59 protein-coding genes (2 of these 59 running past the window's edge) are annotated in these 54,817 nt (G+C 69.2%); 16 read left to right on the top strand and 43 right to left on the bottom strand.

The window, feature by feature from the left end; all coding sequences use genetic code 11:
* Positions 1-1,389, bottom strand: the 5' portion of a protein-coding gene (gene der, locus N2M23_RS14290) for a ribosome biogenesis GTPase Der (protein ID WP_265446349.1). It extends 78 nt beyond the left edge of the window; the window shows 1,389 of its 1,467 coding nt (coding positions 1-1,389); the start codon lies at positions 1,387-1,389; its stop codon lies off the left edge, out of view.
* A 188-nt stretch (positions 1,390-1,577) separates the two neighbouring features.
* On the opposite strand from der, the gene N2M23_RS14285 reads away from it, so the two are divergent.
* Both N2M23_RS14285 and N2M23_RS14280 read left to right on the top strand, forming a co-directional pair.
* Positions 1,578-2,936, top strand: a complete 1,359-nt coding sequence (locus tag N2M23_RS14285; RefSeq protein WP_265446348.1) for an MFS transporter — start codon at positions 1,578-1,580, stop codon at positions 2,934-2,936.
* A 34-nt stretch (positions 2,937-2,970) separates the two neighbouring features.
* A complete protein-coding gene (locus N2M23_RS14280) occupies positions 2,971-3,408 on the top strand; it encodes an ester cyclase (protein WP_265446346.1) in 438 nt (145 codons plus the stop codon).
* Here N2M23_RS14280 and N2M23_RS14275 read toward each other — a convergent pair.
* The 8 genes from N2M23_RS14275 to xerD all read right to left on the bottom strand — a co-directional run bounded on the left by N2M23_RS14275 (position 3,390) and on the right by xerD (position 10,181).
* Positions 3,390-4,061 carry a lysophospholipid acyltransferase family protein gene (locus N2M23_RS14275; protein ID WP_265446345.1) on the bottom strand — a complete coding sequence of 224 codons (672 nt, stop codon included), beginning with the start codon at positions 4,059-4,061 and terminating at the stop codon, positions 3,390-3,392. The genes N2M23_RS14280 and N2M23_RS14275 overlap by 19 nt on opposite strands.
* A complete protein-coding gene (cmk, locus tag N2M23_RS14270) occupies positions 4,027-4,728 on the bottom strand; it encodes a (d)CMP kinase (protein WP_265446344.1) in 702 nt (233 codons plus the stop codon). Before cmk ends, N2M23_RS14275 begins: the two co-directional genes overlap by 35 nt.
* On the bottom strand, positions 4,721-5,818 hold the full coding sequence (locus N2M23_RS14265) for a prephenate dehydrogenase (protein ID WP_265446343.1): 1,098 nt from the start codon (positions 5,816-5,818) through the stop codon (positions 4,721-4,723). The genes cmk and N2M23_RS14265 overlap by 8 nt, the downstream gene beginning before the upstream one ends.
* Entirely contained in the window at positions 5,815-6,699 is an 885-nt protein-coding gene (locus tag N2M23_RS14260) for a pseudouridine synthase (protein WP_265446341.1), read from the bottom strand. The genes N2M23_RS14265 and N2M23_RS14260 overlap by 4 nt, the downstream gene beginning before the upstream one ends.
* Positions 6,696-7,355, bottom strand: coding sequence for an SMC-Scp complex subunit ScpB (scpB, locus tag N2M23_RS14255; RefSeq protein WP_265446340.1), 660 nt, complete (start codon positions 7,353-7,355; stop codon positions 6,696-6,698). Before scpB ends, N2M23_RS14260 begins: the two co-directional genes overlap by 4 nt.
* On the bottom strand, positions 7,348-8,298 hold the full coding sequence (locus N2M23_RS14250; protein ID WP_265446339.1) for a segregation and condensation protein A: 951 nt from the start codon (positions 8,296-8,298) through the stop codon (positions 7,348-7,350). The genes scpB and N2M23_RS14250 overlap by 8 nt, the downstream gene beginning before the upstream one ends.
* A 1-nt stretch (position 8,299) precedes the next feature.
* Positions 8,300-9,154, bottom strand: a complete 855-nt coding sequence (locus N2M23_RS14245) for a ParA family protein (RefSeq protein ID WP_279672270.1) — start codon at positions 9,152-9,154, stop codon at positions 8,300-8,302.
* Positions 9,155-9,254: 100 nt separating this feature from the next.
* Positions 9,255-10,181: a site-specific tyrosine recombinase XerD gene (gene xerD / locus N2M23_RS14240; protein ID WP_265446338.1), complete on the bottom strand. Its 927-nt coding sequence runs from the start codon at positions 10,179-10,181 to the stop codon at positions 9,255-9,257.
* A 54-nt stretch (positions 10,182-10,235) separates the two neighbouring features.
* Between xerD and N2M23_RS14235 the strand changes: the two genes are divergently transcribed.
* Positions 10,236-10,916: a hypothetical protein gene (locus N2M23_RS14235; protein WP_265446337.1), complete on the top strand. Its 681-nt coding sequence runs from the start codon at positions 10,236-10,238 to the stop codon at positions 10,914-10,916.
* Here N2M23_RS14235 and hisS read toward each other — a convergent pair.
* Positions 10,835-12,172 carry a histidine--tRNA ligase gene (gene hisS, locus N2M23_RS14230; RefSeq protein ID WP_265446336.1) on the bottom strand — a complete coding sequence of 446 codons (1,338 nt, stop codon included), beginning with the start codon at positions 12,170-12,172 and terminating at the stop codon, positions 10,835-10,837. The two genes, N2M23_RS14235 and hisS, sit on opposite strands and share 82 nt — an antisense overlap.
* Before the next feature lie 16 nt (positions 12,173-12,188).
* Entirely contained in the window at positions 12,189-12,884 is a 696-nt protein-coding gene (locus tag N2M23_RS14225) for an MBL fold metallo-hydrolase (protein WP_265446335.1), read from the bottom strand.
* A 93-nt stretch (positions 12,885-12,977) separates the two neighbouring features.
* Here N2M23_RS14225 and N2M23_RS14220 point away from each other — a divergent pair, with 93 nt between their 5' ends.
* Genes N2M23_RS14220 through N2M23_RS14210 form a run of 3 tightly spaced genes read left to right on the top strand, consistent with a single transcriptional unit; the run spans position 12,978 to position 16,497 of the window.
* A complete protein-coding gene (locus N2M23_RS14220) occupies positions 12,978-13,694 on the top strand; it encodes a peptidylprolyl isomerase (RefSeq protein ID WP_265446334.1) in 717 nt (238 codons plus the stop codon).
* Positions 13,691-15,196, top strand: coding sequence for a DUF349 domain-containing protein (locus tag N2M23_RS14215; RefSeq protein ID WP_265446333.1), 1,506 nt, complete (start codon positions 13,691-13,693; stop codon positions 15,194-15,196). The genes N2M23_RS14220 and N2M23_RS14215 overlap by 4 nt, the downstream gene beginning before the upstream one ends.
* On the top strand, positions 15,196-16,497 hold the full coding sequence (locus tag N2M23_RS14210; RefSeq protein WP_265446331.1) for a M18 family aminopeptidase: 1,302 nt from the start codon (positions 15,196-15,198) through the stop codon (positions 16,495-16,497). The genes N2M23_RS14215 and N2M23_RS14210 overlap by 1 nt, the downstream gene beginning before the upstream one ends.
* 10 nt (positions 16,498-16,507) lie before the next feature.
* Here the strand turns inward: N2M23_RS14210 and N2M23_RS14205 are convergent, their stop codons facing one another.
* The 12 genes from N2M23_RS14205 to pdxT form a co-directional block, all read right to left on the bottom strand.
* A complete protein-coding gene (locus N2M23_RS14205; RefSeq protein WP_265446330.1) occupies positions 16,508-16,936 on the bottom strand; it encodes a hypothetical protein in 429 nt (142 codons plus the stop codon).
* A 464-nt stretch (positions 16,937-17,400) separates the two neighbouring features.
* On the bottom strand, positions 17,401-19,722 hold the full coding sequence (locus N2M23_RS14200; RefSeq protein WP_265446329.1) for a RelA/SpoT family protein: 2,322 nt from the start codon (positions 19,720-19,722) through the stop codon (positions 17,401-17,403).
* A 43-nt stretch (positions 19,723-19,765) separates the two neighbouring features.
* The gene (locus N2M23_RS14195; protein ID WP_265446328.1) at positions 19,766-20,290 is read right to left on the bottom strand and encodes an adenine phosphoribosyltransferase; all 525 of its coding nucleotides are present in this window, start codon (positions 20,288-20,290) and stop codon (positions 19,766-19,768) included.
* A gap of 8 nt (positions 20,291-20,298) precedes the next feature.
* Positions 20,299-21,450: a protein translocase subunit SecF gene (gene secF, locus N2M23_RS14190; protein ID WP_265446327.1), complete on the bottom strand. Its 1,152-nt coding sequence runs from the start codon at positions 21,448-21,450 to the stop codon at positions 20,299-20,301.
* Entirely contained in the window at positions 21,450-23,420 is a 1,971-nt protein-coding gene (gene secD, locus N2M23_RS14185; RefSeq protein ID WP_265446326.1) for a protein translocase subunit SecD, read from the bottom strand. The genes secF and secD overlap by 1 nt, the downstream gene beginning before the upstream one ends.
* Positions 23,421-23,807, bottom strand: a complete 387-nt coding sequence (gene yajC / locus N2M23_RS14180; RefSeq protein ID WP_265446325.1) for a preprotein translocase subunit YajC — start codon at positions 23,805-23,807, stop codon at positions 23,421-23,423.
* A 118-nt stretch (positions 23,808-23,925) separates the two neighbouring features.
* Positions 23,926-25,014: a Holliday junction branch migration DNA helicase RuvB gene (gene ruvB / locus N2M23_RS14175; protein WP_265446324.1), complete on the bottom strand. Its 1,089-nt coding sequence runs from the start codon at positions 25,012-25,014 to the stop codon at positions 23,926-23,928.
* Positions 25,015-25,017: 3 nt separating this feature from the next.
* Positions 25,018-25,614 (bottom strand): Holliday junction branch migration protein RuvA, encoded by a 597-nt coding sequence (gene ruvA, locus N2M23_RS14170; protein ID WP_265446323.1) that lies wholly within the window; start codon positions 25,612-25,614, stop codon positions 25,018-25,020.
* Entirely contained in the window at positions 25,611-26,147 is a 537-nt protein-coding gene (gene ruvC / locus N2M23_RS14165) for a crossover junction endodeoxyribonuclease RuvC (RefSeq protein WP_265446322.1), read from the bottom strand. Before ruvC ends, ruvA begins: the two co-directional genes overlap by 4 nt.
* Positions 26,148-26,415: 268 nt before the next feature.
* Complete coding sequence (locus N2M23_RS14160) at positions 26,416-27,825, bottom strand: serine hydrolase domain-containing protein (RefSeq protein WP_265446321.1); 1,410 nt, start codon at positions 27,823-27,825, stop codon at positions 26,416-26,418.
* Positions 27,826-27,831: 6 nt separating this feature from the next.
* Positions 27,832-28,602: a YebC/PmpR family DNA-binding transcriptional regulator gene (locus tag N2M23_RS14155; RefSeq protein WP_265446320.1), complete on the bottom strand. Its 771-nt coding sequence runs from the start codon at positions 28,600-28,602 to the stop codon at positions 27,832-27,834.
* 74 nt (positions 28,603-28,676) lie between these two features.
* Positions 28,677-29,288 (bottom strand): pyridoxal 5'-phosphate synthase glutaminase subunit PdxT, encoded by a 612-nt coding sequence (gene pdxT, locus N2M23_RS14150; protein WP_265446319.1) that lies wholly within the window; start codon positions 29,286-29,288, stop codon positions 28,677-28,679.
* Between the two features lie 137 nt (positions 29,289-29,425).
* Between pdxT and N2M23_RS14145 the strand changes: the two genes are divergently transcribed.
* The gene (locus tag N2M23_RS14145) at positions 29,426-30,001 is read left to right on the top strand and encodes a phage tail tip lysozyme (RefSeq protein WP_265446317.1); all 576 of its coding nucleotides are present in this window, start codon (positions 29,426-29,428) and stop codon (positions 29,999-30,001) included.
* A gap of 16 nt (positions 30,002-30,017) precedes the next feature.
* Here the strand turns inward: N2M23_RS14145 and N2M23_RS14140 are convergent, their stop codons facing one another.
* The 9 genes from N2M23_RS14140 to N2M23_RS14100 all read right to left on the bottom strand — a co-directional run bounded on the left by N2M23_RS14140 (position 30,018) and on the right by N2M23_RS14100 (position 38,731).
* Complete coding sequence (locus N2M23_RS14140; protein WP_265446315.1) at positions 30,018-30,488, bottom strand: DoxX family protein; 471 nt, start codon at positions 30,486-30,488, stop codon at positions 30,018-30,020.
* A 115-nt stretch (positions 30,489-30,603) separates the two neighbouring features.
* Positions 30,604-30,909, bottom strand: coding sequence for an ArsR/SmtB family transcription factor (locus tag N2M23_RS14135; RefSeq protein ID WP_265446314.1), 306 nt, complete (start codon positions 30,907-30,909; stop codon positions 30,604-30,606).
* Positions 30,906-31,343, bottom strand: a complete 438-nt coding sequence (locus N2M23_RS14130; RefSeq protein WP_265446313.1) for an SRPBCC family protein — start codon at positions 31,341-31,343, stop codon at positions 30,906-30,908. Before N2M23_RS14130 ends, N2M23_RS14135 begins: the two co-directional genes overlap by 4 nt.
* 125 nt (positions 31,344-31,468) lie before the next feature.
* Entirely contained in the window at positions 31,469-31,960 is a 492-nt protein-coding gene (locus tag N2M23_RS14125) for an SRPBCC family protein (RefSeq protein WP_265446312.1), read from the bottom strand.
* Positions 31,961-31,963: 3 nt separating this feature from the next.
* Positions 31,964-33,964, bottom strand: coding sequence for a VWA domain-containing protein (locus N2M23_RS14120; protein WP_265446311.1), 2,001 nt, complete (start codon positions 33,962-33,964; stop codon positions 31,964-31,966).
* A gap of 11 nt (positions 33,965-33,975) precedes the next feature.
* Positions 33,976-35,391, bottom strand: coding sequence for a sigma 54-interacting transcriptional regulator (locus N2M23_RS14115; RefSeq protein ID WP_265446310.1), 1,416 nt, complete (start codon positions 35,389-35,391; stop codon positions 33,976-33,978).
* A gap of 61 nt (positions 35,392-35,452) precedes the next feature.
* Positions 35,453-35,842, bottom strand: coding sequence for a DUF779 domain-containing protein (locus N2M23_RS14110; RefSeq protein ID WP_265446309.1), 390 nt, complete (start codon positions 35,840-35,842; stop codon positions 35,453-35,455).
* Positions 35,842-37,365, bottom strand: coding sequence for an aldehyde dehydrogenase (adh, locus tag N2M23_RS14105; protein ID WP_265446971.1), 1,524 nt, complete (start codon positions 37,363-37,365; stop codon positions 35,842-35,844). Before adh ends, N2M23_RS14110 begins: the two co-directional genes overlap by 1 nt.
* Before the next feature lie 106 nt (positions 37,366-37,471).
* Positions 37,472-38,731 (bottom strand): sigma-54-dependent transcriptional regulator family protein, encoded by a 1,260-nt coding sequence (locus N2M23_RS14100; RefSeq protein ID WP_265446308.1) that lies wholly within the window; start codon positions 38,729-38,731, stop codon positions 37,472-37,474.
* A 46-nt stretch (positions 38,732-38,777) separates the two neighbouring features.
* Between N2M23_RS14100 and N2M23_RS14095 the strand changes: the two genes are divergently transcribed.
* A complete protein-coding gene (locus tag N2M23_RS14095; RefSeq protein WP_265446307.1) occupies positions 38,778-39,572 on the top strand; it encodes a deoxyribonuclease IV in 795 nt (264 codons plus the stop codon).
* A 10-nt stretch (positions 39,573-39,582) separates the two neighbouring features.
* Here N2M23_RS14095 and N2M23_RS14090 read toward each other — a convergent pair whose 3' ends face one another.
* From N2M23_RS14090 to N2M23_RS14080, 3 genes are read right to left on the bottom strand one after another with little or no spacing between them, the layout of a single operon-like run.
* Positions 39,583-40,338, bottom strand: a complete 756-nt coding sequence (locus N2M23_RS14090; protein ID WP_265446306.1) for a VOC family protein — start codon at positions 40,336-40,338, stop codon at positions 39,583-39,585.
* Positions 40,335-40,805, bottom strand: coding sequence for a globin domain-containing protein (locus tag N2M23_RS14085; protein ID WP_265446305.1), 471 nt, complete (start codon positions 40,803-40,805; stop codon positions 40,335-40,337). Before N2M23_RS14085 ends, N2M23_RS14090 begins: the two co-directional genes overlap by 4 nt.
* 34 nt (positions 40,806-40,839) lie before the next feature.
* Entirely contained in the window at positions 40,840-41,481 is a 642-nt protein-coding gene (locus tag N2M23_RS14080; RefSeq protein ID WP_265446304.1) for a TetR/AcrR family transcriptional regulator, read from the bottom strand.
* Positions 41,482-41,573: 92 nt separating this feature from the next.
* Between N2M23_RS14080 and N2M23_RS14075 the strand changes: the two genes are divergently transcribed.
* From N2M23_RS14075 to N2M23_RS14060, 4 genes are all read left to right on the top strand, one after another.
* Positions 41,574-42,557, top strand: coding sequence for an alpha/beta fold hydrolase (locus tag N2M23_RS14075; RefSeq protein ID WP_265446303.1), 984 nt, complete (start codon positions 41,574-41,576; stop codon positions 42,555-42,557).
* A gap of 87 nt (positions 42,558-42,644) precedes the next feature.
* Positions 42,645-43,331, top strand: coding sequence for a hypothetical protein (locus tag N2M23_RS14070; protein ID WP_265446302.1), 687 nt, complete (start codon positions 42,645-42,647; stop codon positions 43,329-43,331).
* A 55-nt stretch (positions 43,332-43,386) separates the two neighbouring features.
* Complete coding sequence (locus tag N2M23_RS14065; RefSeq protein ID WP_265446301.1) at positions 43,387-43,914, top strand: GNAT family N-acetyltransferase; 528 nt, start codon at positions 43,387-43,389, stop codon at positions 43,912-43,914.
* Positions 43,915-43,924: 10 nt separating this feature from the next.
* Positions 43,925-44,875 carry an LLM class F420-dependent oxidoreductase gene (locus tag N2M23_RS14060; RefSeq protein ID WP_265446300.1) on the top strand — a complete coding sequence of 317 codons (951 nt, stop codon included), beginning with the start codon at positions 43,925-43,927 and terminating at the stop codon, positions 44,873-44,875.
* Positions 44,876-45,201: 326 nt separating this feature from the next.
* Here N2M23_RS14060 and pdxS read toward each other — a convergent pair whose 3' ends face one another.
* The 6 genes from pdxS to N2M23_RS14030 all read right to left on the bottom strand — a co-directional run bounded on the left by pdxS (position 45,202) and on the right by N2M23_RS14030 (position 50,098).
* On the bottom strand, positions 45,202-46,107 hold the full coding sequence (gene pdxS, locus N2M23_RS14055) for a pyridoxal 5'-phosphate synthase lyase subunit PdxS (protein ID WP_265446299.1): 906 nt from the start codon (positions 46,105-46,107) through the stop codon (positions 45,202-45,204).
* A gap of 138 nt (positions 46,108-46,245) precedes the next feature.
* On the bottom strand, positions 46,246-46,821 hold the full coding sequence (locus N2M23_RS14050) for a hypothetical protein (RefSeq protein ID WP_265446298.1): 576 nt from the start codon (positions 46,819-46,821) through the stop codon (positions 46,246-46,248).
* Entirely contained in the window at positions 46,821-47,996 is a 1,176-nt protein-coding gene (locus N2M23_RS14045) for a glycosyltransferase family 4 protein (RefSeq protein ID WP_265446297.1), read from the bottom strand. The genes N2M23_RS14050 and N2M23_RS14045 overlap by 1 nt, the downstream gene beginning before the upstream one ends.
* Positions 47,993-48,904 (bottom strand): phosphatidylinositol mannoside acyltransferase, encoded by a 912-nt coding sequence (locus N2M23_RS14040; RefSeq protein WP_265446296.1) that lies wholly within the window; start codon positions 48,902-48,904, stop codon positions 47,993-47,995. Before N2M23_RS14040 ends, N2M23_RS14045 begins: the two co-directional genes overlap by 4 nt.
* Positions 48,901-49,524, bottom strand: coding sequence for a phosphatidylinositol phosphate synthase (gene pgsA, locus N2M23_RS14035; RefSeq protein ID WP_265446295.1), 624 nt, complete (start codon positions 49,522-49,524; stop codon positions 48,901-48,903). The genes N2M23_RS14040 and pgsA overlap by 4 nt, the downstream gene beginning before the upstream one ends.
* A gap of 28 nt (positions 49,525-49,552) precedes the next feature.
* On the bottom strand, positions 49,553-50,098 hold the full coding sequence (locus N2M23_RS14030) for an HIT family protein (RefSeq protein ID WP_265446293.1): 546 nt from the start codon (positions 50,096-50,098) through the stop codon (positions 49,553-49,555).
* A 62-nt stretch (positions 50,099-50,160) separates the two neighbouring features.
* Here N2M23_RS14030 and N2M23_RS14025 point away from each other — a divergent pair, with 62 nt between their 5' ends.
* A complete protein-coding gene (locus N2M23_RS14025) occupies positions 50,161-50,598 on the top strand; it encodes a nitroreductase family deazaflavin-dependent oxidoreductase (protein ID WP_265446291.1) in 438 nt (145 codons plus the stop codon).
* 4 nt (positions 50,599-50,602) lie between these two features.
* Here N2M23_RS14025 and N2M23_RS14020 read toward each other — a convergent pair whose 3' ends face one another.
* A complete protein-coding gene (locus tag N2M23_RS14020; protein ID WP_265446289.1) occupies positions 50,603-51,094 on the bottom strand; it encodes a GNAT family N-acetyltransferase in 492 nt (163 codons plus the stop codon).
* Between the two features lie 80 nt (positions 51,095-51,174).
* Here N2M23_RS14020 and N2M23_RS14015 point away from each other — a divergent pair, with 80 nt between their 5' ends.
* The 3 genes from N2M23_RS14015 (at position 51,175) to N2M23_RS14005 (ending at position 53,130) form a co-directional block, all read left to right on the top strand.
* Positions 51,175-51,591, top strand: a complete 417-nt coding sequence (locus tag N2M23_RS14015; RefSeq protein WP_265446287.1) for a VOC family protein — start codon at positions 51,175-51,177, stop codon at positions 51,589-51,591.
* 95 nt (positions 51,592-51,686) lie between these two features.
* Positions 51,687-52,178 (top strand): hypothetical protein, encoded by a 492-nt coding sequence (locus tag N2M23_RS14010; protein WP_265446285.1) that lies wholly within the window; start codon positions 51,687-51,689, stop codon positions 52,176-52,178.
* A gap of 142 nt (positions 52,179-52,320) precedes the next feature.
* Complete coding sequence (locus N2M23_RS14005) at positions 52,321-53,130, top strand: CPBP family intramembrane glutamic endopeptidase (protein WP_265446277.1); 810 nt, start codon at positions 52,321-52,323, stop codon at positions 53,128-53,130.
* Between the two features lie 108 nt (positions 53,131-53,238).
* On the opposite strand, the gene thrS is transcribed toward N2M23_RS14005, so the two are convergent.
* Positions 53,239-54,817, bottom strand: the 3' portion of a protein-coding gene (gene thrS, locus N2M23_RS14000; protein WP_265446275.1) for a threonine--tRNA ligase. It continues 401 nt past the right edge of the window; the window shows 1,579 of its 1,980 coding nt (coding positions 402-1,980); its start codon lies beyond the right edge, outside the window; it ends in the stop codon at positions 53,239-53,241.

Here is a 54,817-nt window from a genome sequence, read left to right as displayed (position 1 = left end):
GCGCTCCAGGAAGCGGCGGTAGCCCGCCTCGATGAAGCCGGAGGCGAAGATCACGAAGCGCGGCGGGCGGGTCGAGACCTGCGTGGCGAAGAGGATGCGTGGCTGCTTGCCGCTGCGGACCGGGTGCGGGTGCGCGGCCACCACCTCACCGAGGAAGGAGTTGAGCTTGCCGGTCGGGATGCGCTGGTCCCACGAGTCGAGCGCCACCTCCAGTGCCGGCACCAACCGCTCCAGGTGGCGGCCGGTGCGCGCGGACACGTTGACCCGCGGCGCCCAGCTGACCATCGCGAGGTCACGCTCGATCTCGCGCTCCAGGTAGTGCCGGCGCTCCTCGTCGAGCAGATCCCACTTATTGAATGCCAGCACCAGGGCGCGGCCGGCGTCGATGACCTGCTGCACAACGCGGATGTCCTGCTCGGCGATGTTGTCCTCGGCGTCGATGAGCACGACTGCCACCTCGGCCTTTTCGATTGCGGCTTGGGTGCGCAGCGAAGCGTAGAAGTCGGCCCCGCGGGTCATGTGGACGCGCCGCCGGATGCCTGCAGTGTCGACGAACCGCCAGGTCTGGCCACCGAGCTCGATGAGCTCGTCGACCGGGTCACGAGTGGTCCCGGCCACGTTGTCGACGACGACGCGGTCCTCGCCCGCGAGCTTGTTCAGCAGCGACGACTTGCCGACATTGGGGCGCCCCACCAGCGCGACGCGGCGCGGCCCACCACGCTGGTATGCCGCTACCGCCGACTTCTCCGGCAGCACCTCGAGCAGGGCGTCGAGTGCGTCACCGGTGCCGCGGCCGTGCAGTGCCGAGACCGGCCACGGCTGTCCGAGGCCGAACGACCACAGCGCCGCGGCCTCCGCCTCGGTCCGCTGGTCATCGACCTTGTTGGCGATCAGCACGACCGGCTTCTTCGAGCGGCGCAGCAGTTTGACCACGGCCTCGTCGGTGTCGGTGGCGCCGACCGTTGCGTCGACCACGAAGAGCACGGCGTCGGCGAGTTCGATTGCCACCTCTGCCTGTTCGGCCACTCGCAGATGGATGCCACTGGCGTCGACTTCCCAACCGCCGGTGTCGACGAGCGTGAAGTCGCGCCCGGACCATTCCGCGTCGTAGGCGACGCGGTCGCGTGTCACGCCGGGCACGTCCTCGACGACAGCCTCTCGGCGGCCGAGCACGCGGTTGACCAGAGTCGACTTCCCGACGTTGGGACGACCGATGATCGCCACCACTGGACGACCGCCGGCCTCACCTTCCTCGCCGAAGTCGGCGCCGTCGGCATCGAGTAGCGCGCGGTCCTCGTCGCTGAGGTCGAAGTCGTCGAGGCCGACTCGCAGTGCGTGCTCAACAGTGGCGTCGGATGCGTCCACATCGTGGTCGGTCGGATCGGTCATTGGTCCATCATCCCGGACCCGTCACCGAATCGAAGAATCGGGCGATTGAGGGCGGCCACAACGCCGACTTGACTGGAATATTGCATGCACATTGCGAATCAGTTTTGCGAAACCGCTTGCTTTGCGTGTGATTCCCGCCATACGTTCATGTGACCCGGGCCACATTGCATCCAGATTAGGACTACGTCATGTCGACCCAGCAATCCCCCGCTCCCCCTGTTCACCTCGCCGAAGCCACCCCGACGGCGACGCCTCCCGCCCCCGTCGGTGCGTCCCGCCGGAGAGCGTGGCTGATCGTCGTCCTGCTCTTCGCGCTGATGATGATCAACTTCGCGGACAAGGCCGTGCTCGGCCTGTCGGTCGCGCCGATGTCGCAGGACCTGGGCATCAGCAACACGCAGGTCGGCAACCTGCAGAGCATCTTCTTCGCGTTCTTCGTCGTCTCCGCGGTCGGAGCGGGATTCCTCGCCAACCGGATCCAGTGCCGCTGGATCCTGGTCGTCATCACCGTGCTCTGGACACTCAGCATGGCCCCGGTCGCGGCCGTCGCCTCGTATGGCGTGCTGGTCGCGTCGCGTTCACTGCTCGGCTTCGCCGAAGGGCCGTCGATCCCGATCACCCAGCACGCGGCCTTCAAGTGGTTCGACAACCGGGAGCGCAACCTGGTCGCCGGACTCATCCAGTCCGGGGCGGCGGCCGGTGTGATCGTCGCCTCGCCCGCGTTGACCTGGATCATCGTCAACCACGGGTGGCAGAGCGCGTTCGGCGTGCTCGCGGTCGCGAGCCTGGTCTGGGCAGCCATCTGGCTCGTGGTCGGGCGCGAGGGGCCGTCCGACGCACGCGAGGTCGGTGCGAAAGACACCAGCCGGTCCATTGCCCTGCTCGAGGGTCGCACTGTCCCGCTGCGGTCCATCATCTCCACCGGCAGCTGGATCGCCTGTCTCATCGCCGGATTCGTCGTCCAGTGGAACAGCGCGCTGATGACCACCTGGCTTCCGAAGTACCTCAAGAGCCTGGGTTACAGCGCAAGCCAGGTTGGCGTGCTCAACACCTTCCCGTGGGTAGTGATCGGCATCATCTTCCTCGCCCAGCCGACCGCCAGCCGGATGCTCGCCGGCCGCGGCGTCGCCAGCCGGGTGCACCGTGGATACATCCCGGCGGCGCTGGTGCTGATCAGCGCGATCGCACTGTTCGCCTTCCCCCACGTCGAGTCCCCCACGGCCAAACTGACGCTGATCACGATCGCGTTCAGTCTCTGCATGGTCATGGGAGTCGTGATGGTGGCCGTCACCGCGGAGATCACTCCGACCGGACAACGCGGTGGTGTTTTCGGGTTGATGAGCGCCCTCGCCACCCTCGGCGCGGTGCTCAGCCCGACCGTCACCGGCTGGTTCCTCGACGGCGCGACGGTCCAGCTCGACGGGTTCAACCGGATGTTCCTGCTGACCGCAACCCTCCTGCTCGTGTCAGCCGTCGTCGGTGCGCTGCTGATCCGTCCCGAGCGGGACGCGGCAAAGCTCGCGCAGCTCGCCCGGCCGATCGACTGAACCCAGCCAAACACCCACCCCATCAAGGAGATTCATGTCTGTCATCGACCAGGCCACCGAGCTCGAACGCAACAAGAACGTCATCCTGCGGTTCTGCCGCGAATACCAGTCGACCGCCGACCACGACCCCGCGGTGCTTGAGGAGCTGATCCACCCGAACGCGGCCGACCACTCCGAGCGGCCCGACTTCCCGCATGGGCCGTCGGCCGTCCACCAAGCGCACCAGGAGCTGTTCGATGCGTTCAGCGGCTTCCACGTCGAGGTCCGCGACCAGCTCGCCGAAGGCGACAAGGTGGTGACCTACAAGAGATTCCACGGCAGGCACACCGGTCCCTGGATGGGGGTGGCCGCGACCGGCCGCATCGTCGCATTCGAGAACATCGACATCGTGCGGATCGTCGACGGCAAGATCTACGAGCACTGGAACGTCGTCGACCGCCATGGGCTGCTGCGTCAGTTGCGCGGCGACTGATCTGGCAGTCGTAACCCGGTCTCGGCCTGGGCGGCTGCGACGTGGGCGGCGAGCTTCTCCCGGAGCTCCTCGGTCGCCAGGCGCAGCCGCTCCCGACCCGGTATGCCGGGGCGTTCGCTCAGCGGGAACGGCTCGCCGATCACCAGCCGCACCTGCGAGCGCAGCTTCGGCCAGGAGTCCCTTTCCCCCGTGCCGGCGGTGCCGAGCACCGCGACCGGGACGAGCAACGCCCCCGTCTGTTGGGCCAGCCATGCGGCGCCCTGCTGGGCGGTTTCGACCGATCCCGTGCCACGGGTGCCCTCGGGGAAGATGCCGACCGCCTCACCGCTCGCGAGCACCTCGCGGGCGGTGGCGAGGGCCTGCCGGTCGGCGTTGTTCTGGTCGATCGGGATCTGGCCCGTGCCGCGCAGGAGAGCACCCCAGGCTGAGGTGAAGTAGGAACGCTTCACCAGGAATCGCAGCCGGCGGGGCGCGAAGATGAAAACCAGTGGGCCGTCGACAAATCCGACGTGATTGGACACCGCGACCACAGCACCGGTGCGCGGCATCCGGTCGGCGTGCAGCACCCGCACCCGGTAGAGGGTGTGGGCAAGCCCCCAGCCAAACTTGCGGGCGGCGTCAACCAGCCGGGGTCGATAGGTCGAGGTCGCCACCGACTACCTCCTTGACAACGTGCAGCACTGCGGCGACCGACTGCCGGAAGTCGATCTGCGAGGTGTCGACGGTGACGACGCCGTCGGCAGCGGTGGTGAACTGCGAGACAGTCGAGTCGGTGCGGTCGCGCTCGACGATCTGGGAGCGGGTGGACTCCGCCGACACCCGCAACTGCCGCGAGCGGCGCGCCATACGGGCTTCTTCGCTGGCGGTCATCAGGATCCGCACGTCGGCGTCGGGCGCGACCACGGTGGTGATGTCCCGGCCTTCCGCGACGACACCTGCGCTGCGCTGCACCGCCTCGGCGATCAGCGACCGCTGCCGGGTGAGCATGTCGGCGCGCACCGCGAGGTTGGTCGCGACCCGCGAAACCACTGAGGTGACGGCGTCTTCGCGGATCTCCCGATCGATCCGCCGGCTGCCGACCGCAACGCTCGGAGCCGCCGGGTCCATGCCCATCCGCAGGTCGAAGGTGCGGCTCTGCTCGGCGACCGCGGCCTCGTCGTCGAAGTCGATGGCGACATCCAGGCAGGACCACGCCAGCGCGCGGTACATGGCACCCGTGTCGAGGTAGGCCAGTCCCAACTGCTTGGCAACCGCCTTGGAGACGCTCGATTTCCCGGTGCCGGACGGCCCGTCGATCGCGACCACCAGCGACTTACTCATGAACGCTCCATCCCTTGTGCTCCAACACGTCTCGCAACCGCTCCACCACACCAGGCAGCACCGACAGCTCCACCAGACCGACCGGCGCGCCAACACCGTGCTCCATGCGCAGGTCCTCCAGGTTGATCCCGGCGTCGCCGACGTCGTTGAACAGTCTGGCGAACGCACCGGGCTCGTCGGGAATCGGCACGACCAGCGTGGCGTAGGTCGCGGGCGCCGCACCGTGCTTGCCGGGGATGCGCGCGTGACCGAGCTGTCCCTCGGCGATGAGATGTGCGACGGCGCCGCGACTACCATCCGCTGAGGTGTCCGCGCCGGCCAACGCCTCGATCGAGTCGAGCACTGCGGCGAGTTGCTCGCCGACCCGTCGCAGCACCGGCGCGACCGCGGTGGCATTCCCGGCCAGGATCTGGGTCCACAGCATCGGATCGCTGGCAGCGATGCGCGTCACATCCCGAATCCCGGGGCCTGCCAACGCAATTGCGTCATCAGGCACCTCCCGGAGCTGCGCCGCGACCAGTGAGGCGGCGACCTGCGGCAGATGCGAAACAACCGCAACTGCAGCGTCGTGCTCATCGGCGGGCATGGTGACGACCGCAGCACCGGTGCGCGCGGCCAGGTCCTGCACCGCGTCGACCGCTGCCACATCCGACTCCGGCTGCGGGCACACCACCCAGGTGCGCCCCTCGAAGAGGTCGACCTGCGCGGCGACCGCACCCGACCGTTCGCGCCCGGCCATGGGGTGGCTGCCGACATACCGCCGCAATTGGTCGGGAGTCACGAGCCCCCGCACATCGTCGGCGATCTGCTGCTTGACCGACGCCACGTCGGTGACGACGGCGGCCGGCCACCGGCGCAGCTCGGCAGCGACGACCTCGGCGGCCACGTCCGGAGGTGCGGCCACGAACACGACCGCAGGCTCCTCGGCCTCGCCGATCGAGCCGGCACCCAGATCACGAGCCAGCGCTTGCGCGGTCGGTGACGGGTCACTGAGTGATACCCGAATCCCTTTGCCGGACAACGCAAGGCCGATCGATGACCCGATCAGCCCGGTGCCGACGACGCGGACCGTGGTGGGCTCGGCGCTCACAGCCCCGCCGCCTTGTAGAGGCCGGCAACCTCCTGTTTGGTGAGGGGGCGCATCTTGCCCGGACGCAGATCCCCGAGCCGCACGGGACCAACGTCGGTGCGGGTGAGGGACTCGACGGGGTGCCCGACGGCCTCCAGCATCCGGCGCACGATGTGCTTGCGACCCTCGTGCAGCACCACCTCGATCAGCGCCCAACCGGGGGTCGAGTCGACCACCTTGAACGAGTCGACCGCGACTTTCCCGTCCTCCAGCTCGACTCCGTCACGCAGTTGTTTGCCAAGAGCGCGCGGCACCGGTCCGGGCACCATGGCGACATACGTCTTCGGCACCCCGTATGACGGGTGCTGCAACCGGTTGGCCAGCTCCCCGTCGTTGGTGAGCAGCAGCAGGCCCTCGGTGTCCTGATCGAGGCGCCCGACGTGGAACAGCCGATCCTTGCGCTGCTCCAGATAGTCACCGACCGACGGACGGCCCAGCTCGTCATTCATCGTGGACACGATGCCGAGCGGCTTGTTGAAGGCGAGGTAGACGCGGGACTCGTCCAGCTGCACCCGGTCACCGTCGACGTGCACGCTCTGGCGGAGTGGGTCGATGCGGACACCGAGTTCCCGGACCACCTGCCCATCGACCTCGACGCGTCCCTGGGTGATCAGGTCCTCGCACACGCGGCGGCTGCCGACACCCGCCGCCGCGAGCAACTTCTGCAGCCGCACGCCATCCGGGTCGTGCACGTCGATGTCCGGCTTGCTCGAACTTGCCTGTGGTGCACTGCGATTCGGACGCTGCGACCGGGCGGAACTCCCTCCACGACGCGCACCACCCGGTCGTCCTCGTCCGCCACGCGAACCGCCGGTGTTGCTCTTACCCCTGGTGCCGGTCATCCGTGCCCCTGCTCGATGAGTTCGTCCACCACATCCGCATCAGGCAGGTATGGCGCCAGCGGCGGCAGCTCGTCGAGCGAGCTGAGGCCGAGCCGCTGCAGGAAATAGGGCGTCGTGCCGTAGAGCATCGCCCCTTGTTCGCCCTCGGCCCCGACCTCGACGATCAGCCCGCGGGTCACCAGCGTGCGAATCACGCCGTCGACGTTGACCCCGCGCACCGCGCTGACGCGTGCCCGGGAGATCGGCTGGCGGTAGGCGATGACCGCAAGCGTCTCCAGGGACGCCTGGGTGAGCTTGGCCTGCCGGCCGTCCAGCAGAAACTTCTCCACCGCCGGCGCGTATGCCGGGCGGCTGTAGACGCGCCACGCCTCGTTGATGCAGCGCAGCGTGAATCCTCGCTGCTGTTGCTCGTATTCGGCTTCGAGGCCCTCGATGATCGCGGTGACCTCGTCGACCGGGAGTTCGAGGGCGACGGCGAGTTCGTCGGCCGTGACGGGTTGATCGACCACCATCAGCACCGCCTCGATCGCGCTGCGGGCGCCGCCGGGCAGTTCGTGCACCTCGAAGACGGGTTCCTCGGCCACTTCGGGGGCCTGCGGCTCGGCAACGTCCGGCTCGGCAACGTCCGGCTCAGCCGGTGCGTCGTTGTCAGTCATCGTCCTCATCTCCTTCCGAGTCGTTCTCCGGGCGGTCCTGCTCGTCGAATTCGTCGCTCACCTGGACGTCCTGGCCGTCGTCGCCCGTCCAGCGAACGGTCAACTCCCCCAACGCTTCCTCCTGCTCCATGCTGACCGCCGCCTCCTTGTAGAGCTCCAGCAGCGCGAGGAAGCGCGCGACGATCACCAGGGTCGACTCGGCGTCGGCGACCAGCGACCGGAAGCTGGCCTGCCCGCGGTCGCGCAGCTCGGCGATGACGATCGCGGCCTGCTCCCGCACGCTGACCGCGGGGGCGTGCAGATGGGTCAACCCGACGGACGGCTCGGGCCGCGGTGTCATCGCCTGCGCGGCGATGCGGGCCAGTTGCTCCGGCGTGACGTTGATGATCAGCTCCGGTAGCAGTTTGGCGAAACGCTCCTCCAGCCCCGCCTGTCGCGCGGTCATCCGCCCCGCGGTCTCCATCTGCTGCGCGAGCGATGCCGAGACCTCCTTGAACGCGCGGTATTGCAGCAGCCGCGCGAAGAGCAGGTCGCGGGCCTCGATCAGCGCCAGGTCGTCCTCGTCGTCGGCGCGCATGTCGGGCAGCAGCCGAGCGGCCTTGATGTCCAAAAGGGTTGCCGCGATCAGCACGAACTCCGAGGCCTGTCCGAGGTCCCAGTCGGTGGCGGCCTCCTGCGCCTTGCGGATGTGCGCGATGAACTCGTCGGTCACCTTGGCGAGGGCGATCTCGGTGACGTCGAGCCTGTGCTTGGAGATCAGCCCGAGCAGCAGCTCGAAGGGCCCGGAGAAGATGTCCAGATGCACCTCGAAGGGTGCGGCTGCGGCGCGGCGGGTGATGACGCCGCCAGGAACGACCGGTTCGGGTGTCGACGCGTCGGAGATATCCGGGGCGTTCACCTCGGCCGGCACCACCTCGGGCTCGGCCCGCTCGGTGGTGTCCATCTCAGGCCGCGTCGCCGCGGGAGATCAGCTCTCGCGCGAGCTGTCGGTAGGCCTCGGCCGCGCCGTGGTGTGACGCGTAGGTGGTGATCGGTTCCGCGGCGAGCGTGGCGTCGGGGAACTTCACCGTCCGGCTGATCGCGGTGTGGAAGACCTTGTCCCCGAAGTGGTCCACCACCGACCGGACGACGTCCCTGCTGTGCAGCGTGCGCCCGTCATACATCGTGGCGAGAATGCCGTCGATCTCCAGCCGCGGGTTGAGCCGGTCAGTGACCTTGTCGATGGTCTCGACCAGCAGCGCGACACCGCGCATCGCGAAGAACTCGCACTCCAAGGGGATGATCACGCCATGCGAGGCGGTGAGCGCATTGACCGTGAGCAGACCGAGCGAGGGCTGGCAGTCGATGAGGATGACGTCGTACTCGTCGGCGACCGGGCGCAGCACGCGGGCCAGCACCATCTCTCGGGCGACCTCACCGACCAGCTGCACCTCGGCGGCGGACAGGTCGATATTGGCCGGCAGCACGTCGAGGTTCGCAGCTGCGGTGTGCTGGATGACGTCGTGGATGTCGGTCCCGCGGGACACCAGCAGGTTGTAGATCGTGGTGTCCAGCTCGTGGGCGCGGATGCCTAGCCCGACCGAGAGCGCGCCTTGCGGGTCGAAGTCGACCAGCAAGACCTTGCGGCCGTATTCGGCGAGCGCCGCGCCCAGGTTGATGGTGCTGGTGGTCTTGCCGACGCCGCCCTTCTGGTTGCACATCGCGATGATGCGCGCAGGACCGTGGCTGCGTAGCTCCTTGGGTGCGGGAAAGGTCGGCAGCGGGCGGCCGGTAGGGCCGATCTGCTCCTTCGGACTCAAGTTGCACTCCCGGGTATGACGTCGTTCGGCCTCTCGGCGATCGCGGCCCAACTTATTACATCGTCCGCGGGCTGTGAGCGGCGAGGCGCAGTCGAAGGTCTCAGTGCGCTCGTGGATGTGAGCTGGCGAACACCTCCCGCAGTTGCTGGACCGACACCATCGTGTAGATCTGGGTGGTGGTCACCGAGGCGTGCCCGAGCAGCTCTTGCACGACGCGCACGTCGGCCCCGCGGTCGAGCAGGTGGGTGGCGAAGGAATGCCGCAGCGTGTGCGGGCTGAGGTGGCCGGTCAGGTCGGCCCGCTTGGCCGCCGCCTGGATGATGTTCCAGGCCGACTGCCGCGACAGGCGACCGCCGCGCTGGTTGAGGAAGAGCGCCGGCGTACCCGTGCCGCGGACGGCGAACACCGGCCGCGCCCTGGTCAGGTATGACGAGAGCGACTCCTTGGCGAACCGCCCGATCGGCAGCACCCGCTCCTTGCCGCCCTTGCCGAGCACCCGCACGCTGTCGTGCTCGAAGTCGAGGTCGTCGACGTCCAGGCCGACGGCCTCGCTGACCCGGGCACCGATGCCGTAGAGCAACTCCAGCAGCGCGCGGTTGCGCAGCGAGGCCGGGGTGTCGCCGACGCTCGCGGCGTCGAGCAGCCGCTCGACCTGGTCCAACGGGATCGCCTTCGGCAGCCGCCGCGGTGGTTTCGGGGGCGCGACCGCGGACGCGACGTCCTGCGGGGTGTCGCCCTCCAGCGTCAGGAACTTGTGAAACCCCCGCACCGCCACCAGGGTGCGGGCGGCGGACGACGCGGCGAGCGGCTGGTGGTCGGCGTCGCCTTCCCGCAAGGTCGCGAGGAAATCGCTGACCTGCGCTTCCCGCACCTGCTCCGGTGTGGTCACCCCCTGACCTGCCAGGTGCTCGGCATACCGCCGCAGATCGCGTTCGTAGGCGCGCAGGGTGTGTTGCGACGCGCCGCGCTCGACCCGCAGGTGGTCCAGCCAGCCGCGCATCGCACGCTGCAACGCAGTGGTACTCACGGAACGCCATTCTCGCCGGTCCCGTCACTGATACGTGGATGCGGGGGAAGTCAGATGAAGTGGTATGCCGATGCCGGTCGTCGCCGGTGCCGACAGATCGGTTTCGACCTGCTCACGCTCTGTTGGCTGGCCGGCTGGTTATGGCTCGGTGTCCTCGCCCATCGGCAGGTCGCGGCGTCCGCCGCGGGTGCCCGCAAGGTGGAGCGTGGTGGCGAGCAGATCTCGACGCATCTGCACGACGCCGCAGGCGTGCTGGCCAAGGCGCCCGTCATCGGCGGCCGGGTGCGCAAGCCGGTGGACCAGGCCGCCGACGCGGGCACCCAGCTGCAGCACGCCGGGCAGCAGCTCGCCGACAACCTCGGCCGAGTGGGCGCCGCCATCGGTTTCGAGGTCGCGCTGGTGCCGGTGCTGGTCGCGATCGTCGGCTGGGCGGTGCTGCGAGTGGGTTACGCGCGCCGTGCGGGGCGGTCGATTGCGCTGCTGCGGCTGCCCGGCGGACGCGACGTGGTCGCCCTCGACGCACTCGGCCGCCTGTCGGCGCGCGCGATTGCGGCGGCCGGGCCGGATGTCGCGGCCGGTTGGCGCGCCGGTGACCCGCAGATCACCGACGCGCTCGTCCGAAACTACTTGCGGTCCTTGGGTTTACGGCCGGACTACAACCTCTCGGGCACGACCAGCGACGGCCGCAGGTCCTCTGAAGGCGGACTCCAGGATGCCCGGTCGGCGGCGACCTGATCGCCGCTGCGGATGTCCTTGACCTCGTCGCCGTCCGCACTCGGGAACCACACGAACGGGATGCCCCGGCGGTCGGCAAACTGGATCTGTTTGCCGAACTTCGTCGCCTTCGGTGCGACCAGAGTCGGGATGCCGCGGGAGCGCAGCGCGGTCGCGACCCGCATCGACTCCGGCCGCGAATCCTCGTCGGTCACCGCGACCAGCACGGCGACCGGCGTCTCGCGCGACGCGGTGAGGCCCTCCTCGGTGATCAGCTTGCCGAGCAGCCGGGAGACGCCGATCGAGATGCCCACCCCGGGGAAGGTGCGCTTGCCGTCGGTGGCGAGGGCGTCGTAGCGGCCGCCGGAGCAGATGGAGCCGTAACCCGGGTCTCGGGTGAGCATCGTCTCGTAGACGGTGCCGGTGTAATAGTCGAGACCACGGGCGATGCGCAGGTCCGCGACGACCACGCCCGGGGCGTGCTCGTTGGCGACCTCGATGACCGCCGCGAGCTTGGCCAGGCCCTCGTCGAGCAGGTCGTGCCGCACCCCGAGCGCGCGCACCTGCTCGACGAATCCAGTGTCCTCGGAACGGATTTCGGCGAGCGCAAGGCACTGGTCGGCCTGCTCCGGCGTACATCCGGCATCGAGGAGCAGCTTGCGCACGCCGTCGGCGCCGATCTTGTCCAGCTTGTCGACGATGCGCAGGGTGCCCGTCACGTCCTCGATGCCGAGCCCGAGGTAGAAGCCCTCACAGATCTTCCGGTCGTTGACGTGGATCTGGTAGTCCCCGATCGGGAGCCGGGAGAAGACGTCCGCGACGACGAGCAGCAGCTCGCCCTCGAAGTGGTCGGGCAACCCGCCCTCGTCGATGATGTCGACGTCGGCCTGGATGAACTCGCGGTAGCGGCCGCGCTGGGGCCGTTCCCCGCGCCAGGCGGGCTGGATCTGGTAGCGGCGGAACGGGAAGGTCAGCTTGCCGGAGTTTTCCAGCACGTAGCGCGCGAACGGCACGGTCATGTCGAAATGCAGACCGAGCGAGACGTCGCCGGTGTCGTCGGGACCGGCGGCGAGCCGTCGTACGCCGTAGATCTCCTTGTCGGCGTCCTCCCCCTGCCCGGTCAGCCGGTCGACCGGCTCCATCGCGCGGGTGTTGATCGAGGCGAAGCCGTGCAGTTCGAAGACCTCGCGAATCGTGTCGAGCACGATCAGCTCGGCGATGCGTTCGGTGGGCAGCCACTCCTGGAACCCGCTGATCGGGGTCACTTTGCTTGCCATGTTGTCGAAAAGGTCCTTAAAGGTTCTGCAGGTACGGGTTGGTGGCGCGTTCGCGCGCCATCGTGGTGCCGGGTCCGTGACCGGGCAGCACCAGCGTGTCGTCGGGCAGGGGCAGGACGACGTCCTTCAGCGACTTGAGCATCGCCGCGTGGTCCCCGCCGGGCAGGTCCGTGCGGCCGATCGACCCGGCGAAGAGCACGTCTCCGGACAGGGTCGTGCGGGACACCGCCGCCTCGTCGGAGACCCCGTCGGGCACCTGGTCGAGGTCGAACATCACCGACCCCTCGGTATGCCCGGGCGCATGTCGTATGCCGAACCGCAGCCCCGCCAGATCGAGTTGCTCGCGATCGTGCACCTCGACGATGTCCGACGGTTCGGTCCAGGTCGCGGCCCGGCCGAACTGCTGCTCGAACATGCCGATCAGCTCCGGGCCGAGCGAGCTCAGCGGGTCACGCAGCCGGTAGCGGTCGTCGGCGTGGATGTAGGCGCCGAGCTGGCCGCCGCACACCGGGGTGACCGAGTAGACGTGGTCGATGTGACCGTGGGTCAGCAGCACCGCCGCCGGCTTGAGTTTGTGCTCCCGCAACACCTCACCGAGGGTGTCGAGCACGCCGATGCCGGGGTCGACGACGACGCATTCCTCACCGGCGCCGGGGGCCAGCACGTAACAGTTGGTCGCGAACGCTTCGGCGGGGAACGACACGGTCAGCACGCAGGCGAGCGTATCGGTTGGCCCGCTCACTAGACTGAGCGCGTTTGCGTCGGGCACGCCTGCGCCATACGCCCATGACAAGGAGAACCACCTGTGCGTCTCACCCGGACCCGCTCGGTCCTGGGCGCCTCCTGCCTGATCGCGGTCACCACGTTGACGGCCTGCGGCTCCAGCAGCCCGAATCCGAACCGGCAGAGCGCGTCCCTCGGCCTGGCATCCGCGGAGGCGGCCAGCGGCATCACCTGCACCACACCGCCCAAGCCGCAGACGAGCGCGCCGACATACTCGCTGCCGGACAAGGCTGCCGCGGCCGGCAAGACCTTCGTAGCCAAGCTGGTCACCAACTGCGGTGTGATCACCTTCGAGCTCGACGGGTCCAAGGCGCCGCAGACCGTCGCGTCGTTCGTGCAGTTGGCGGGTAAGTACTGGAACGACAGCCCGTGTCACCGGGTCACGACATCCGGCATCTTCGTGCTGCAGTGCGGCGACCCGACCGGCAGCGGCAACAGCACGCCGGGTTACGGCTTCGGCATCGAGAACGCACCAGCGACCGGTCAGTATCCGGCCGGCAGCGTGGCGATGGCCCGCACTCAGGACCCGGACTCCAACGGCGGCCAGTTCTTCATCGTGTATGACGACACCCAGCTGCCGACCGAGGGCGGCGGTTATTCGATCTTCGGCAAGGTGACCGGCGGCCTCGACATCGTGCAAGCTGTGGCGAAGGCCGGCACCGAGAGCCCGAACGGCGACGGCCCGCCGAAACAGCCGATCAGCATCATCAAGGTCACCGTCACCGAGAAGAAGGCATGAACACCATGTCACCCGAGAACTCGACTCCCGAGAACTCCTCCCAGGCCACCGCCGACAACGGCGAGGGCACCGAGCACGCCGCGCAGACTCCTGCCGCACCGGAGGCGACTCCCCCGGCCGATGCGGCGCAGGCCGCTGCCGCGGTGCCGGCGACTGCGCGTCCCGCCCCGCCCTCGCCGGCCTCGATCAAGCCGCACCCGCCGGCTGCGCCTGCTGCCGCCGCCGCCCCCACGACGCCGCCGGCACCGAGCAACTCGGCGTCGTTCGGCCGGGTCGCCGAAGACGGCACCGTCTTCGTGCGGACCCCGGACGGCGAACGTGAGGTCGGCTCCTACCCGGACGCCACCCACGAGGAGGCGCTGGCCTACTTCGCGCGCAAGTACGACGAGCTGGCGGCATCGGCCAACCTGCTGCTGCAGCGTGTGGTGCAGACCGACCTGTCGGTGCACGACGGGCACGAGGGTCTGCGCGGCCTGCGTGCGCAGATCGGCGACGCCCACGTCGTGGGCGATCTGGCGCAGCTGGACGCCACGGTCGAACAGATCGCGACCGCCCTCAAGGCGAAGGCTCAAGTGGAGGGTGAGGCTCGCGCCACCGCGCGTGCAGCCGCTGCCGAGCAGCGCGAAGCGGTCGTTGCCGAGGCCGAGCAGATCGCCGCGCAACCGGTGGAGAAGGTGCAGTGGAAGCAGAGCACCGCACGCATGCGTGCGCTGCTCGATGAGTGGAAGAACCTGCAGCGGTCCGGCGCCAAACTGGACAAGCCGACCGAGAACGCCCTGTGGCAGCGGTTCAGCGCCGCCCGCAACGGCTTCGACAAGACCCGCCGGTCGCACTTCGCACGCCTCGACGAGGAACACGCCGCGGTCAAGCAGCGCAAGGAGCGCCTGATCGCGGAGGCCGAGCGGCTCTCGGCGTCCAAGGAATGGGGCTCGACCGCCTCGGCCTTCAAGCGGTTGATGGGCGAGTGGAAACAGGCTGGGCGCGCCTCCCGCACGGACGACGACAAGCTCTGGGCACGCTTCAAGGCGGCCCAGGACGCGTTCTTCAACGCCAAGGACGAGGTCACTGCGGCGGAGAACAAGGAGTTCGAGGCCAACCTGGTCGTCAAGGAAGAACTGCTCAAGGAGGCCCAGGCACTGCTGCCGGTCAAGAACCTCGCAGCCACCAAGGCGGCACTGCACAAGATCCAGGACAAGTGGGATGCCGCCGGCAAGGTGCCGCGCAAGGACATGGACCGGATCGAGAAGGCAATGCGCCGCGTCGAGACCGCGGTCCGTGAGGCCGACGACTCCAAGTGGAAGAAGACCGACCCCGAGCTCGCCGCCCGCGCCCAGTCGATGGTGGACCAGTTGGAGAAGGCGGTCGCCGACCTACAGGCCGAGCTGACCCAGGCGGAGGAGAAGGGCAACCAGAAGAAGATCAAGGAGTTGCAGGAGTCGCTGAAGGCACGGCGGGCCTGGCTGGAACAGGCCCGCGGCGGCCTGCAGGACTCCGGCAACTGATGGCGGAGCAGGCAACCGCCGCCCGCGAGGTCGCGGCAGGTCTGATCGACTACCTCGGCGCGAGCCCGACACCGTTTCATGCCTGTGCCGAGACCGCACGCCAACTGCGCAGTGCCGGTTTCACCGAGCTGGCCGAGCAGGATGAGTGGCCGGCCGAGCCAGGCCGCTGGTTCGTGGTCCGCGCAGGCTCGCTGATCGCCTGGTCGAGCGAACACGCCGACGGGCCGACAGCCCGCCTGCGGGTGGTCGGCGCGCACAACGACTCCCCCAACTTCCGGATCAAGCCACAGCCGGACCTGGCTCGCGCGGGCTGGCAGCTGCTCGGGGTCGAGCCGTACGGCGGGCTGATCGCCCCGAGCTGGCTGGATCGCGATCTCGGGATCGCCGGACGGGTGGCGGTGCGCACAGCGTCCGGGACGAGCGAGCTGCTGTTTGAGGTCGACGACCCGATCCTGCGGATCTCCCGGCTCGCCATACATCTGGACCGGTCGGCGCGCGACGGTGAGCAGTTCAATCCCCAGCAGCACCTGGTCCCGCATTGGGGCCTCGGCGACACCCCGGACGACTTCCGAGCCTTCCTCGGCGAGGTGCTCGACGTGTCCCCGCGAGACGTACTCGCTTGGGACGCAATGACTTTCGACCTGCAGCCGGCCGCACTGTTCGGTCGGCGCGGCGAGCTCATCTCCGGGGCGCGGATGGACAACCTGGCCACGTCGTATGCCGGCACCCGCGCCCTGATCAGGGCCACCGAGGACGGCCCGGACGCGCCGACGACCCAGGTGCTGGCCCTCTTCGACCACGAGGAGATCGGCTCGGTCTCCGAGCGCGGCGCGCAGTCGGCCTTCCTGATGACAGTCCTCGAGCGGATCACCCGGCAACTCGGCGGCGACCGCGAGGACCTGCACCGTGCACTTGCCGGCAGTGTGGTCGCGTCAGGTGACATGGCGCATGCGACCCACCCCAACTACGCCGACCGCCACGAGCCGCAACACCGCATCGCGATCAACGGCGGCCCGGTGCTCAAGGTCAACAACAACCTGCGCTACGCAACGGATTCGGCTGGTGCCGCAGCATTTTCGCTGGCCTGCGAGCAGGCGGGAGTGCCGATGCAGAGCTTCGTGGTGCGCTCGGACCTGCCGTCCGGGTCGACGGTCGGGCCGATCACGTCGGCGCTGACGGGTGTCACCACAGTCGACTTCGGCGCGCCGACGCTGTCGATGCACTCGGTGCGCGAACTCGTCGGCACCGAGGATCAGCGGATGTACGCCGACGCGCTCACGGCGTTCCTCGCGCCTGCCTGACCACGTCCCATCACGCTCCCGGGTCCAACGCGATCAGGTCGTCCGGTGCGAAGACCTGCACCCGGTTCTTGGTTGCCAGATGGATCGGCCACCGCGGCTGCTGGTCGCACAACGCATCGGTGAGCGCGATTGCCCAGCGGCGGTCGTTCTCGGTGATCTCCGACGGTCCCGGCCGGGACAGCAGCAGCGGCACCTCGGCGACACCCACCTGATCGCGCATCATCGCGATGAACCGGGCGATGCCCGCGATCTCCTGCGGGTCCGGTCGCATCGGGATCTCGTCGACCGGCATCACCAGGTCGGCCTGTCTGCCGCGTGCGTTGAGGAAGATCAGCCAGAGGCAGCGCCGGCCGAAGCCGCCCTCCCCCATGAGCTCCCGCCAGCGTGCCAGCAGGTCTGCGTCGGTGCGAATTGCCTTGCCCTTGAACGAAGTTGTCATGCTTCCAGAGGATGCACCGACCCGGCATACGCCCGCAGAAGTTGTCCACAGGCGTGCACGCCGTGCGCAACCCGCAACCGTTTCGACTTATGCACGGCGGGTGCGCCCAAACCGTGCACAGCCCGCAACCGTTTCGACTTATGCACGGCGGGTGCGCCCGAACCGTGCACAACCCGCAACCGTTTCGACTTATGCACGCCCCCAGCCCCCGAACCGTGCACAGGCCGCAACCGTTTCGACTTATGCACGCCCCCAGCCCCCGAACCGTGCACAGGCCGCAACCGTTTCGACTTATGCACGCCCCCAGCCCCGAGACCGTGCGCAACCCGCAACCGTTTCGACTTATGCACGCCCCCAGCCCCCGAACCGCGCACAACCCGCAACCGTTTCGACTTATGCACGCCCCCAGCCCCGCAAACCGCGCACAACCCGCAACCGTTTCGAGTTATGCACGCGGGCACGCCTCAGCGCTCGGCGGCGGCGCGCTGCGGCTCGTCGCGGCGGTGGCCGGAGCCGGTGATCCGGTAGACGTCGAAGACGCCGTCGATCTTGCGGACCGCCTTGATCACGTGGTCGAGGTGGCTGGGGTCGCCCATCTCGAAGGTGAACTTGCTGATCGCCACCCGGTTGCGGGTGGTCTGCACCGACGCCGAGAGGATGTTGACGTGCTGCTCGGACAGCACCCTGGTCACATCGGAGAGCAGCGCGTTGCGGTCCAGCGCCTCGACCTGCAGCTGCACCAGGAAGACCGACGCCGCCGACGGCGCCCACGCGACGTTGAGCAGCCGCTCGGGCTGGGCCAGCAGCTGCTCGGCGTTGGTGCAGTCGCGGCGGTGCACCGACACGCCGTTGCCGGTCGTGACGAAGCCGATGATGTCGTCGCCGGGCACCGGGGTGCAGCACCGCGCGAGCTTGACCCACACGTCGTCGGTGCCGACCACGGTGACGCCGGGGTCGCTCGCCGACGCGCGCCGGTTGCGACCCATCGGGTTGGTCGCCTCGGCGAGGTCCTCGGTGGTGCCGTCCTCGCCGCCGAGCATCGAAACCAGTTGTTTGACAACGTGTTCCGGTGACACGTGGCCGTCGCCGACTGCGGCATACAGCGCATCGATGTCGCGGTACTTCAGCTGCTCGGCGACCGAGGTCAGAGTCTCGTGCGACATCAGCCGCTGGATGCCCATGCCCTTCTTGCGGATGGTGCGGGCGAGCGCATCCTTGCCGTTCTCGATCGCTTCCTCGCGGCGCTCCTTGGAGAACCACTGGCGGATCTTGTTGCGGGCGCGCGGGCTCTTGACGAAGGTCAGCCAGTCTCGGCTCGGGCCGGCGCCGTCGGCCTTGGAGGTGAGGATCTCAACGACGTCGCCGTTCTCCAACGGCGACTCCAGCGGGACCAGTCGGCCGTTGACCCGGCCGCCGATCGTGTGGTGGCCCACCTCGGTGTGCACCGCGTAGGCGAAGTCGACCGGCGTGGATCCGGCGGGCAGCCCGATCACCGACCCCTTCGGGGTGAAGACGTAAACCTCGCGAGAGCCGACGTCGAAGCGCAGCGACTCCAGGAACTCACCGGGGTCGGCGGTCTCCCGCTGCCAGTCCAGCAGCTGCCGCAGCCAGGACATGTCGTTGACCGGCCCGGCGTCGCTGCCGCTGTCGCCGGCGACCTTCTTGGCGTCCTCCTTGTACTTCCAGTGCGCCGCGACACCGTATTCGGCCCGGCGGTGCATCGCGAAGGTGCGGATCTGGATCTCCACCGGCTTGCCGCCCGGCCCGATGACCGTGGTGTGCAGCGACTGGTACATGTTGAACTTCGGCATCGCGATGTAGTCCTTGAACCGCCCGGGCAGCGGGCTCCATCGTGTGTGCAGGGTGCCGAGCACGGCGTAGCAGTCGCGCACCGACTCCACCAGCACCCGCACCGCCACCAGGTCGTAGATGTCCTCGAAGTCGCGGCCGCGGACGATCATCTTCTGGTAGACGGAGTAGTAGTGCTTCGGCCGGCCGGTGACGGTCGCCTTGATCTTCGCCGCCCGCAGGTCGGCGGTCACCTGCTCGCGCACCTGCCGCAGATACTCCTCACGGGCCGGCGCGCGGTCGGCGACCAGGCGGGCGATCTCGTCATACACCTTGGGGTAGAGGGTGGCGAAGGACAGGTCCTCCAGCTCCCACTTGATGGTGTTCATGCCGAGTCGGTGCGCGAGCGGAGCGTAGATCTCCAGCGTCTCGGTCGCCTTGCGCTGCGCCGATTCCGCCGACACGTAACGCCAGGTGCGGGCGTTGTGCAGCCGGTCGGCGAGCTTGATGACCAGCACCCGGATGTCGCGGGCCATCGCAATGACCATTTTGCGCACCGTCTCGGCCTGCGCGGCGTCACCGTAGGTCACCTTGTCGAGCTTGGTGACCCCGTCGACCAGCATCGCGATCTCGTCGCCGAACTCCTCCCGCAACTGCGCCAGGCCGTATGACGTGTCCTCCACGGTGTCGTGGAGCAGAGCTGCGGCGAGCGTGGGCGGGGTCATGCCCAGCTCCGCGAGGATGGTCGCCACCGCCAGCGGGTGGGTGATGTAGGGGTCGCCGCTCTTGCGCAACTGGCCGCGGTGGGCCTCCTCGGCGACCGCGTAGGCGCGTTCGATGATGCCGAGATCGGCCTTCGGGTGGGTCGCGCGCACGGTCGCGAGCAACGGCTCCAGCTCACGGTTGGTCGCCGGGCGCGGCGCCCCGAACCGGACGAGTCTGGCCCGCACCCGGGAGGCCGAAGAGCTTGCCCCGCCGACGCGTTCGTCCTGACTCATGCACCGAGTCTAATCGCGGCGGCTGCGCCGCAGTGGCACCCCGTCAGTCGACGTGTATGGCGTGCAGCTCGCGCCCGGGCAGCTTTTCCCGGCCGTGCAGGAACGACAGTTCGAGCAGCACCTCGAGCGCGGTCACCCGGGCGCCGGCACGTTCGATGAGTTCGGCCGCTGCGGCGGCGGTCCCGCCGGTCGCCAGCACGTCGTCGACCAGCAGCACCCGGCAGCCGGGCACGAACGCGTCGGCGGCCACCTCGATGGTCGCCTCGCCATACTCCAGGTCGTAGGAGCGGGTGTGGGTCTGCCCCGGTAGCTTGCCGGCCTTGCGGATCGGCACGAAGCCGATGCCCATCGCCTGCGCCAGCGGGGCGCCGATGATGAAGCCACGCGCCTCGATGCCGGCGACCACGTCGACCCTGCCGCGCCACCGGTCGCCGATGTCGGCCAGCACCGTGGCGAACGCCTGCGGGTCCCGGAACAGCGGGCTGAGGTCCTTGAAGACCACTCCCGGTGTCGGGAAGTCGGGCACCTCGCGGGTGTGCGTGCCGAGCACGTCGGCGGCGGTTGCCACGTGCTGCCTCAGTCCTCGTCGCGCTTGGCGAGCGGGTGGATCTCCCGGCGGCGGGTCTTGGTCGCCATCGCGGCGGCGGCTGCCTTCGCACGCTCGGGTTCGACGACGCCGGAGGCGGATTCGCCGGGCGTGTGCTCCGTCGTACCCGACTTCTCCAGCACGCTCGCCTGGCTGGACTGGAAGGCGTGTGCGCGCTTGTCCAGCTCCTTGATCGACGACTCGCGGTGCCGCAGCGAGACCAGCAGCGGGGTCGCGATGAAGATCGAGGAGTAGGTGCCGACGGCGATACCGAAGAACAACGCCAGCGCCAGGTCGAGCAGCGTGCCCGGACCGAGCAGGAAGATGCCGACCACCAGGATCGCGGTGATCGGCAGCAGCGCAACCACCGAGGTGTTGATGGACCGGACCAACGTCTGGTTCACCGCATAGTTGGCGGCCTGCGCGTAGGTGCGGTTGCCGGTCTTGATCGCCTCGTCGGTGTTCTCGCGGACCTTGTCGAACACCACGACGGTGTCGTAGATCGAGTAGCCGAGGATGGTCAGGAAGCCGATCATCGTCGCCGGCGAGATCTCGATGCCGGTGAGCGCGTAGATGCCGACGGTGAAGAACAGGTCGTGCACCAGCGCGACGAGGGCTGCCGCCGCCATCGTCCAGGTGCGGAAGTAGACCGCGAGCAACAGCGCCAGCAGCAACAGGAAGACCACCAGCGCCTGGATCGCCTTCTTGGTGACGGTGTCACCCCAGGACGGTCCGATGAACTGCGTGGTCACGTCGGAGTCCTTGGTGTTGAACTCCTTGGCGAGCGCCGCCGCGACCTTGTCGGTGTCCGCGGACGAACCATCGCCGAGCTTCTTGGTCTCGACCTTGATCGTGCTCGCGCCGGCCTTGGTCACCTGCAGGTTGTCGGCGTTGCCGACCGCATTTCGTATGGCGTCGTGCGCGCGGGTGTCGAAGTTGCTGGTGTTGGCCACCTTGGCGACCTGCACCTGCGAGCCACCCTCGAACTCCAGGCTGAAGTTGAGCCCGCGGCCGAACAGGCCGACCGCCGCGACGACCAGCAGCACCGCGGTGATGAGGTACCAGGTGCGGCGCCGGCCGATGAAGTCGATCTGCCGGCGACCGGTGTAAAGGTCGTTACCGAACTGGGCGAAGCTGGGCATCAGGCGTTTCCTCCCTGAGCGGCGGCCGTGCCGGCCGCCGCCTTCCGGTCGGCGATCGTGACGCGGCCGCGCCCGGCATACGTCACACCGCGGGCGCCCAGACGGTCCGGGTCGAAGCCGGACCACTTGTGCCCGCCGCCGAAGAACTTGGTGCGAGCCAGCAGCGTGAGCACCGGGTGGGTGAACATCATCACGACCACGAGGTCGACGATCGTCGAGAGGCCGAGGGTGAAGGCGAACGCCTTCACGTTGTCCTCACTGAGCACGTAGAGCACGGCGGAGGCGAGGAAGTTGACCGCGTCGGAGATGATGATCGTCCGCCGAGCGCGGTTCCAGCCGGTCTCGACCGCCGCGCGCAGCGGTCTGCCGGATCTGACTTCGTCGCGCACGCGTTCGAAGTAGACGATGAAACTGTCCGCGGTGATACCGATCGACACGATCAGGCCGGTGACGCCGGCCATCGTGAGCCGGAACCCGCTGGTCGTGCCGAGCAGCGTGACCAGGCCGTAGCTCAGGATCCCCGCAACGATCAGCGAGAGCACCGTGACGAAGCCGAGCGCGCGGTACTGCAGCAGCGAGTACACGACGACCAACGCCAATCCGATCAGACCGGCGATGAGCGCCTTCTGCAACTGGTCCCCGCCGACCTCGGGGCTCACCTGGCTGGAGGTCAACTCCTTGAACGAGAACGGCAGCGCGCCGAACTTCAGCTGATTGGCGAGCGTCTTGGCGGTCGAGTTGGTGAACCCACCGGTGATCTGCGCATTGCCGTCGGTGATCGGCTGGTTCACGCCCGGGCTGGAGATGACCTGGCCGTCGACGGTGATCGCGAAGGTGTTCTGCGGGGTGTTCTGCTGGAAGGTCATCAGCCGCTTGGTGACGTCCGCGAAGGCGGAGGTGCCCTTGCTGTTGAAGTCCAGGTTGACCGCGACCTGACCGGTCTGCTGGCCCTGCTGGTTGCTGACCTGGCCGTATGTCGCGTCGCTGAGTTCCTTACCGGACACCTCCGACGGCCCCATCAGGTACTTCTGGCTGCCGTCCTGCGCGCACATGACCGCCGGCTGGTCCAGCGGCGCGCGGGCCGCGACCTCGCGCCACTGCTCCAGGCTCGGGCCGCCCTTGGCGGCTTCGGTGGTGCAGGGGAACTTCGAGTAGAGCTCCTGGTAGGTCGTGCCCTGCGGCACCAGGTTGTTGGTCACCCAGATCTCGTCGACGGTCTTGCTCGCCCACGCGGTGTCACTGGCCGACGTCGGCTGCTGACCGGCGCCGGGCAACTGGCGCTGCACAGGAGGGGTCGGGGTGGCCGAACCGCTCGGCGTGGCAGACGGTTTCGCGGACGCGGAGCCACTCGGCGACGCGCTGGGCGAGGGCGAGCTGGTCTCGGCCTTGAAGGCCTGCGGGAGCACGTCGTTGGCACCGGAGGAAGCCGCACCCGAGGGCGACACGCTCTGGCTGCCGCTCGCCTTCGGCGACGCACTGCCCGAAGGCGATGCCGAGGGGCTCCCGGACGGCGAGGCACTGCCCGAGGAGCTCGGCATCGGGGTCGGGGCCGCCGGCTGCACCGGCTGCGAGTCGATGACCGCACGGAAGGCCAACTGCGAGGATTGCGCGAGTGAGTTGAGCGTCTGCTGGCTCGGATTGCCCGGCAGCGACACGACGATCAGGTTGCTGCCGAGGGTGCTGACCTGCGCCTCGGAGACACCGTTGCCGTTGACCCGGTTACGGATAATGTCGACGGCCTGGTTGACCTGGCCCTTGTTGACCGACTCGCCCTTGCCGACGATCGGCTGCAGGGTGATCTGCCGACCGCCTTCGAGGTCGAGGCCGAGCAGCGGGGTCCACTTGCCCTTCGGCGACGACCACGCAGTGGTGCCGGCAATGCCGGCAAACAGCGCGATCACCAGCAACAGCAGGATCACCAAGGTCCGGCGCGGTGACCCGCCCGGGGAACGACGTGCTCGGGTTGCCACCTAGTCGGCCTTCGTCTCGGGGTTGTTGTCCTGCTGCGGGGTGTCGCTCGCGTCGGACTTCGTCAGGTCGGTCTTCGGCTGCTCGGTCTTCGGCTGGTCCACCGCGCCCTCGGCGGGCTGCACCGACGCTGCCCCACCGGGACGCAACTGCGTGCGGGGCACGATCGCGCGCCGGTCGAACCGAAGCTGCACCCCGGGGGCGACCTCGATCGTGCCGATCTCGTCGTCCATCGCGACGAGGGTACCGAGCAGGCCGGAGGTGGTGCTCACCTCGCTGCCGACGGTGATCTCGGACTGCGCCTTCTGCATCTGCTGTTGCCTGCGGCGCTGCAGCCAGAAGAGCCACGCGAGCAGCACGAGAGGTATGAGGAAGAGCAGGGTGCCCATCGAGGTGTCAGTCCTTGGTGGTCGAGGTGTGCGGTGACTGCCCGCGATGACAGCCGACCGGTGAGTCTAATGCCCAACGAGAGCAGGCCCGCGCGAGGTTCCGCGCGCGGGCGCGGCGTCAGTCGCCGAAGCGACCACCGCTGTCGTCGATCGGCAGCTGCGGCATACCCGTCGCGTCAGGGGGCGGCGTGAGCCCCAGGTGCTCCCAGGCCGCCGCCGACGCAGCGCGGCCGCGCGGGGTGCGCACCAGGTAGCCTTCGCGGACCAGGTAGGGCTCGGAGACGGTCTCGACCGTGTCGGGCTCCTCACCGACCGCGACCGCGAGTGTCGACAGGCCCACTGGTCCGCCGCCGAACCTCCGGCAGAGCGCCTCGAGGACGGCGCGGTCGAGCCGATCCAGCCCCTGTTCGTCGACGTCGAAGAGGTCGAGCGCCGCCCGGGCAGCGCCGCGGTCGAGCACCCCGGCACCGTGCACCTGCGCGTAGTCGCGCACCCGGCGCAGCAGCCGGTTGGCGATGCGGGGGGTGCCCCGCGACCGGCCGGCGATCTCCTCGACGCCCTGCGGGGTCGTCTCGATGCCCAGCAGGCCGGCGTTGCGGGTGACGATCTGCGCGAGGTCGGCCGGGTCGTAGAAGTCCAGGTGCCCGGTGAAGCCGAACCGGTCACGCAGCGGCGCCGGTAGCAGACCGGCCCGGGTCGTCGCGCCGACGACCGTGAACGGCGGCAGTTCGAGAGGTATGGCGGTGGCCCCGGGGCCCTTGCCGACGATCACGTCGACGCGGAAGTCCTCCATCGCCAGGTAGAGCATCTCCTCCGCGGGCCGCGCCATACGGTGGATCTCGTCGAGGAAGAGCACTTCGCCCTCGGCCAGCGAGGACAGGATCGCGGCCAGGTCGCCGGCGTGCTGGATCGCCGGGCCGCTGGTGATCCGGATCGGCTGCTCCAGCTCGGCGGCGATGATCATCGCGAGCGAAGTCTTGCCGAGGCCGGGCGGCCCGGACAGCAGCACGTGGTCCGGCGGCTTCTGCCGGCGCCGGGCCGCTTCGAGCACCAGCCCGAGCTGGTCGCGCACCCGCGGCTGCCCTGGGAAGTCGGCCAGCTTCTTGGGCCGCAGCGCGGCCTCGATGCGGCGTTCCTCGTCGTCCCCGCCGGGGTCGACGATGCGTGCGGTCGCGTCGTAGGACTCGTCGTCGTAGGCGTCGCTCACCGGTCAGCGCCCCAGCTCGCGCAGCGCGGCCTTGAGCAGCGCGGAGACCTCGGTGAGCTCCGGGTCGGCGGCGGCGACCTTGGCGACGGCGTCGTCGGCCTGCTTGGCCGACCAGCCGAGACCGACCAGTGCCTCGCTGACCTGTCCGTGCTGGGTCGAGGTCGGCGCGGCCGGGGCCTCGGGCGCGCTCGATGCGACGACGGGGCCGACCTTGTCCTTGAGCTCGAGCACGATGCGCTCGGCGCCCTTCTTGCCGACGCCGGGCGTCTTCACCAGCCGCGGGACGTCACCCTCGGCGATCGCGGCACGGATCTCGTCGGGGGCGGCAACAGCGAGCATTGCCAAGGCGATTCGCGGGCCGACGCCGCTGACGGTCTGCACCAGCTCGAAGAGGTCGCGCTCGTCGGTGCCGCCGAAGCCGTAGAGGGTGAGCGCGTCCTCGCGCACGACGAGGCTGGTCGAGAGGTCGGCCTCCTGGCCGGGTCGCAGAGCAGCGGCGGTGCCGGGCGTGGTGTGCACCAGGTAGCCCACTCCCCCGACGTCGACCACGACCTGGTCGAGGCCGGCGTGCAGCACCGGGCCGCGCAGGTTGGCAATCATCGACGGACCGCCTGGAGTGCCGTCTGCTGGCGGGCGACGGCGGCGGCGATCCGGTCCTGCGCGCCGCCCCGCCATACCTGGCAGATGGCGATCGCGAGCGCGTCGGCGGCGTCTGCGGGTTTGGGCGCGGTCTGCAGTCGCAGGATGCGGGTGACCATCGCGGTGACCTGGGCCTTGTCGGCGCGGCCGTTGCCGGTCACCGAAGCCTTCACCTCGCTCGGGGTGTGCAGCGCGAGCGGCAGCCCGCGGCGCGCCGCCGCGAGCATGGGTATGGCGGAGGCCTGCGCGGTGCCCATGATCCCCTTGATGTTGGCCTTGGCGAAGACCCGTTCCACCGCAACGGACTCGGGCTCGTGCCGCTCCATCCACTCGTCGATCTCGGTCTGCAGGCTGAGCAGCCGCTCTGCCGGGTCGTCGGTGACCGGGGTGCGGATCACGCCGACGGCGATCATCCGCAACGGCGTGCCGATCCCGCCTTCGACGACGCCCAACCCGCACCGGGTCAGGCCGGGGTCGACTCCGAGCACGCGCATGAGCGGGGCTATCTCCTTCGGGACGGGCAGGGTCCGACATATGTTCGGCGCGTCCAGCTTAGGCGGAGCCCCCGTCATACCTGCGAAGGCGGGGGCGGCGCGTCGGCCCGGACCGCCCCGGCCCGCGGCCCCCGGCAAAAGTCGACCCTCGGCATAGCGACGCGCAGAAAATCGCGACTCTCACGGCGTGTTGGTCTGCCGAGGGTCGAGAAATGCCGGCCGCGCCCGCCCTAGCCCGACCGCCTAGCCCGACCGCCCTACCCCTGGACTACCGGAGGCGGTGAAAAGACGGCTCCGGGCCGTGCAGCGGCGGCTGGCTCCACTGCAAGCACGCCGTCCCGGCGGCCGCGTCGACCGACAGCTCGATCGTGTGTGGGGTCTGGATCATCCGCAGCTGGGCGCGGAACCGGCCATCGACGAAGCCGCCCGCGGACCGGAACGGCACTCCGTCCGTCCAGTCGCCCGCGACCCACTGCCCGTCACCGATCGGCAGCTGCCGGACGCGGTCGCCGTGGCGGAAATCGGCAACCCAGCCGGTGCCCTCGCGTCGCAGCGCGACGGAGTCGACCGAGGCAGCCGCGTCCCCGCTGGTGCGAGCAACCGGCTCGAAGCCGTCGCCGGAGCGGTCGTTCGGCGGCAGCGGGATCGCGACCTCGGCCAGTCGGGTCGCGAGCGCTGCGTCGGCATCGGCCGACCCCGCACCGGCATCGCCGGACAGGCCCGGCAGCAGGTGCTGCCACACGGCATCCAGCACGCGCTGCATGTCAGTCGTCTCAGAGGTCAGCGCCAGCACGGCGTCCTGCTCCGGCAGCACCAGGCAGAACTGCCCATACGCGCCGTCTCCGCGAAAACCGTTGCGGCACATCCAGAACTGGTAGCCGTACCCCTGTGCCCAATCCACGGGCAGCTCGTCCGCGTCCACTCCGGGCCTGCGGTGCGCGAGGTCGTTCGGCATCTGGATCGACGTCGCTTCGTCGACCCATTCGGCCGGCACGAGCTGCCGGCCGTCCCACTCGCCGCGCTGCAGGAGCAACTGGCCGAAGCGCGCGATCGCGTCGGTGGAGACGTGCAGGCCCGAGAATCCGGCGTCGTGCCCGTGCCCGTCGGTGAACCAGCCGGCGTGACCGACACCGAGTGGTTCGAACAGCCGCGGCCGCAGGTAGTCGACCAGTCGTTCGCCGGCGCTCGCCTCGACGAGCCGCGCCACCGTGTGGGTGGCGAACTGGTTGTAGGTGAAGACACTGCCCGGTGCCCAGTCCGGCGGCAGCCGCAGGAACGCCGCGAGCCAGTCGGCCTCGGCATACAGGACCGGATCGTCGAGGTGACCGGTCGCCATCCGCAGGCAGTCACGGACGGTGACCTCGCGCCAGTGCTCGCCGATGTCCTGCGGCACCAGCTCCGGCACCAGATCGACGACTCGGTCGTCATACCGAAATCGCTTCTCCGACACCGCGATTCCCGCGGCCGCACTGACGAAGCTCTTGCTCAGCGAGTAGAGCAGGTTGACCTGCTCCTCCTCGTATGGCGCCCAGTGGGCCTCTGCGACGACGGTGCCGTGCCGCATCAGCATGAGGCTGTGCAGCTCGACGCCGCCTGCGGCCAGCGCGTCGAGCAGCCCTGCGATCGCGGCAGCGTCGACGCCCTGCTCGTCGGGCGTGGCCCGTGGCAGGGCGGGCACCACCGGTCAGTCCTCGCCGTCGAGCTCGGCCAGCACCTCGTCCGAAACGTCACCGTTGGCGTAGACGTTCTGCACGTCGTCGCTGTCCTCGAGCGCCTCGATGATGCGGAACATCTTCTTGGCCCCGTCCTTGTCCAGCGGCACCTCGACGCTCGGCAGCCAGGAGGAGTCGGCGGAGTCGTAGTCGACGCCGGCCGCCTGCAGCGACTCACGCACCGCAACCAGGTCGGTCGCCTCCGAGACCACCTCGAAGGACTCGCCGAGGTCGTTGACCTCCTCGGCCCCGGAGTCGAGCACGATCTCCAGCAGGCCGTCCTCGGTTGCCTCACCGCTCGGCTGCTTCTTGGGGACGATGACGACGCCCTTGCGGTTGAACATGAAGGCGACGGAGCCGGATTCGCCCATCGACCCGCCGTTCTTGGACAGCGCGGTGCGCACCTCGGCGACGGCGCGGTTCTTGTTGTCGGTGAGGCACTCGATGAGCAGCGCGACCCCGCCGGGCGCGTAACCCTCGTAGGTCAGCGCCTGGTAGTCAGCGCCACCGGACTCCGCGCCGGAGCCACGCTTGACCGCGCGGTCGATGTTGTCGTTGGGGACGCTGGACTTCTTGGCCTTCTGGATGGCGTCGAACAGCGTCGGGTTGCCCGCCGGGTCGCCCCCGCCGGAGCGCGCCGCGACCTCGATGTTCTTGATCAGCTTGGCGAAGAGCTTGCCGCGCTTCGCGTCGATCGCTGCCTTCTTGTGCTTGGTTGTCGCCCACTTGGAGTGACCGCTCATACATCCCTCTTTTGGTGCCGTACTTGCTCTGACGAAAGATCTCGTGGCCGGTGTGGCTCGTCCGGCCTGCGATCCTATCCCTTGGCCGAACGCACCATCCCGGCGAAGTATTCGTGCACCCGCCCGTCGCCAGTGACTTCGGGATGGAACGACGTCGCGAGCAGCCCCGCCTGACGCACCGCGACGATCCTCCCGGCGGCCGGCCCGGTGGCGACCGTGCCGAGCACGTCGACGCCCTGCCCGACCGCCTCGACCCACGGAGCCCGGATGAACACCGCCCGCACCGGGGCGCCGTCATCGGCGACCGCCGGCATGTCGAGGTCCTCCTCGAAGGAGTCGACCTGCCGGCCGAAGGCGTTGCGTCGTACGGTCACATCGAGACCGCCGAGCGTCTGCTGATCGGACGTCGCGTCGAGCACCCGGTCGGCGAGCAGGATCATCCCCGCGCAAGAGCCGTATGCCGGCAGTCCCGCCGCGATGGCGGCCCGCAGCGGGTCGCGCAGCTCGAACGCCCGCAGCAGCTTGTCCATCGTGGTCGACTCCCCGCCGGGCAGCACAATGCCGTCCAGCGCGTCGAGCTCGCCGGGGCGGCGCACGGTGCGGGTCCGCGCCCCGGCCGCCTCCAGCGCGCGCACATGCTCGCGCACGTCGCCCTGCACGGCGAGCACTCCGATCAGCGGTTCCACCCGGGCAAGGGTGGCACACCCCTCACCCGAGGCCCACTGCGAGTCCGCTGCGACGAAACGCCGGACCGGAGCAGTCGATTCGCAGCGCCACCGGGCAAGGTGTGGTCCCGTCATACCCCGAACAAGGAGTGCGCGAGATGCAACTGACCCGACGACTCACGATCGGCTGCGCGACCCTGGTCGCAGCGGCGACCGCTGCCGGCCCCGCGCTTGCCGCCGACACCCACGTGAACGCAGCCGGTATGAGCCCGAACGCCTCGGTGGCCACCCTGGCCGTTTCGACCGCGAACCAGGACACGGCCTTCAACTTCTTCGTCGGCAAGGGGCTGACCAAGCGGCAGGCCGCCGGTGTCGTCGGCAACCTGACCCAGGAGTCCGGCGTCAACCCGAACGCCCAGCAGGCAGGTGGAGCGGGCCGCGGCATCGCCCAGTGGTCGGTCGGCGGCCGCTGGGATCGTTACGCCCGGGACAACATGGTCTGGTATGCCGCCAACAAGGCCGGCGGTGTCTCGCGCTGGAACCTCAACGCCCAGTTGAAGTTCACCTGGTACGAGCTGAACACCTACAGCTACTACGGCCTGGCCCAACTCAAGGGTGCGACCGCGATCCGCGGCGCCGTGCTCGCCTTCCAGAACAAGTTCGAGGGCTGCGGCACCTGTATGACGGACAAGCGGGTCACCTACGCCCAGCAGGTGTACAACCGCCACACCTGATCGGCCGGAGGGGTCCTCACAGCTCCGCCGCAGCCCTGCTGCGGCGGAGCGGCCCGACCGCCTGCGCGGCGGAACCGCTCAGCAGGTGGTCGACACTGAACCGGCCCGCGCCCCAAGCGGCGAAGGCCAGGGCACCCGCCCCGAGCGCCGCGACGAACTCCCAGCCGGACGGCAGGAAGAGCCCGTTGTCGACGTGCGCGAACCACGCCGCGCCCGCCATGTTGACCGCGAGGAGCGTGCCGGCCACCGCGGTGAAGGCGCCGAGGATCAGGAGCGCACCGCCACCGAGTTCGACGAGCGCGGCAAACCAGGCCGAAGCGGTCGGAGCCGGAATGTCCATCCCGGCAAAGCCTTTCGCGGTTGCGTCCATGCCGTTGGTGTTGAGCTTCTGCCACCCGTGGGCGACGAAGATGACGCCGAGTAGCACGCGCCCCACGAGGAGTGCGACGTCGCGGACGGGTCGGGGATATGAACTCAGCAAGCGCATCGGAGGCGTCCTTCGGTGTGTTGTTGATGATTCAACCCGCAGAACGGCTGATGCGTCGGACCGCGTTCCGATCCGCGCTGTGTTCTGCATCGCAGAAAATGGCACCCCGCGCCAACTACTGCTCGGCGCGTGCCTTGAGGTCGCGCAACCTGCGGTTCCAGGCTGCGCGGTGCGCGGCCAGCCAGTCCTGCGGCTGCTGCAGGCCGCCGGCGTCGACGTCATACACGACGTCGCGGCCGTGCCTGGTCGACCGCACCAGCCCGGCCTCCTGCAGCACCTGCAGGTGCTTGACCACGGCCTGGCGCGAGATCGCGAGCGGCGCGGCGAGCCGCGTCGCGGTGGCCGGCTGCTCGGTCAGCCGGTCCAGCAGGTCGAGCCGCTGCTGGTCGCCCAGTGCGGCGAACACCGGCGCGGCGCTCACGCGTTCGCCTCGATGTGACGACGCGCGACGTCGAGCTCCTGCCGCCAGCCCGAGGTGTTGTCGGCGAGGTGGGCCAGCAGGTCCGCCTCCGGCTTGCCCAGCGAGGCGAAGCCGCTCTCGCGGACCCGCAGCGTGACACCGCCGGGACGCTCGTCGAGCCAGAACTCGGTCAGCGTGCCAGGACCGTCCGCCCTCGCCACGCCGTCGCGCTCCAGCCAGCGGAAGGCGATGTAGCGCGGCTCGTCGGAGTCGGCGATCACCAGCGGGAAGACGCCGTGCTCCGGGTCGGTGACGATCACCATGCCGTCCCGCTCCTCGATGCGGTGCTCGCGATAGGTGCCGTCGTTGATCCACCACCCCGGCTCACTCACCAGCTTCCACACCGCGGCGGCCGTCGCGTCGATGTCGATCCGGTCTTCGATGGCGTCCTGCATGACTGCTCCCAGCTGTTGCGTATGGCGAATGATGCAACTTCACGGTTGCACATATCCGCCCAGATGCGCAACCGTCTAGTTGCGCGTTCGGTTAGACACAACGTGCGGCATGGCGCACGAAGTGTCTAGCGGTCGGCGCCGTCGCGAGCTGCCGCCAGCACGACCGGGTCCGCACACGCGCACGCAAAGGCAGCGATGCGGCGCCGGATCTCGCGGCCGAGCAACCACTGCCCGATCGGCTCCGCAAGCGGGCGCAACCAGGCCGGCCGGACCGCGTAGGTGTACTTCCAGCGGGCGAGGCTGCCCTGCTGGCCGTCACGCTCCCGCGGCGTGAATCGCCAACCGCCACCGAAGGATTCGAAGAACCAGGGCCCCTTCTCCATCGTCATGCCGACACTGGTCGGCGGACGGAAGGAGACGTAACGGCTGATCATCGACGGCCCGACACGGGCCTTGGTCAGCGTGTGCACGCCGACCCCCGGCCGCTGCGCATCGAGCAGGCGCTGGCTGCGGATGAACGGGTCCCAGCGCAGCCGCACCTCGCCGGTGGTCTGACTGACCGCGAAGGCGACATCCGGGGTCACCGGCACCCACGCGTCGGCAGTCACCTGCGGCATACGTCAGCCGACCCAGCCGCCGCGCCAGCCCCACTCGAGACCGCCGTATGACGAGCCGCCCCGACTGCCGAGGTAGCCGTCGACCACCGCGGCTCCGAGACCGTCCAGCTCGGGCGCGATCACCCGGCCGCCGGCGCGGCGCGCGAGTTGGTCTACGAACCGGGCCAATCCGGGGTCCTCGCCGAGTCGGAAGATCGTCGTCTGCGCGCCGAGGCGGGTGGCCTTGTCGAGCTCCTTGACGCTGTAGGCGATCGTCAGCGGGTGCGGCGGGTAGGAGAACCACACCTCGCCGTCCGGCTCCAGGTGCGACGTGGGCTCACCGTCGGTGACGATCAGCAGCACCGGCTGCGCGTTGGGGTGCCGGCGGAAGTGGCGGTTGGCCAGCTGCAGCGCGTGGTGCAGGTTGGTGCCCTTGTCCCACTCGGCCGAGAGCGCCGTGAGGGTGTCGATGTCCATCGTCTGCGCGTGCCGCCCGAAGGCGATGAGTTCAAGACTGTCCCCGCGAAAACGCGTCTGCATCAAGTGATGCAGCGCCAGCGCGGTGCGCTTCATCGGCACCCAGCGACCGTCCATCGCCATCGAGAACGACGTGTCAACCAGCAGCGCGACCGCGGCCTGCGTGCGCGCCTCGGTCTCCTGCACCTCGACGTCCTCGATCGCGATCAGCCGGTCGTCCCCGCCGGCCCGACGGATCGCGGCATTGGTCAGCGTGCGGGTCACGTCCCACGGCTCGGTGTCACCGAACTGCCACTCCCGGCTCGACCCGGTCGGCTCCCCCGCCGCGCCGGCCTTCCGGGCGTCGCGCGCACCGGCCCGACCGCTCAATCGCGTTGCCACGTCACGCAATAGCGTCTTGCCGAGCTCTCGCATCGCGCGCGGCGAGAGCTTCAGCTCGCCCTCGGCGTCCTTGGTCAGGTAACCGCGGTCGCGCAGCGCACGTTCCAGGTCGGCGAGCGTGCGCGCGGACGCCGCGGCGTCGTCGCCGAGCTGCCGGGCCAGCGCGTCGAGGTCGAGGTCGTCCATCCGGGCGCCGGTGTACTGCTGCGAGAGTTGCTCGGACAGCTGGTCCAGCTGCGCGAGGTCCTGTATGACGCCGGTCCCGTCGCCGAGGCCCATCCCCTGCTCGCCGCCGAACTCCTCGGAGCCGGACCAGTCTTCACCCGGTCGCAACCCCTGCAGGTTCGCGTCCAGTTGCGCCAGCTGCTGCATCAACTCGGGTGAGCCGAACGCCTGCTGCGACAGCTCCATCAGCTCCTGCCGCTGCTCGGGCGTCATCGAGTTGAGCATCCGCTGCGCGGCCGCCGCCCGCTCGGCGAGGGAGTCGAGCAATTCGTCGATGTTGGAAGGGTTTTCGGGGAAGAAATCCCCGTGCTTTTCCATGAAGTCGGCGAACTGCTCGTCGGTGTCCTCCCCCCGCGCGTGCGACTCCAGCAGGTCGTTGAGGTCGCTCAGCATCTCGCCGATGCGCGCCCGGTCCTCGTCGGTCGCTCCTTCGAGTGCCTGCTTCATCCCGGCAAACCGCTGGTCGAGCATCTCCCGGCCGAGCAGGTCCTTGATCTGCTCGTACTTCTCCCGGGCCTCGCTGCTGCGGAACGGGTAGTCGGACAGTTCGTTGACAGCGGCCGCGGTCGAGGGCGGGAGGTTCTCGATGCGCATCTCCGCAAACCGGGCGTCGTCGTCGAGATCCCTTGCCAGCTGCTTGCGTTCGGCAAGCACGGCTTCGTCGAGCAGCTTGCGGATGTCGGCGAAGGTGCCGTCCAGGTTGTGCTTGGCGAGCAGCTCACGCCGCTTGTCGGCAACCTGCCGGGCCAGGTCGTCCAGCCCTTGCTGCTGCCGGCCACCGCGTCGCAGGAACTCCTGCATCGCGTGCTCCGGGCTGTAGCCGGCCATCACGTCCTCGCCGATGGCGTCGAGTGCCTCGGCGAGGTCGACCGGAGGCGCCAGCGGGTCGGGGCCCCCGGCATACCGCCCATAGCGGGAGCGGTGGGTTTGCTTACGTGCCACGGCTTTTCGCCTCAGCTCTCTCCGTATGTCGCGTTGCCCTCGTCGTCGGTTTCCTTGCTGACCTTGCGCGCCAGGTAGAGACCTTCGAGGGCGAGTTCGACCGCCGCCGCGCGCTCCCCCGGCGTCGACGCCTCGAGCCGGTCGGCGATGTCGTCATACAGTTCGGACTCGCCGAGCACCGGCAGCTCCTGCAACAGGTCACCGGCAGTCACCTGCTCGCCGGTGGTCACCTGGGCGCCGCTCTCGAGCGCCTGCACGAGCAGTCCGAGATCGATGCCCTGCAGACGGTGACGCGCGGTCTCGGCGGTGGCCGTGCGCAGCAGGTGCTCCAGGATCGGCTGCTCGCGCCCCTCGTGACCGGACTCGAACTCCACCTTGCCGGCGAGCACGTCGACGGCGGTCTCGAGGTCGATGACGCGTGCGACCGCCTCGTCCTCACCCTGTACGGTCGCCCGGTGCAGCGCCGCGGCGGCGACCGTCTCAGCGGCCGCGATCGCGAATCGCGCTGACACGCCTGAACGTTGGTCGACCGCGTTGGACTCGCGCAGCCCGCGGGTGAAGCGCGCCAGGATCTCCAGCAGGTATGACGGGACATTCGCCTCCAGCGACGCCTCTTGCTCGACGACGGCCACCTCGCCTTCCACCTCCAGCGGGTAGTGGGTGCGCACCTGCGCGCCGAAGCGGTCCTTCAGCGGGGTGATGATCCGCCCGCGGTTGGTGTAATCCTCCGGGTTGGCGCTGGCCAGCACGAGCACGTCCAACGGCAGCCGCAGCGTGTAGCCGCGCACCTGGATGTCGCGCTCCTCCATCACGTTGAGCATCGCGACCTGGATGCGTTCGGCGAGGTCGGGCAGTTCGTTGATGGCCACGATGCCGCGGTGGGCCCGCGGGATCAGCCCGAAGTGGATCGTCTCGGGATCACCCAGGCTGCGGCCCTCGGCGACCTTCATCGGGTCGACGTCGCCGACCAGGTCGCCGACCGAGGTGTCGGGGGTGGCGAGCTTCTCGGCATACCGCTCGTCGCGGTGCCGCCAGGCGATCGGCAGGTCATCGCCGAGCTCGGCCGCGCGGCGCTGCGACGCGGGAGTGATGGGTTCGTAGGGGTGTTCGCCGAGTTCGGACCCGGCGATGACCGGGGTCCACTCGTCGAGCAGGCCGACGATGGTGCGCAGCAGGCGGGTCTTGCCCTGACCGCGTTCGCCGAGCAGGACGACGTCGTGGCCGGCCAGCAGCGCACGCTCGAGTTGCGGGAGCACCGTGCTCTCGAAGCCCTGGATGCCGGGCCACGGGTCCCGCCCGGCGGCGAGTGCGGCGAGCAGGTTCTCCCGGATCTCGGCGCGGACGCCGCGCTGGCGATGGCCGGAGGCGCGCAGTTCGCCGAGGGTGGTGATCGTGGGTGCAGGTGTCGAAGTCTTCGAAACGCTCACGCCTACCACGCTACGCCTGCAATGCAAGAACCGGAGGGCAAGTCCGGATCGGCGGGGTCAGTCAGGGCGCGCAGACGTCCGAACGGGTGAGGAACCGGTAGCCGGTCGGTGCCTCCACCGAGAAACCGGAGCCGCGGCCGGGCACCAGGTCGATCGTGAGCCGGGTGTGTCGCCATACCTGGTATTGCTCTCCGGAGATGTAGACCGGCACGACCGCGGCGCCGTCACCGGGGTCCAGGTCGCCCAGGTGCACGTCGCGGCTGCCGACCTTGAAATCGCCCTGCGGGTAACACATCGGCGCCGAGCCGTCGCAGCAACCACCGGACTGGTGAAACATCAACGGCCCGTGCTCCCCGATCAGCCGGCGCAGCATCGCCGCGGCGTCGTCGGTCATGGCGACGCCGCCGGCGACATCGCTGTCGCCGGCGGCCGTCGTGGGTGCGTCATCCATCAGAAGAAGCCGAGCTTGTTCTGCGAGTAGGACACCAGCAGGTTCTTGGTCTGCTGGTAGTGGTCGAGCATCATCGCGTGGTTCTCCCGGCCGATGCCCGAGGACTTGTAGCCGCCGAACGCGGCGTGCGCCGGGTACTGGTGGTAACAGTTGGTCCACACCCGACCGGCCTGTATGCCGCGGCCGGCTCGGTAGGCGGTGTTGATGTCGCGGGACCAGACTCCCGCCCCGAGCCCGTAGAGGGTGTCGTTGGCGATCGACAGCGCGTCGTCGAAGTCGTCGAACTCGGTCACCGACACGACCGGGCCGAAGATCTCCTCCTGGAAGATGCGCATCTTGTTGTTGCCCTGGAAGATCGTCGGCGCGACGTAGTAACCACCCGACAGGTCGCCGCCGAGGTCGACCCGCTCACCGCCGGTGATGATGCGAGCGCCCTCCTTGGTGCCGATGTCGATGTAGGACAGGATCTTCTCCAGCTGGTCGTTGCTGGCCTGTGCACCGACCATTGTCTCGGTGTCGAGCGGGTTGCCCTGCACGATCGCCTTGACCCGGTCGGTGCCGGCGGCGAGGAACGGCTCGAAGATGTCCTTCTGGATCAGGGCGCGGCTCGGGCAGGTGCACACCTCGCCCTGGTTCAGAGCGAACATCGCGAAACCTTCGAGCGCCTTGTCGTAGAACGAATCCTGCTCCTGCGCAACGTCATCGAAGAAGATGTTCGGGCTCTTGCCACCGAGTTCGAGCGTGACTGGGATGAGGTTTTCGCTGGCGTACTGCATGATCAGCCGCCCTGTCGTCGTCTCGCCGGTGAAGGCGATCTTGCGGATCCGCGGGGACGACGCGAGTGGTTTGCCGGCCTCGGCGCCGAACCCGTTGACGACGTTGAGCACGCCCGGCGGCAGCAGGTCGGCGATCAGCTCGACCAGCAACATGATCGAGGCCGGGCTCTGCTCGGCGGGCTTGAGCACGACCGCGTTGCCCGCGGCGAGGGCCGGGGCGAGCTTCCAGGTGGCCATCAGCAGCGGGAAGTTCCACGGGATGATCTGCCCGACGACGCCCAGCGGCTCGTGGAAGTGGTAGGCGACGGTGTCCTCGTCGATCTGGCTGATGTGTCCTTCCTGGGCCCGGATCGCGCCGGCGAAGTAGCGGAAGTGGTCGACGGCGAGAGGCAGGTCGGCGGCGAGCGTCTCACGCACCGGCTTGCCGTTGTCCCAGGTCTCCCCGACCGCGAGCATCTCGAGGTTCTGCTCGATCCGGTCGGCGATCTGCAACAGGATGTTGGACCGCTCGGTGACCGACGTCTTGCCCCATGCAGGAGCGGCGGCCTCCGCGGCATCGAGCGCCTTCTCGACGTCCTCGGCGGTCGACTGGGCAACCTCGGTGAAGACCTGCCCGGTCACCGGCGACGGGTTTTCGAAGTACTTGCCGGACACCGGCGGCACCCATTCGCCACCGATCCAGTTGTCGTATCGCGGCTTGTAGACGGTCGGGCTGCCCTGCTCGCCAGGACGTGCGTAAACGGCCATGTCGAAGTCCTCCATGAAGGTCGTCTCCGCCGGCATCGCCAGCCGGCATCCTCCGACGTTAAGTCGCCCTACGTTGCACGAACGTTGCGTAGATCACATTGCCGCGCTATCCGCCGCGCAGGCCTCGCACCCGCTCGCTGACCGACTCCTGCCGCGGCGACCCGGGTGCCATCAGCAGCTCGGCGGCCTCCCACAACTGCAGGTCGTCCCGGCCGAATGCGGTGTCGGCGAACCGCAGCAGCAGGTCCGAATCCCCGTGTGCCAGCACCGAATTGCGCATCCTCGCGTGCAACTGATCCCGCAGCTGTATGACGCCAGGGGCCTCCGAGTCCGGCAGCACCGCACCGCGATAGCGGCTCACCGCTGCCGCCACGTCACCGCGATCGAGGCAGTCGCGCACCTCCTGCACGTCAGTGCGCAGTGCCCCCGAGAAACGGTAGGGCCGAGACGCGAGCAGCCCGGGCGGCAGCAGGCCGCGCAGCCGCGAGATCTCCGCGCGCAGTGTCACCGACGGCCGGTCGTCGTCGCTCAGCCCGATCGCCAATTGATCGGCGGTCAGGCCGCCGGACGTCTCGGCGAGCAGGAGCAGCAGCTCACTGTGCCGCAGCCCGAAGCGCCGCACGCTGTCGCCGCTGGCCAGCGTCGCGTGCCCCGCACCGAGGACGGTCAGCCGGTGCGGCACCGGCCGGTGCAGGTCCTGCGGGACGGCAAGCCCACTGCTCAGTCGTTGCAACCGCAGCTGCGCCTCGACCGCCGCGACCGTCGCGCTGACCAGCGCGAGGCTCTGGGGGCCGGCCGCGACGTCGCCGCCGGTCAGGTCCAGGGCACCGAGCATCGCCCCGGTGTCGGGGTCGTGGATGGGCGCGGCCGAGCAGCTCCACGGGGTCACCTGCCGGGCGAGATGTTCGGCGCCCCGGATGCGCACCGGCCGATCGGTCGCGAGCGCCGTACCCGGTGCATTGGTGCCGACCACCCGCTCGGCCCAGTCGGCGCCTGGCAGGAAGCGCATGCCCTCGGCCCGGGCGCGCAGTGACTCATCACCCTCGACCCAGAGCAGCCGGCCGGCTGCGTCACTGACTGCGACCAGCAGCCCCGCCTCGGCAGCGCTCTCGGTGAGCAGCGACCGGATCAGCGGCATCGACTCGGCCAGCGGATGCCGTTCGCGCAGCGCGCTCAGGTCGTCCCCGGCCAACGGCTCCTGGTCCAGCTCGGCCTCCGGGTCGAGGCCGTCGGTCATCGAGCGCACCCACGACTCGAAGACGACCGGCCGCACCGCAGCGGGGTCGCCGTGTTCGAGGAAGGCCGCTCGAGCTTCCTCCGCGACGTCGCGCGGGGCAAAGCCGTCGGTCGGCCGGGAGCTCGGCATGTCCTCAACGGTAACGCTGTCCGACCGGCTGCCTACCCTGGTTCGCATGACGATCTCCATCGGTGCGCACGTCGACCAGACCGATCCGCTGGCGGAGGCCGCGGCCCGCCATACGACGGTCGTGCAGTTCTTCCTCGGCGACCCGCAGGGCTACAAGGGTCCGGAGGTCGCGTATGCCGGGGGCGCCGACGGGTTGCGCGCCGACGCCGAGGCCGCGGGCGTCGATCTCTATGTGCACGCGCCCTACATCATCAACGTCGCGACGCTGAACAACCGGATCCGCATCCCGAGCCGCAAGCTGCTGCAGCAGCACATGGATGCGGCGGCGCAGATCGGCGCGAAGGGGCTGATCGTGCACGGCGGCCACGTGAACAAGTCCGACGACCCGGAGAAGGGCTTCGACAACTGGCGCAAGGCGATCGAGGCGACGGACCTCAAGATCCCGCTGCTGATCGAGAACACCGCGGGCGGGGACAACGCGATGGCCCGTCATCTGGACCGCATCGAGGGGGTATGGCGAGCCATCCGCGCCGCCGACGGCTTCGAGCAGGTCGGTTTCTGCCTCGACACCTGCCACGCGTGGGCTGGCGGCATCCCGCTCAAGGAGGCGGTCGAGCGGGTGCACGAGATCACCGGCCGCATCGACCTGGTGCACGCCAACGACAGCCGCGATGCGTTCGACTCAGGCGCCGACCGGCACGCCAATTTCGGTGCGGGACAAGTCGATCCGGACGAGCTGGTCGCCGTGGTGCGCGATGCGGGTGCGCCGGTGGTGTGCGAGACCCCCGGCGGCGCCGCGGAGCACGAGGCCGACTTCGCCTGGTTGCGCGAGCGGCTCTGAGAGCCCCCTTTCAGTCGGCGTGGGCGACCACGTTGACGATGGTGCCGTCGGGCGCCTGCACGAAGAACCGGCGCACGCCCCACTCCTCGTGGGTGAGCGGGTGCACGATCCGGTAGCCGCGGCGCTGCGCGTCGGCATACGCGGCGTCGACGTCGCTCACGTGCACCGAGATCGCGGAGTCCACCGGGGCCGTCGCGTCCTTGGTCACCAGTTGCACGTGCGCACCCGATTGCGGTGCACTGCGACGCGCCACCCAGCCGAGGTTGAAGCCCTCATCGGTGAGGCCGAGGAAGTCGCCGTAGAAGTCGTCCGCGCCGTCGAGTGAGCTCACCGGCAGGTTCGCGGTGATGTCGCGCGCCAGGGCGGGCGCGGCCGGCCGGTCGGCATCGGCCGGCGCCTGGTTGAACAGCCAGCGGTGGCCGAACGGGTCGTGCAGCACCGCGATCCGGCCATTCGGAGTGTCCTCCGGACGCCGATCGATCTGTGCCCCAACCGATTCCGCCTGTCGCACCACCACGTCGACGGCGGTCGTGTCGACGTGCATCGACACCGCGTTGTGCCGCCCCGGGTCGGGCGCGGCGACCCCGGCGCTGTCGAACTCCTCCGACATCATGAAGCGTCCGTCCGCACCGATGGTCATTTCGACGTGACCGATCCGGCCGTCTTCCATCACGATCGGCTCGAACGAAACCCGTGCGCCGAACGCGTTGCGATACCAGTCGATCGCCGCGCGGGCGTCCTTGACGGTGAGATAGGGCGTGATCATTGCGGCTCCCGGAAGGTGGCGGTCTGAGCCCAATCCCATTGCGGCATGGGCAACTTCGCCGGCACATCGGCCGGCGACTCGTGATAGGCGTACATCGGATACCAGGTCGCCCAGCTCCAGTAGGACAGCATCGCGTCGTAGATCTCGATGTTGGCGGCGACGCCGGCGTCGTGCAGCGCGCCCGCGAAACACTCGATCGCGCGGACGTTCAGCTCCTCGTGTTCGCCGTTGCCGCTGTGCAACCGCACCACGTCCGCGTGGTCGCCGAAGTGGCCCGTGTAGTCCGCCGGGCCACCGAGCGCCTCCACGAGGTATGCCGCGAGTCGCTCGACGTGGTCGGGTTTCGTCCCGCGGTCAAACGCGTGCGACACCACCGGGTCGGCGATCGCGCGGTCGTGCCACGCTGCGGCGACCCGGAGCATCGCGTCCCGGCCGCCGGCTGCCTCGTAGATCGACAGATCGCCCATCCCGCCCCTCCGCCCACGTTGTGTACGCGTAAACCTACTCCGGTGGCGCTGTCAGGATCAACCGCAATGCGTGCTCGATGTCGAAGTCCTGCCGCTGCTGCCGCAGCGCCGCACCGCACTCGACAAGAGCCGGAAACCTCGCCGGGTCGGCGTCGCGGCGCACCTGCTCCTGCACGGTCGGGCGGGTCAGACCCGCGACCGCCGACGCGGTCCGGGCGTCCACCAGCAGCGCGCCCAGCGTCAGTCGCCATGCAGCGGCATACCGGATCGCGGCGGTCTGCGGCGAGCACCCCGCGGCCCGCAAGGAGCCCAGCACGTCGTCGGTTGCGCGAGCCGCACTCGGGGCCATCAGGTCCCCGCGTGTCAACGCGTCCAAAACCCATGGTCGAGAAGCCAATTCGCGATGCAGCATGAGCATGACCTGCACGGCACGCTCGGCACCCCGAGCCGGCAGAGGCGGCCACACCACCGCCTCGAACTCACGGTCGAGCAGCGCCACGAGCAGCTCGTCCCGGTCCCGCACGTGGCGGTAGAGCGCCATCGGCGAGACCCCGAGCTCCCCGGCGAGCTTGCGCATGCTGAGGGCTTCTGCCCCACCCGCGGTGACGAGTCGCCCAGCGACGTCGAGGATCCCCTCGCGGGTCAGGCGCGCTGGGGCAGGCTTGTCGGACGACACCCGGCGAGCGTACTGACCCATCGCTGACGCTTCGACGACGCGACTTACCAATCGGTAGCTGGAGGCGAGTCGAAGTGATTGAATGCCCGACTATGACCGTTTCGCCCCGGGTCCGCTTCGCGGACGTGCACGGGCATCGCCGTGCCTACGTGAAGATCGGGTCGGGGCCGGCGTTGCTGTTGCTGCACGGCGTCGCCTGCGACCACCACACGTGGGACTCGGTCATCCGGCAGCTTGCCCGCGACTACACGGTGATCGCGCCGGATCTGCTCGGGCACGGCCAGTCGGCCAAGCCACGTGCCGACTACAGCCTGGGCGGTTTCGCCAACGGCATGCGAGATCTGTTGTCGGTGCTGGAGATCGACCGGGTCACGGTCGTAGGCCACAGCTTCGGCGGCGGGGTGGCGATGCAGTTCGCCTACCAATACCCGGAGTCGACCGAACGCCTCGTGCTGGTCGCGCCCGGCGGCCTCGGCCCCGAGGTGAGCCCGGTGATCCGGTCGGTGACCACGCCCGGCTTCCACCACGTCATGGGCGCGCTGACGCTGCCCGGAATTCGCCACCTCAACACTGCCGCCCTCCGGCTCGCGCACGCCTGCCGGCTGCCGGGCACCCGCGACATCGACGAGATCGCCTCGATCTACGACTCCTTCAAGGACAGCCACCAGCGGGCCGCGGTGCGCCACGTGCTGCGCGCGGTCGTCGACTGGCACGGCCAGATCGTCACGATGACCGACCGCGCCTACCTCACCGAGGAGATGCCGCTCGCGGTCATCTGGGGCGCCGACGATCAGGTGATCCCGGCCCAGCATGCGCACAACGTCGCAGCGCTCGCACCGGGGGCGGACGTGACGGTCATGCCGGACAGCGGACACTTCCCCCATCGCGACCATCCGGACGAATTCGTGCGTCTGGTACGCCGATTCGTCGCTTCGACGGAGCCCTCGTCATACGACCAGGAGAGGCTGCGGGAGCTGTTGCGCGACGGGCCCGGCCGGCGCATCCACCGCGCGCGGGCAGGTCGCCGGCCGGTCACGCCGCTGACCGGCCGCAAGGCGCGACCCCTCACCGGCTGAGCACGAGTCGGCGCCGAGTGCATCCTCGGCCAGCGCGCCGCGAGTATGGTCGGGTTCCCGGATCATCGAGTCGTCGCGGAGGCGTCCATGCCCGCAACCCTTACCGCCCGCGACCTGGTCGCGCTGGCTCAACGCGTCGGTTTCACGCTGACCGAGACTGACGACCCGAATGCCGCACGCATCTACGTCTACACCGACCCCGAGGACAACGTCGTCTACATCGGCAAGGCCGACAGCGTCACTCGTCACTTGAACGAGGCCACGTGGGTCAACGAACGACCCGTCCACGAAAGCGATGAGCTGGTCTCCGGCTTCGTCTACGTGGTGCAGCGCAACAAGGCCAACCCGCGCTATTACCACGTGAAACCAGCCGAGAACGGTGATCCGGACTCGGTCGGGTTCGACGCCGCGCGGGTCACAACCTTGATGGAGCGCAACGGCTGGAAGGCGAAGCCGGGCAACTACATCGAGGACGCAGCCGCCGTGGGAGCGGGCTGGCGAACGGTTGACCTCGAGAGCCTGCTCATCCGCATCTGCGTGCGCGTTGGCGTGCCGATCGCGAACGCAAGTTCGACCGGCCTGTGGGCGGAGGGCGTCTACGGCAAGGCACCCGACCTGCTCGCGGCCTTGTTGAGCGATGACATCGCAGCCTGCCTGCAAGGACCCGGACCTACGGACATCGCACCGGCTCGGGGTGCGCAGCAGGCTGCCCTCGACGCCACCGAAGATGCAGTGAGTGCGAGTGCATTGGATGAACCCGAGCAGCCTCGGTGATCGTCCGCCAGGTCGGCGAGCTGCCATCGGCATGACCACGGATACGCTCGCGCCCGTGGACATCATCATCCGGCAACGTGAGGACGCCGACCTGCCGGCGCTCGGCGCGCTTCTCGAGCGCGACCAGCCGACCACCCGCTACCCGTTCGTCTGGCCGTTCCCAGGTGGCTCCGACGCGTTCCTGCGCCGTAGCACCGAGGTGCAGTCGTGGACCGCCGAAGTCGACGGACGACCCGTCGGGCACGCGTCGGTGACCACCGCGTCAGACGATCCGATCAGCCGCGCGTGGGCGGCTGCGCACCATGCCGACATTTCCGAACTCCGTTGCATTTCAGCACTGTTCGCTGACCTGACGCTCGCCGGGCACGGAGTCGGGTCGCGACTGCTCGCCGCCGCGACGGAGTATGCCGAGGCCGACGGCTACCCGGTGCTGGACGTCGTCGCCGCTCACGAAACCCCGGTCAAGCTCTACCTGAAGCGCGGCTGGCAGATCATCGGCACCACCCAGGCACCCTGGCACCCCGAGCTCGACCTGGACTTGCCCATCCACCTCATGATCCTGCCGCGACTTACGCAGGAGTAACGTCAGCGGCATGACGAAGCTCGGTTACCAGATCCCGAATTTCAGCTATCCCGACACTCCCGCCGACCGCCTCTTCCCCACGGTCGTGCAGCAGGCCAAAGAGGCCGACTCCAGCGGCTTCGACACCGTCCTGGTGATGGACCACTTCTACCAACTGCCCGTGCTCGGCGAGCCCGGCGAGCCGATGATCGAGTGCTACGTGCTGCTGTCGGCGCTCGCCCAGCACACCGAAAAGGTGCGGCTGTCGGCGCTGGTCACCGGCAACACCTACCGCAACCCGACACTGCTCGCCAAGGAGGTCACGGCGCTCGACGTGGTGTCCGGAGGCCGCGCTCAGCTCGGCATCGGCGCAGGCTGGTTCGAGCTCGAGCACGATTCTCTCGGCTACGAATTCGGCACCTTCACCGACCGGTTCGAGAAGCTCGAAGAAGCGTTGCAGATCATCCTGCCGATGCTGCGCGGCGAGCGGCCGACGCTCGACGGCAAGCACTACCAGGTCAAGGACGCGCTCAACTCCCCCGCGCCGCTGCGGCCGATCCCGGTGATGATCGGCGGCGCCGGCGAGCGCAAGACGCTGCGGATGGTGGCGCAATATGCCGACGAGTCCAACCTCATCTGCGCGGTCGACGACATACCTCGCAAGCTCGATGCACTGGCCGGCCACTGCGACGCGCTGCGCCGGGACCGGTCGCAGATCACGGTGAGCTACCAAACGACCGCGTGCATCGCGCCGACCCACGAGGAGGCACAGCGCGATCTCGAGGACTACGTCGCCCGCAACCCGCGCGCGGCGAGCCGCCCCGGCTCGGCGATCGTCGGCTCACCGGACGAGGTCGCCGCGGCATACGAGAAACTGCTGGCCACCGGCATCGACGGTGTGACGGTGAATGCCCCTGCCAACGGTCACATCCCGGGCCGCGTGCAGTTGCTCGGCGAGACGCTGGCGCCCCTGGTCAGGTAGGGCCGCCCCGCGAAACTCACCGACAAGGTGAGCACGCGGTCCCGCCGCCCGCCAAACCCACCGACAAGGTGAGCACGCGGTCCCGCCGTCCGCCAAACTCACCGACAAGGTGAGCACGCGGTCCCGCCGCCCGCAAAACTCACCGACAAGGTGAGCACGCGGTCCCGCCGCCCGCAAAACTCACCGAAAAGGTGGCCGACACGCCGTCGGAACGACGTTCGTGCGGCGCGTCACTCACCTTTTCGGTGAGTTTCTCCCGGCCGGGCGCGTCACTCACCTTTTCGGTGAGTTTGTCGCGGGCCGAGCGGACTCACCAACTCGCCAACTCACCAACCGCGCTCGGCGAGCCGGTGCGGCTCGGGGATCTCGTCGACGTTGATCCCGACCATCGCCTCGCCAAGCCCGCGGGACACCTTGGCGATCACGTCGGGGTCGTCGTAGAAGGTCGTCGCCTTCACGATTGCCTCGGCGCGCTGCGCCGGGTTGCCCGACTTGAAGATGCCCGACCCGACGAAGACCCCCTCGGCGCCGAGCTGCATCATCATCGCCGCATCGGCCGGGGTCGCGATGCCGCCGGCGGTGAAGAGCACGACCGGCAGCTTGCCCGCCGCGGCGACCTCGCGCACCAGTTCGTACGGCGCCTGCAGCTCCTTGGCCGCGACATACAACTCGTCCTCGGGCAGGTTTTGCAGTCGGCGCAGCTCCTGCCGGATCTGCCGCATGTGGGTCGTGGCGTTGGAGACGTCGCCGGTGCCGGCCTCGCCCTTGGAGCGGATCATCGCCGCGCCCTCGGTGATCCGGCGCAGCGCCTCGCCCAGGTTGGTCGCACCGCACACGAACGGCACGGTGAACTCCCACTTGTCGATGTGGTTGGCGTAGTCGGCCGGGGTCAGCACCTCCGACTCGTCGATGTAGTCGACGCCGAGGCTCTGCAGCACCTGCGCCTCGACGAAGTGGCCGATGCGCGCCTTGGCCATCACCGGGATCGAGACGGCCTCGATGATGCCGTCGATCATGTCGGGGTCGCTCATCCGGGAGACACCGCCCTGCGCGCGGATGTCGGCCGGCACTCGCTCGAGCGCCATGACCGCGACCGCACCGGCGTCCTCGGCGATCTTGGCCTGCTCGGGCGTGACGACGTCCATGATCACGCCGCCCTTCAACATTTCCGCCATCCCGCGCTTCACGCGGGCGGTGCCGGTCTCGGCGGCTTGCTGGGCGAGCTCGGTCACGGTGCACTCCATCTCGTTCGGTCCTACTGCGCACCCCAGCCTAAGCCCGTATGACGGCAGCAACCTGCCACGGTGCGCGTTCTGGCATTATCCGGTCATGGCCAACTCTGGCCGAGGGGTGCGGTCGCGGTGTGCGCCTCAGACCCCGTCCGGCAAGCGGTCGTCGAACTCCACCGGCGTCGGCAGGTGGGTGTGCCCGGCAAGCCCGAGGAAACGCACCTGCGGGCGCGCCCGCAGGCGCCGCACCTCCCGCACCGCCTCGTTGTGGAAGCGCCGGGCGATCTCCACCCGCTGCCCCGCCGAGCGCAGGAGGTCGAGCAGTTCGGGCAGCCCGTCCTCCTCGTCGCGCAGCTGGACGACGACATCGGATGTGAGCGTGGCCCGCAGCGTCTGGGTGAGGGCCGACTCGGTGGCGGTCCGCGCGACGCCGATGCCATCCTCGCGGACCTCCTCCTTCAGGTCGGCCGCGTCCGATGCCTCGAGGGAGGCGCCCGCGGCATCGGCCAGGAGCAGGGCGCTCGCCGGGTCGAGCACACCGGCGCCGGCGAGCTCGCGCACCACCTCGGCCCGCCGCACCAGCTGCGCGTCCAGCGAGGCGACCGAGCCCTCCACCCGGGCGTGCAGCCGATCCAGCCGCGCCGCGGTGTAGGACAGGTACCAGGCCAGCAGCGCGAGCACCGCGACGACAAACGCCGTCCAGGCGAACAGCCGCATCAGCCGCGGCCTCGCAGCATCCGTCGGGACCGGTTGGTCGACGCGGTGTGCACCGGCTCCGGGTGCGCCGCGCGACACGTCTCGTAGACGTCCAACACGTCGGCCGCGACCCGTGACCAGTCGAAGTCGCGAGCGCGCACCGAGCCCAGCGCGCTGAGTTCGTCCCGTCGTTGCCGGTCATCGAGGACTGAAAGGACCGTTGCCGCGAGGTCGGCCGCATCACCGGTGCGGAACGTCACTCCGGCCGGACCGCCGTCGAGCACGTCGCGGAACGACGGCAGATCGCTGGCGATCACCGGCGCACCGGCGCTCATCGCCTCGACCAGGATGATCCCGAAGCTCTCCCCTCCGATGTTCGGCGCGACATACGCATCGACCGACCGCAGCAGTCTCGCTTTGTCCAAATCGCTTACCATTCCTAGGAATTCGCAGGCGGCCACCACTTCCGCAGAGGTATGACGCAGCGCCTCGGCCGGATCGCCCGGCCCGGCGACCAACAGCCGCAGACCGGGCCGGGCGGCGAGCAGCCGCGGCATCGCGTCGAGCAGCACCGCCAGCCCCTTGCGCGGCTCCTCCAACCGGCCGAGGAAGGCGATCGTCGGCCGCTCCTCATTGCCCTGCCACTGCGCGGCGACCGGCGCCTGCGCGAAGCGGTCGACGTTGACGCCGTTCGGCACGATCACCGCATCGGCGGCACCTTCGTGACGCTGGATCGTGCCGAGCGCCTCACGGGAGACCGCGATGCGGCCGCTCAGCTTCTCCAGGTGCGGCTCCAGCAGCGGCATGAAAGTCAGCAGCACCCGGGAGCGCATCGTGCTGGAGTGGAAGGTGCCGACCACCGGCCCTTCGGCCGCCATCATCGCCAGCATCGACACACTCGGCGAGAACGGCTCGTGCACGTGCAGCACGTCGAATTCGCCCCGGTCGATCCACCGCCCGACCCGGGCCGCGGTGACCGGCCCGAAGAGCAGCCGGGCAACCGAGCCGTTGTAGGGCACGGGGACCGCCTTGCCTGCCGGGTCGACGTAGTCGGGCAGCACGGCGTCCTCGTCGGCCGGCGCGAGCACCCGCACGTGATGGCCCTGCCCAATGAAGTGTTCCGCCAGGTCGCGCACGTGCAACTGCACCCCGCCCGGCACGTCGAGCGCGTAGGGGTTGACGATGCCGATCCTCATCGCGCGGCGTCCCCGGTAAAGACGCGCTGCATCATGTGCCAGTCCTGCGTGTGCTCCCGGATCGTCTCCCCCAGGTCGTCGACGCAACTCTGCGTCATACGACGCACCTTCTCGGCGTCGCTACCGGCCGCGGGCGGCAGGACTCGCGCCCCGAACCGGGCGACCACCCGGTGCTCCACCCGGCCGGGCACCTTTTCGTAGGTGACGGCCAGAGGAAAGAGCGCCGCCCCGGTCTCCAGCGCCAGTCGCGCCGGGCCGACCGCGGCACGCGCGGGGTGCCCGCACAAGGTGACCGCGACCCCGCGGGAGGTCAGATCCCGGTCGGACAGCAGCGGCACGAATCCACCGCGCGAAATCGCTTCCCGCAGTTGCGGATAGACGTCCGGCCCACCGGTCAGCGGCAGGATCCGCATGCCCAGCGACTCGCGGAACGCGACGAACTCGTCAAAGACCGACTCCGGCTTCAACCGCTCCGCCACCGTCGTCACCGGCGCGAAGTGATAGGTCGCCCAGGCCCCGCAGTGGTCCCAGTTGCCCAGGTGCCCGAGGAAGAGCACCAGCGGCTCGCCACGCTCGACGATCGCGCGCGCCTGCTCGTCATACCCGGTGAGCCGGATGCCGTGATCGAGGCTCTGCGGGGTCTGGCGCGGCAACCGGAACGCGTCGCACCAGTAGCGCAGGTAGGACTTCAGTCCGGCGAGCACCAGCGCGTCGAGCTCGCTCGCGGACAGCTCCGGACGCACTCGCGCGTAGTTGCTGCGCAGCTGCTCGACCGACCTGCCGCCGCGCCGGTGCAGCTGCACGGCGACCTTGTCGAACAATCCGTATGCCGCCCGCGCGGGCAGCCGCTGCACCAGCGACCAACCGGCCCGGTAGGCCAGCGTCTCCGCGCGCTCGCGCGGGGTCACTTCGCGGCGTCCAGCGCCTGCCGCCGCACGGTGAGCATCCGTTGCAGCACGGTGATGAAGCTGAAGACCGCGAGCAGTGCGAGCACCACGCCGAGCACGGCGGTGGGCAGGTGCAGCCACGGGATGCCGACCAGTCCGGTCGTGACGAGCACCGCGACCAGTCGCTCGGAGCGCTCGGCGATGCCGACGTTGGCCGTCATACCGAGGCCCTCGGCGCGCGCCTTGGAGTAGGACACGACCATCCCGAGGATGAGGCAGGCGAGCGCGAGCCCGGCCATCGTGAGGTTCTGCCCGTCCCCGGCATACCAGAGCACGAGCGCGCCGAAGATCGCCGCGTCCGCCACGCGGTCCAGGGTCGAGTCGAGGTAGGCGCCCCACACGCTTGACCGCCCGGACAGGCGGGCCATGTTGCCGTCGAGGGTGTCGGAGAAGATGAAGCAGGTGATGACGACCGTGCCCCAGAAGAACTCACCGCGCGGGTAGAACGCGAGCGCCCCCGCGCAGACGCCGAGGGTGCCGACGATGGTGACGACGTCGGGGCTGATCCCGAGGCGGAGGAACAAGCGCGCCACCGGGGTCATGATCTTGGCCATCGCGGCCCGCGCATATCGGTTGAGCATCGGCGCTCAGATTACTTGGCGCGGGTGGTCAGTCCTGCCGCCAGGCGTCGGCGAGCCGCGCCCTGGTGTCGGCGAGCAGCTCGGGAAGCGCCTTGGTCTGCGCGACGATCGGCAGGAAGTTGGCGTCGCCGCCCCAGCGCGGCACGACGTGCTGGTGCAGGTGCGCCGCGACCCCCGCGCCGGCGACCTCGCCCTGGTTCATGCCGAGGTTGAAGCCATGCGGCGCGGCCGCGGCGGTGATGGCGCGCATCGCCTGCTTGGTGAGCAGGGTGAACTCGGCGGTCTCCTCGTCGGTGAGGTCGAGGTATCCCGGCACGTGCCGGTCGGGACAGACCAACAGGTGGCCCGGGTTGTAGGGGAAGAGGTTGAGGATGACGAAACACGTCTGCCCCCGGTGCACGATGAGCGCTTCCTCGTCGCTCTTGGTCTGGGCGGCGCAGAACGGACAGGCGACGTCGTCGTCCTGATCGGGCTTCTCGGTCTGGATGTAGGCCATCCGGTGCGGAGTCCACAGTCGCTCGAACCCGTCGGGCACGCGCGCGAATTCGGTCTCCGGCTCGATCGTTGACGACATGGACTCGATCGTAGGCTGGTGCCACCACGGGCAGTTACCCCAACCGACGACAAGGAGTCGACATGCCGCTGCAGGGCGAGTACGCAGACGAGAAGACCGGCTGGGTCGCCAACCAGCTCGCGAAGATCGATGAGACCGGCACCACCGAGTCGGTCGACGTGATGGGTATGCCGGTCGTCGTCTTCACCATGCGGGGCGCCAAGAGCGGAAAGCTGCGCCGGGTGCCGCTGATGCGGGTCGAGCACGACGGGACGTATGCCGCCGTCGCCTCCAAGGGCGGGGCGCCGGAGAACCCGGCCTGGTTCTACAACATCGTGGCTCACCCTGAGGTTGAGGTTCAGGACGGCACGAGCAAGCACGACGGGGTGGCGCGCGAGATCACCGGCGCCGAGCGGGACGAGTGGTGGAAGCGTGCGGTCGCGGCATACCCGCCCTACGCGGAGTACCAGACCAAGACCGACCGGCAGATCCCGGTCTTCGTCATCGAACCGGTCGAGTAACCGGTCAGGTGGTCGGCAGGCGGCCGGACAGGACGAGCTGCATCAGCGTGTCCTGCGGGCCGCCGAACCCGGCCCGGCGGTAGAAGGCACGCGCCTCGTCGGTGGCGTTCAGCTGCACGCGGGAGAGGGACTGCTCCTTGGCGAAGCCGACGATCTCGTCCATGATGCGTTGCCCGAGGCCCTGACCGCGCAGGTCCGGGTCGACGTAGAGACTGCTGAGGTGCAGCCACCCGCCGGCCGGCCGGCGCAGGCTCGGCAGGCTGGTGACGAGCGCGCCGATCGCGAAGCCGACCGGATTGCCGTCCGGTCGCCGGGCGATCCACGCGGGCCTGCTCGGCGCGGCATCCAGCCACGCATCGGCGAACTCGTCGAGGAAACCCGGCCGGTTCGGGGCGCCGCCGGCCAGGTCCCAGCGCAACGTCATCGCGGCGAGCGCGAACGCGTCATCCCGCCTCGGGCGCGCGCGTTCGATCCGGATCCGGTCCACTTGGCTCACGTGCGGGAGTTTTCCATGGTTCGGTGGGTCGTATGGCGAAAGACCCTCGCCATACGACCATCCAGCGAAGGAGCAGACCCGTGACCGCAGTCCTCAACCCCTACCTCAACTTCACCGGCCAGGCCCGCGAGGCGATGAACTTCTACCAGTCGGTCTTCGGCGGGGAGGTGTCCGCGATGACCTTCGAGCAGGTCAACCCGAACGACGAGAAGATCGACCCGGTCGACGCGAACAAGATCATGCACTCGCAGCTGGAGACACCGGCCGGCTTCACGCTCATGGCCTCCGACGTGCCGCAGGCGATGCAGCCGATGCCCAACGGCGGCATCAGTCTGTCCGGCGACAGCGCCGACGAGCTGCGCGGCTACTGGGAGAAGCTGACCGACCACGCCCAGGTGCTGGTGCCGCTGTCGAAGCAGGCGTGGGGCGACGAGTTCGGGATGCTGATCGATAAGTTCGGCGTCAACTGGCTGATGAACATCAGCGGCCCGCGCTGATCACGGCGCCCTTGCCGGCGCACACCGGAAATTTTTGCCCAATCCTGGCCTGCACGCGACCCGAGGTTTACCTTGACACTGCTTGAATCCCGAGCATGCGCACACGAATCCTGCAAGCATCGGCAGTCGCCGGCATCGCCGCGGCGACCCTCGCGGTCTCGGCCGGCCCCGCTGCCGCCGTCACCAAACTCAGTCAGTCGTCGGCAGCCTCGCAGCTGCGATCGGCCGGCGTCACCTGGTCGTCCAGCGGTGGCTGCACGACCCGCAGCAACTCCAGCTGCACCTCGTTCGAGCAGATCAACCAGACCACGGTCAGTGGCCTGATCACCCTGAAGCGGGCGAGCGGTTGCGCCATCAACGTCACCGGCGGCACCGAGGTCGGCCACGCCTCGGGCACCTACAGCCACTACAACGGCTACAAGGCCGACATCTCCAAGAACTCCTGCATCAACAGCTACATCAAGAACTCGTTCACCTACATCGGCCTGCGCGGTGACGGCTACCCGCAGTGGAAGGCCGCCTCCGGCAACCTCTACTGCGACGAGGGCAACCACTGGGACATCACCTACTACACCAGCGGCGGCTGATCCCCGCGCAGGTGTTGCACCGTCTGCACCGGCAACCCGGCCTCCCGACCGCCTGCGTCACCCACCTGTCGGGCCAGCCCGACCATGACCTCACCGGTGCACCGGATCGTCCCGAATCGCGTTGATTCATAGCGTTTTCGGTATGACGACGCACGCCGATCCGACCGCCACCACGACATCGACCACGCCCGCCAAGGCGTCGCCTTGGCGCGACGTCCCGATCTTCGCCCTCGTCACACTCATCGCCTCGGGCGGTCTGATCGCACTGCAGGAGTTCGCGGGGTCCGTCCTCGGTGCCGGCACCGACGGCCCGGCGCAATGGGTGCAGTTCGCTCCGGCCATCGGCGTGCTCGCGATCGGCCTGCGCCGGGTGCATGCCGGCAACACCCGGGTCCGCGACTACTTCGCCAACGCCCCGGGACTGCTCGTGCGGTCCTTCACCGCCGGGCTGACCAGCGCTGCTGTTGCGCTCGGTTGGGCCGGGTTGATGCACGCCACCGGCATGACCGACTCGTTCGCCGTGCCGCTCGAGCTGTCGGCCGGCGGGCTGGTCGCAGCATCCGCCTGGATCGTCGTCGGTTCGTTCGGTGAGGAGGTCGGTTGGCGCGGCTGGTTACAGCCCCTGCTGCAGGACCGGACCGGCTGGTGGACCGGCGCCGTGGTCACCGGTCTGATCTGGGGCGTCTGGCACGTGCAGGCGGTCACGAGCGGATTCGGTTACGCCGCAGCGTTTCTCGCCTCGACCATCGGGCTATCGCTGCTGATGGCAGCCTTCGCAGCACGACTTCGCACCGGCTACGTCTGGGTGGCCGGGGTCGTGCACGCCGCGTTCGACCTGGCGTTGCTCACTCGTGGCAACGGCTCCGGTGCGGACGTCGGCCAGGAGGCGTTGCTCGGCGGGATCGTGCTCGCTGCCGGCATCGCGTCCGCGGCGATCGCCCGCCGGCGCTGACTCCCCCGCCCAGACCTGGTGCAGCCCCCAAGGGCCTCGAGTCCGGTGGGGGCTGCATCCGGTCCAACTCTCCGGCCGCGGCGAGAGTTCCTGCGGAGGCGCGCCGGCTCAGACCTGCCGCTTGTCGGCGATCGCGGCCTGGATCTCCTCGATCGCTTCGGCGACCGGGACACCGTTGCGCTGCGAGCCGTCCCGGTAGCGGAACGACACCGCACCGGCCGACCGGTCCTCGTCGCCGGCGATCAGCACGAACGGCACCTTGGACTTGCTGGCGTTGCGGATCTTCTTGGGGAAGCGATCGTCGGAGTCGTCCAGCTCGACGCGAATCCCCTTCTCCTGCAAGGTGTTCAACACTTCCTGCAGGTATGGCGCAAACTCCTCCGCGACCGGCACCCCGAGGACCTGCACCGGCGACAGCCAGGGCGGGAAGGCGCCCGCGTAGTGCTCGACCAGCACACCGAGGAAACGCTCGATCGAGCCGAACTTCGCCGAGTGGATCATCACCGGCTCCTGCCGGCTGCCGTCCGAGGCCTGGAACTCCAGCCCGAAACGGTGCGGCTGGTTGAAGTCGTACTGGATGGTCGACATCTGCCAGGTGCGGCCGATCGCGTCGCGCGCCTGCACCGAGATCTTCGGCCCGTAGAACGCCGCACCGCCCGGGTCGGGCACCAGCTCCAGGCCGGACTCGGTCGCGACCTGCTCCAGGATCGCGGTCGCGGTCTCCCACTGCTCGTCGGTGCCGATGAACTTGTCTTTCTTGTCGCCCTCGGTGTCGCGGGTCGACAGCTCCAGGTAGAAGTCGTCGAGGCCGAAGTCGCGCAACAGCGACAGCACGAAGCCCAGCAGGTGCCGGATCTCGCCGGGCGCCTGCTCGGCGGTGACGTAGGAGTGCGAGTCGTCCTGCGTCATACCGCGCACGCGGGTGAGGCCGTGCACGACACCCGACTTCTCGTAGCGGTAGACCGAGCCGAATTCGAAGAATCGCAAAGGCAGTTCGCGATAGGAGCGGCCGCGCGAGGAGTAGATCAGGTTGTGCATCGGGCAGTTCATCGCCTTGAGGCGATACTGCGCACCCTCCAGTTCCATGCCCGGGAACATCGTCTCGGCGTAGTAGGGCAGGTGGCCGCTGGTGTGGAAGAGGCCGTCCTTGGAGATGTGCGGGGTGCCGACATACTGGAAGCCCTCCTCGATGTGCCGGCGGCGGACGTAGTCCTCCATCTCCCGCTTGATCACCCCGCCCTTGGGGTGGAAGACCGGCAGGCCCGACCCGAGCTCCTCGGGGAAGCTGAACAGGTCGAGTTCGGCGCCCAGCTTGCGGTGGTCGCGCTTCTCGGCCTCGGCCAGCCGGTCGAGGTAGGCCTTCAACTCGTCCTTGCTCGGCCACGCGGTGCCGTAGATCCGCTGCAGCTGCGGGTTCTTCTCCGAGCCGCGCCAGTAGGCCGCGGCCGAGCGCATCACCTTGAACGCGTTGCCGATCAGCTTGGTCGACGGCAGATGCGGCCCGCGGCACAGGTCGCCCCAGGCGACGGAGCCGTCACGACGCACGTTGTCGTAGATGGTGAGGCCGCCCTCGCCGACCTCCGCGTCGGCGCCCTCTGCGGCCTCTCCCGCCTTCGACTTCAACCCGATGAGCTCGAGTTTGTAGGGCTCCGAGGCGAGTTCGGTGCGGGCATCGTCGTCGGAGATC

The organism is Flexivirga meconopsidis, assembly GCF_026162425.1.
Classification (GTDB): Bacteria; Actinomycetota; Actinomycetes; order Actinomycetales; family Dermatophilaceae; genus Flexivirga; species Flexivirga meconopsidis.
The sequence above is the reverse complement of the archived record's forward strand: the minus strand, read 5'-3'. Positions and strand labels throughout refer to the sequence as shown.

Excerpts from the sequence above, each read along its gene's own strand:
- N2M23_RS14285 (WP_265446348.1), top strand. The coding sequence starts at position 1,578 with ATGTCGACCCAGCAATCCCCCGCTCCCCCTGTTCACCTCGCCGAAGCC.
- N2M23_RS14280 (WP_265446346.1), top strand. The coding sequence starts at position 2,971 with ATGTCTGTCATCGACCAGGCCACCGAGCTCGAACGCAACAAGAACGTC.
- cmk (WP_265446344.1), bottom strand. The coding sequence starts at position 4,728 with ATGAGTAAGTCGCTGGTGGTCGCGATCGACGGGCCGTCCGGCACCGGG.
- N2M23_RS14260 (WP_265446341.1), bottom strand. The coding sequence starts at position 6,699 with ATGACCGGCACCAGGGGTAAGAGCAACACCGGCGGTTCGCGTGGCGGA.
- scpB (WP_265446340.1), bottom strand. The coding sequence starts at position 7,355 with ATGACTGACAACGACGCACCGGCTGAGCCGGACGTTGCCGAGCCGGAC.
- N2M23_RS14250 (WP_265446339.1), bottom strand. The coding sequence starts at position 8,298 with ATGGACACCACCGAGCGGGCCGAGCCCGAGGTGGTGCCGGCCGAGGTG.
- N2M23_RS14235 (WP_265446337.1), top strand. The coding sequence starts at position 10,236 with ATGAAGTGGTATGCCGATGCCGGTCGTCGCCGGTGCCGACAGATCGGT.
- hisS (WP_265446336.1), bottom strand. The coding sequence starts at position 12,172 with ATGGCAAGCAAAGTGACCCCGATCAGCGGGTTCCAGGAGTGGCTGCCC.
- N2M23_RS14215 (WP_265446333.1), top strand. The coding sequence starts at position 13,691 with ATGAACACCATGTCACCCGAGAACTCGACTCCCGAGAACTCCTCCCAG.
- N2M23_RS14210 (WP_265446331.1), top strand. The coding sequence starts at position 15,196 with ATGGCGGAGCAGGCAACCGCCGCCCGCGAGGTCGCGGCAGGTCTGATC.
- N2M23_RS14205 (WP_265446330.1), bottom strand. The coding sequence starts at position 16,936 with ATGACAACTTCGTTCAAGGGCAAGGCAATTCGCACCGACGCAGACCTG.
- N2M23_RS14200 (WP_265446329.1), bottom strand. The coding sequence starts at position 19,722 with ATGAGTCAGGACGAACGCGTCGGCGGGGCAAGCTCTTCGGCCTCCCGG.
- secF (WP_265446327.1), bottom strand. The coding sequence starts at position 21,450 with ATGCCCAGCTTCGCCCAGTTCGGTAACGACCTTTACACCGGTCGCCGG.
- yajC (WP_265446325.1), bottom strand. The coding sequence starts at position 23,807 with ATGGGCACCCTGCTCTTCCTCATACCTCTCGTGCTGCTCGCGTGGCTC.
- ruvA (WP_265446323.1), bottom strand. The coding sequence starts at position 25,614 with ATGATTGCCAACCTGCGCGGCCCGGTGCTGCACGCCGGCCTCGACCAG.
- ruvC (WP_265446322.1), bottom strand. The coding sequence starts at position 26,147 with ATGCGCGTGCTCGGAGTCGACCCCGGCCTGACCCGGTGCGGGTTGGGC.
- N2M23_RS14155 (WP_265446320.1), bottom strand. The coding sequence starts at position 28,602 with ATGAGCGGTCACTCCAAGTGGGCGACAACCAAGCACAAGAAGGCAGCG.
- N2M23_RS14145 (WP_265446317.1), top strand. The coding sequence starts at position 29,426 with ATGCAACTGACCCGACGACTCACGATCGGCTGCGCGACCCTGGTCGCA.
- N2M23_RS14140 (WP_265446315.1), bottom strand. The coding sequence starts at position 30,488 with ATGCGCTTGCTGAGTTCATATCCCCGACCCGTCCGCGACGTCGCACTC.
- N2M23_RS14130 (WP_265446313.1), bottom strand. The coding sequence starts at position 31,343 with ATGCAGGACGCCATCGAAGACCGGATCGACATCGACGCGACGGCCGCC.
- N2M23_RS14125 (WP_265446312.1), bottom strand. The coding sequence starts at position 31,960 with ATGCCGCAGGTGACTGCCGACGCGTGGGTGCCGGTGACCCCGGATGTC.
- N2M23_RS14110 (WP_265446309.1), bottom strand. The coding sequence starts at position 35,842 with ATGGATGACGCACCCACGACGGCCGCCGGCGACAGCGATGTCGCCGGC.
- adh (WP_265446971.1), bottom strand. The coding sequence starts at position 37,365 with ATGGCCGTTTACGCACGTCCTGGCGAGCAGGGCAGCCCGACCGTCTAC.
- N2M23_RS14100 (WP_265446308.1), bottom strand. The coding sequence starts at position 38,731 with ATGCCGAGCTCCCGGCCGACCGACGGCTTTGCCCCGCGCGACGTCGCG.
- N2M23_RS14095 (WP_265446307.1), top strand. The coding sequence starts at position 38,778 with ATGACGATCTCCATCGGTGCGCACGTCGACCAGACCGATCCGCTGGCG.
- N2M23_RS14090 (WP_265446306.1), bottom strand. The coding sequence starts at position 40,338 with ATGATCACGCCCTATCTCACCGTCAAGGACGCCCGCGCGGCGATCGAC.
- N2M23_RS14085 (WP_265446305.1), bottom strand. The coding sequence starts at position 40,805 with ATGGGCGATCTGTCGATCTACGAGGCAGCCGGCGGCCGGGACGCGATG.
- N2M23_RS14075 (WP_265446303.1), top strand. The coding sequence starts at position 41,574 with ATGACCGTTTCGCCCCGGGTCCGCTTCGCGGACGTGCACGGGCATCGC.
- N2M23_RS14070 (WP_265446302.1), top strand. The coding sequence starts at position 42,645 with ATGCCCGCAACCCTTACCGCCCGCGACCTGGTCGCGCTGGCTCAACGC.
- N2M23_RS14060 (WP_265446300.1), top strand. The coding sequence starts at position 43,925 with ATGACGAAGCTCGGTTACCAGATCCCGAATTTCAGCTATCCCGACACT.
- N2M23_RS14050 (WP_265446298.1), bottom strand. The coding sequence starts at position 46,821 with ATGCGGCTGTTCGCCTGGACGGCGTTTGTCGTCGCGGTGCTCGCGCTG.
- N2M23_RS14045 (WP_265446297.1), bottom strand. The coding sequence starts at position 47,996 with ATGAGGATCGGCATCGTCAACCCCTACGCGCTCGACGTGCCGGGCGGG.
- pgsA (WP_265446295.1), bottom strand. The coding sequence starts at position 49,524 with ATGCTCAACCGATATGCGCGGGCCGCGATGGCCAAGATCATGACCCCG.
- N2M23_RS14030 (WP_265446293.1), bottom strand. The coding sequence starts at position 50,098 with ATGTCGTCAACGATCGAGCCGGAGACCGAATTCGCGCGCGTGCCCGAC.
- N2M23_RS14025 (WP_265446291.1), top strand. The coding sequence starts at position 50,161 with ATGCCGCTGCAGGGCGAGTACGCAGACGAGAAGACCGGCTGGGTCGCC.
- N2M23_RS14010 (WP_265446285.1), top strand. The coding sequence starts at position 51,687 with ATGCGCACACGAATCCTGCAAGCATCGGCAGTCGCCGGCATCGCCGCG.
- N2M23_RS14005 (WP_265446277.1), top strand. The coding sequence starts at position 52,321 with ATGACGACGCACGCCGATCCGACCGCCACCACGACATCGACCACGCCC.